The 57211-nt window shown below is 69.4% G+C and carries 52 protein-coding genes and 2 pseudogenes (2 of these 54 cut by a window edge); 11 read left to right on the top strand and 43 right to left on the bottom strand.

Annotation, left to right across the window (positions count from 1 at the left end):
• Positions 1-1089, top strand: a pseudogene (locus ACRWNM_RS26385) (ISAs1 family transposase); its annotated part reaches 93 nt to the left of the window's first position; the annotation flags it as partial.
• A gap of 116 nt (positions 1090-1205) precedes the next feature.
• Here the strand turns inward: ACRWNM_RS26385 and ACRWNM_RS26380 are convergent.
• The 9 genes and pseudogenes from ACRWNM_RS26380 to ACRWNM_RS26340 form a co-directional block, all read right to left on the bottom strand.
• Positions 1206-1592, bottom strand: coding sequence for a hypothetical protein (locus ACRWNM_RS26380; protein WP_431970777.1), 387 nt, complete (start codon positions 1590-1592; stop codon positions 1206-1208).
• Between the two features lies 1 nt (position 1593).
• Complete coding sequence (locus tag ACRWNM_RS26375; protein ID WP_397095952.1) at positions 1594-2424, bottom strand: hypothetical protein; 831 nt, start codon at positions 2422-2424, stop codon at positions 1594-1596.
• Positions 2425-2441: 17 nt separating this feature from the next.
• The gene (locus ACRWNM_RS26370; protein WP_431970776.1) at positions 2442-2687 is read right to left on the bottom strand and encodes a hypothetical protein; all 246 of its coding nucleotides are present in this window, start codon (positions 2685-2687) and stop codon (positions 2442-2444) included.
• 56 nt (positions 2688-2743) lie between these two features.
• Complete coding sequence (locus tag ACRWNM_RS26365; RefSeq protein ID WP_431970775.1) at positions 2744-3457, bottom strand: hypothetical protein; 714 nt, start codon at positions 3455-3457, stop codon at positions 2744-2746.
• Between the two features lie 611 nt (positions 3458-4068).
• Complete coding sequence (locus ACRWNM_RS26360; RefSeq protein ID WP_431970774.1) at positions 4069-4818, bottom strand: IS701 family transposase; 750 nt, start codon at positions 4816-4818, stop codon at positions 4069-4071.
• On the bottom strand, positions 4815-4970 hold the full coding sequence (locus ACRWNM_RS26355) for a transposase (RefSeq protein WP_431970773.1): 156 nt from the start codon (positions 4968-4970) through the stop codon (positions 4815-4817). Before ACRWNM_RS26355 ends, ACRWNM_RS26360 begins: the two co-directional genes overlap by 4 nt.
• Positions 4971-5014: 44 nt before the next feature.
• Positions 5015-6677, bottom strand: a pseudogene (locus tag ACRWNM_RS26350) (ISAzo13 family transposase).
• Positions 6678-7035: 358 nt separating this feature from the next.
• Positions 7036-7626 (bottom strand): Uma2 family endonuclease, encoded by a 591-nt coding sequence (locus tag ACRWNM_RS26345; protein ID WP_431970771.1) that lies wholly within the window; start codon positions 7624-7626, stop codon positions 7036-7038.
• A gap of 221 nt (positions 7627-7847) precedes the next feature.
• Positions 7848-8858, bottom strand: a complete 1011-nt coding sequence (locus ACRWNM_RS26340) for an acyl-CoA dehydrogenase family protein (RefSeq protein ID WP_431970770.1) — start codon at positions 8856-8858, stop codon at positions 7848-7850.
• 295 nt (positions 8859-9153) lie between these two features.
• Here ACRWNM_RS26340 and ACRWNM_RS26335 point away from each other — a divergent pair, with 295 nt between their 5' ends.
• Complete coding sequence (locus ACRWNM_RS26335; RefSeq protein WP_431970769.1) at positions 9154-10185, top strand: hypothetical protein; 1032 nt, start codon at positions 9154-9156, stop codon at positions 10183-10185.
• A gap of 170 nt (positions 10186-10355) precedes the next feature.
• Here ACRWNM_RS26335 and ACRWNM_RS26330 read toward each other — a convergent pair whose 3' ends face one another.
• From ACRWNM_RS26330 to fdxA, 9 genes are all read right to left on the bottom strand, one after another.
• Positions 10356-10868, bottom strand: a complete 513-nt coding sequence (locus ACRWNM_RS26330) for an arginine repressor (protein WP_431970768.1) — start codon at positions 10866-10868, stop codon at positions 10356-10358.
• Between the two features lie 188 nt (positions 10869-11056).
• Positions 11057-11998 (bottom strand): ornithine carbamoyltransferase, encoded by a 942-nt coding sequence (argF, locus tag ACRWNM_RS26325; protein WP_431970767.1) that lies wholly within the window; start codon positions 11996-11998, stop codon positions 11057-11059.
• Between the two features lie 76 nt (positions 11999-12074).
• Positions 12075-13274: an acetylornithine transaminase gene (locus ACRWNM_RS26320; RefSeq protein WP_431970766.1), complete on the bottom strand. Its 1200-nt coding sequence runs from the start codon at positions 13272-13274 to the stop codon at positions 12075-12077.
• Positions 13271-14197, bottom strand: a complete 927-nt coding sequence (argB, locus tag ACRWNM_RS26315; protein ID WP_431970765.1) for an acetylglutamate kinase — start codon at positions 14195-14197, stop codon at positions 13271-13273. The genes ACRWNM_RS26320 and argB overlap by 4 nt, the downstream gene beginning before the upstream one ends.
• A complete protein-coding gene (argJ, locus tag ACRWNM_RS26310; RefSeq protein WP_431970764.1) occupies positions 14194-15426 on the bottom strand; it encodes a bifunctional glutamate N-acetyltransferase/amino-acid acetyltransferase ArgJ in 1233 nt (410 codons plus the stop codon). Before argJ ends, argB begins: the two co-directional genes overlap by 4 nt.
• Positions 15423-16478 (bottom strand): N-acetyl-gamma-glutamyl-phosphate reductase, encoded by a 1056-nt coding sequence (gene argC, locus ACRWNM_RS26305; protein WP_431970763.1) that lies wholly within the window; start codon positions 16476-16478, stop codon positions 15423-15425. Before argC ends, argJ begins: the two co-directional genes overlap by 4 nt.
• A gap of 838 nt (positions 16479-17316) precedes the next feature.
• Positions 17317-17790, bottom strand: coding sequence for a peroxiredoxin family protein (locus ACRWNM_RS26300; protein ID WP_431970762.1), 474 nt, complete (start codon positions 17788-17790; stop codon positions 17317-17319).
• A gap of 85 nt (positions 17791-17875) precedes the next feature.
• Positions 17876-18421: an RNA polymerase sigma factor gene (locus tag ACRWNM_RS26295; protein WP_431970761.1), complete on the bottom strand. Its 546-nt coding sequence runs from the start codon at positions 18419-18421 to the stop codon at positions 17876-17878.
• 194 nt (positions 18422-18615) lie between these two features.
• Positions 18616-18951 (bottom strand): ferredoxin, encoded by a 336-nt coding sequence (gene fdxA / locus ACRWNM_RS26290; protein ID WP_431970828.1) that lies wholly within the window; start codon positions 18949-18951, stop codon positions 18616-18618.
• Positions 18952-19205: 254 nt separating this feature from the next.
• Between fdxA and ACRWNM_RS26285 the strand changes: the two genes are divergently transcribed.
• Together ACRWNM_RS26285 and ACRWNM_RS26280 are read left to right on the top strand one after the other, a co-directional pair.
• Entirely contained in the window at positions 19206-19982 is a 777-nt protein-coding gene (locus ACRWNM_RS26285; protein ID WP_431970760.1) for an isocitrate lyase/PEP mutase family protein, read from the top strand.
• A gap of 699 nt (positions 19983-20681) precedes the next feature.
• A complete protein-coding gene (locus tag ACRWNM_RS26280; protein ID WP_431970759.1) occupies positions 20682-21017 on the top strand; it encodes a transglycosylase family protein in 336 nt (111 codons plus the stop codon).
• Positions 21018-21072: 55 nt separating this feature from the next.
• Here ACRWNM_RS26280 and ACRWNM_RS26275 read toward each other — a convergent pair whose 3' ends face one another.
• On the bottom strand, positions 21073-21561 hold the full coding sequence (locus tag ACRWNM_RS26275; protein ID WP_431970758.1) for a pyridoxamine 5'-phosphate oxidase family protein: 489 nt from the start codon (positions 21559-21561) through the stop codon (positions 21073-21075).
• A 63-nt stretch (positions 21562-21624) separates the two neighbouring features.
• Between ACRWNM_RS26275 and ACRWNM_RS26270 the strand changes: the two genes are divergently transcribed.
• Positions 21625-22602, top strand: coding sequence for a helix-turn-helix transcriptional regulator (locus ACRWNM_RS26270; protein WP_431970757.1), 978 nt, complete (start codon positions 21625-21627; stop codon positions 22600-22602).
• Between the two features lie 203 nt (positions 22603-22805).
• Here ACRWNM_RS26270 and ACRWNM_RS26265 read toward each other — a convergent pair whose 3' ends face one another.
• Positions 22806-23126 (bottom strand): hypothetical protein, encoded by a 321-nt coding sequence (locus ACRWNM_RS26265; protein WP_431970756.1) that lies wholly within the window; start codon positions 23124-23126, stop codon positions 22806-22808.
• A gap of 42 nt (positions 23127-23168) precedes the next feature.
• Positions 23169-24704 (bottom strand): epoxide hydrolase family protein, encoded by a 1536-nt coding sequence (locus tag ACRWNM_RS26260; RefSeq protein WP_431970755.1) that lies wholly within the window; start codon positions 24702-24704, stop codon positions 23169-23171.
• A 62-nt stretch (positions 24705-24766) separates the two neighbouring features.
• On the opposite strand from ACRWNM_RS26260, the gene ACRWNM_RS26255 reads away from it, so the two are divergent.
• A complete protein-coding gene (locus ACRWNM_RS26255; protein ID WP_431970754.1) occupies positions 24767-25732 on the top strand; it encodes a helix-turn-helix transcriptional regulator in 966 nt (321 codons plus the stop codon).
• Between the two features lie 135 nt (positions 25733-25867).
• On the opposite strand, the gene ACRWNM_RS26250 is transcribed toward ACRWNM_RS26255, so the two are convergent.
• Positions 25868-27172 (bottom strand): amino acid deaminase, encoded by a 1305-nt coding sequence (locus tag ACRWNM_RS26250; protein WP_431970753.1) that lies wholly within the window; start codon positions 27170-27172, stop codon positions 25868-25870.
• A 180-nt stretch (positions 27173-27352) separates the two neighbouring features.
• Positions 27353-30127, bottom strand: a complete 2775-nt coding sequence (ppc, locus tag ACRWNM_RS26245; protein ID WP_431970752.1) for a phosphoenolpyruvate carboxylase — start codon at positions 30125-30127, stop codon at positions 27353-27355.
• 233 nt (positions 30128-30360) lie between these two features.
• On the opposite strand from ppc, the gene ACRWNM_RS26240 reads away from it, so the two are divergent.
• Complete coding sequence (locus tag ACRWNM_RS26240; protein WP_431970751.1) at positions 30361-30861, top strand: nitroreductase/quinone reductase family protein; 501 nt, start codon at positions 30361-30363, stop codon at positions 30859-30861.
• A gap of 14 nt (positions 30862-30875) precedes the next feature.
• Here ACRWNM_RS26240 and ACRWNM_RS26235 read toward each other — a convergent pair whose 3' ends face one another.
• From ACRWNM_RS26235 to infC, 16 genes are all read right to left on the bottom strand, one after another.
• On the bottom strand, positions 30876-31412 hold the full coding sequence (locus ACRWNM_RS26235; protein ID WP_431970827.1) for a sugar O-acetyltransferase: 537 nt from the start codon (positions 31410-31412) through the stop codon (positions 30876-30878).
• Between the two features lie 58 nt (positions 31413-31470).
• Entirely contained in the window at positions 31471-32046 is a 576-nt protein-coding gene (locus tag ACRWNM_RS26230; protein ID WP_431970750.1) for a GTP-binding protein, read from the bottom strand.
• 28 nt (positions 32047-32074) lie between these two features.
• Positions 32075-32515: a DUF742 domain-containing protein gene (locus ACRWNM_RS26225; protein WP_431970749.1), complete on the bottom strand. Its 441-nt coding sequence runs from the start codon at positions 32513-32515 to the stop codon at positions 32075-32077.
• Positions 32512-32943: a roadblock/LC7 domain-containing protein gene (locus ACRWNM_RS26220; protein ID WP_431970748.1), complete on the bottom strand. Its 432-nt coding sequence runs from the start codon at positions 32941-32943 to the stop codon at positions 32512-32514. Before ACRWNM_RS26220 ends, ACRWNM_RS26225 begins: the two co-directional genes overlap by 4 nt.
• Before the next feature lie 19 nt (positions 32944-32962).
• A complete protein-coding gene (locus tag ACRWNM_RS26215; RefSeq protein WP_431970747.1) occupies positions 32963-35560 on the bottom strand; it encodes a nitrate- and nitrite sensing domain-containing protein in 2598 nt (865 codons plus the stop codon).
• 797 nt (positions 35561-36357) lie between these two features.
• Positions 36358-37386, bottom strand: coding sequence for a hypothetical protein (locus tag ACRWNM_RS26210; protein ID WP_431970746.1), 1029 nt, complete (start codon positions 37384-37386; stop codon positions 36358-36360).
• 65 nt (positions 37387-37451) lie between these two features.
• Positions 37452-37958, bottom strand: coding sequence for a hypothetical protein (locus tag ACRWNM_RS26205; protein WP_431970745.1), 507 nt, complete (start codon positions 37956-37958; stop codon positions 37452-37454).
• Positions 37959-38087: 129 nt separating this feature from the next.
• Positions 38088-38855, bottom strand: coding sequence for an alpha/beta hydrolase (locus tag ACRWNM_RS26200; protein WP_431970744.1), 768 nt, complete (start codon positions 38853-38855; stop codon positions 38088-38090).
• A 117-nt stretch (positions 38856-38972) separates the two neighbouring features.
• Positions 38973-39263 (bottom strand): DUF427 domain-containing protein, encoded by a 291-nt coding sequence (locus tag ACRWNM_RS26195; RefSeq protein ID WP_431970743.1) that lies wholly within the window; start codon positions 39261-39263, stop codon positions 38973-38975.
• A 164-nt stretch (positions 39264-39427) separates the two neighbouring features.
• Positions 39428-41959 (bottom strand): phenylalanine--tRNA ligase subunit beta, encoded by a 2532-nt coding sequence (gene pheT / locus ACRWNM_RS26190; protein WP_431970742.1) that lies wholly within the window; start codon positions 41957-41959, stop codon positions 39428-39430.
• Between the two features lie 48 nt (positions 41960-42007).
• Entirely contained in the window at positions 42008-43084 is a 1077-nt protein-coding gene (pheS, locus tag ACRWNM_RS26185) for a phenylalanine--tRNA ligase subunit alpha (RefSeq protein WP_431970741.1), read from the bottom strand.
• A 211-nt stretch (positions 43085-43295) separates the two neighbouring features.
• Positions 43296-43823, bottom strand: a complete 528-nt coding sequence (locus ACRWNM_RS26180) for a hypothetical protein (RefSeq protein ID WP_431970740.1) — start codon at positions 43821-43823, stop codon at positions 43296-43298.
• A gap of 9 nt (positions 43824-43832) precedes the next feature.
• Entirely contained in the window at positions 43833-44666 is an 834-nt protein-coding gene (locus tag ACRWNM_RS26175; protein WP_431970739.1) for a TrmH family RNA methyltransferase, read from the bottom strand.
• A 14-nt stretch (positions 44667-44680) separates the two neighbouring features.
• Positions 44681-45061, bottom strand: a complete 381-nt coding sequence (gene rplT, locus ACRWNM_RS26170) for a 50S ribosomal protein L20 (protein WP_039797323.1) — start codon at positions 45059-45061, stop codon at positions 44681-44683.
• A 98-nt stretch (positions 45062-45159) separates the two neighbouring features.
• Complete coding sequence (rpmI, locus tag ACRWNM_RS26165) at positions 45160-45354, bottom strand: 50S ribosomal protein L35 (RefSeq protein WP_040706116.1); 195 nt, start codon at positions 45352-45354, stop codon at positions 45160-45162.
• 73 nt (positions 45355-45427) lie between these two features.
• Entirely contained in the window at positions 45428-46081 is a 654-nt protein-coding gene (infC, locus tag ACRWNM_RS26160; RefSeq protein WP_084483526.1) for a translation initiation factor IF-3, read from the bottom strand.
• Between the two features lie 373 nt (positions 46082-46454).
• Between infC and ACRWNM_RS26155 the strand changes: the two genes are divergently transcribed.
• Positions 46455-46796, top strand: a complete 342-nt coding sequence (locus ACRWNM_RS26155; protein ID WP_431970738.1) for a DUF1844 domain-containing protein — start codon at positions 46455-46457, stop codon at positions 46794-46796.
• Positions 46797-46922: 126 nt separating this feature from the next.
• Positions 46923-47630 carry an alpha/beta fold hydrolase gene (locus ACRWNM_RS26150; protein ID WP_431970737.1) on the top strand — a complete coding sequence of 236 codons (708 nt, stop codon included), beginning with the start codon at positions 46923-46925 and terminating at the stop codon, positions 47628-47630.
• 566 nt (positions 47631-48196) lie between these two features.
• Here the strand turns inward: ACRWNM_RS26150 and uvrA are convergent.
• A complete protein-coding gene (gene uvrA, locus ACRWNM_RS26145; RefSeq protein ID WP_431970736.1) occupies positions 48197-51250 on the bottom strand; it encodes an excinuclease ABC subunit UvrA in 3054 nt (1017 codons plus the stop codon).
• Positions 51251-51374: 124 nt separating this feature from the next.
• On the bottom strand, positions 51375-53459 hold the full coding sequence (locus ACRWNM_RS26140; RefSeq protein WP_431970735.1) for an amylo-alpha-1,6-glucosidase: 2085 nt from the start codon (positions 53457-53459) through the stop codon (positions 51375-51377).
• Positions 53460-53685: 226 nt separating this feature from the next.
• On the opposite strand from ACRWNM_RS26140, the gene ACRWNM_RS26135 reads away from it, so the two are divergent.
• Complete coding sequence (locus ACRWNM_RS26135) at positions 53686-54318, top strand: response regulator (RefSeq protein ID WP_431970734.1); 633 nt, start codon at positions 53686-53688, stop codon at positions 54316-54318.
• An 87-nt stretch (positions 54319-54405) separates the two neighbouring features.
• Here the strand turns inward: ACRWNM_RS26135 and ACRWNM_RS26130 are convergent, their stop codons facing one another.
• Positions 54406-55134 (bottom strand): sigma 54 modulation/S30EA ribosomal C-terminal domain-containing protein, encoded by a 729-nt coding sequence (locus ACRWNM_RS26130; protein WP_431970733.1) that lies wholly within the window; start codon positions 55132-55134, stop codon positions 54406-54408.
• A 204-nt stretch (positions 55135-55338) separates the two neighbouring features.
• Here ACRWNM_RS26130 and ACRWNM_RS26125 point away from each other — a divergent pair, with 204 nt between their 5' ends.
• On the top strand, positions 55339-57078 hold the full coding sequence (locus tag ACRWNM_RS26125; protein WP_431970732.1) for a GAF domain-containing protein: 1740 nt from the start codon (positions 55339-55341) through the stop codon (positions 57076-57078).
• Between the two features lie 14 nt (positions 57079-57092).
• Here the strand turns inward: ACRWNM_RS26125 and ACRWNM_RS26120 are convergent, their stop codons facing one another.
• Positions 57093-57211: the 3' portion of a beta-ketoacyl synthase N-terminal-like domain-containing protein gene (locus ACRWNM_RS26120; protein WP_431970731.1), read on the bottom strand. The gene runs 1057 nt beyond the window's last position; only the last 119 of its 1176 coding nucleotides appear in the window; its start codon lies off the right edge, out of view; its stop codon occupies positions 57093-57095.

Here is a 57211-nt window from a genome sequence, read left to right as displayed (position 1 = left end):
TTGATGGATGTGCTGGCGTCGGTGCCTGATCCACGCGATCGGCGTGGGCGCCGCTATCGGTTATCGGCGCTGTTGGCGATGGCGATTCTGGCGGTGGCGGCAGGGATGCGCAGCTATGCCGGTTTCGCCACCTGGGCGCGCACCGCACCGGTGGAGGTGATGATCGAGTTGGGCATCACCCGCGACACCCGCCCGAGCGAGAAGACGTTGCGGCGGGTGCTGTCGATGCTCGATGCCGCAGATCTGGACCGGCGGCTGGGCGTGTACTTCACCGAGCTGGCCGTGGCCGCTGCCGAGGGGAACGGATTGCTGGCGGTGTCGCTGGACGGCAAGACCCTCGAGGGTGCCCGCAAAGCCGGCGCACTCGCCTCGCATCTGGTATCGATGTTGGCCCACCACACCCGTCTGGTGCTGGGACAGCTGGCCATCGACGCCAAGAGCAACGAAATACCTTGTTTGCGAACGCTTCTCAAACGATTCCCGCGCGTCCCGCTGCTGGTGGTGACCGATGCGATCCATACCCAGACAGCGACCGCGAAGCTGATCTGCCGCACCCTGAAATCGCACTACGTGATGGTCGTGAAGGCCAACCAGGCCGGTTTGCTGGCACGGGTTTCGGCCCTGCCCTGGCACGATATTCCCGTCGCCGCGACCGACGACACTCACGGGCACGGCCGCGACGAGCACCGCAGATTCCAGATCGTCACCGCACCCCGAGGCATCCGGTGGCCGTATGCGAAACAGGTCATCCGCATAACCCGCGAGCGTCTCGAAATCGCCACCGGGAAGGCCAGTTCCGAGATCATTTACGCGGTCTGCAGCCTGCCGTTCGAACACGCCAAACCCGCCCAGATCGCCGTCTGGATCAGGTCGCACTGGGGGATTGAAAATTCCATCCATTGGGTGCGTGATGTCACCTACGACGAGGATCGCTCAAGGGCAGCTGTTCGCAGCGGGCCGCAAGTCATGGCGACCATGAGAAGCACCGCGCTCAATCTCCACCGGCTCGCCGGAGCCGCCAACATCGCCGAAGCAATCCGCGACACCGCATTCCACCCCCACCGCGGCATCCACCTACTCAACCCGGAAACCCGCAGGCCACGAGGCATTCAGCGAGAACGCCGTAGCCCTGGGGCAGAAGCGGTATTCCTTCTGCCGAAGCCGACAGAGCGATCTGGAAGATCGTGGATCTGTAGAGGATCGATTCATGCACGGCCTCGCCACACGCACTGGTAGCCCTGCAGGAACAGCAGGAACAGGGCCGCGAGGTACATACCCGGCATGAACAGGCTGATCGCTTTCAGTAAGGCGGCGACCACCAGCCCTAGAATCGCCAGCCCCACCGCGACGAAAGCACCGCATATCGCCACGCGCACCGCCCCGGTCGGAGCCGAACGCCACCCGACCACGATGCCGATCAACTGTACGACGAAGGTCACCGACATGACCGCCGCTACCACCGGAGCACCGGATTCGCCGAGAAGTAATGCGACGGAGGCCAATCCGCCGCTGAGGATCATCGAGGAGACACCCACTTGGAGCAGGGTGCCGCGCCGGGCCTTCTTACTGTCACGCACGATTTTCCCCGCCACGTCACTTGTCAGGATTCAACCGCCATTTGGATTCGTTGTCATCGTCCACGGAGGCATCGTCGAAGTACTTGGTGTTCGGGTCCGGCCAGTTGACCGCTCCACTGTCCGGGTCCTTCTGGAAGCCGGAGTTGTTGTTGGCCGCCGCGTCGATATCGTTCCATGCCTTCGTTTGATCTCCGACGAAGACAACTGCCACGCCCGCGGCGGCACTGAGTTCGGCCGCGGTGATACCGGTCGTCGCCCAGAATGCGGCGAAGCCTCCCGCTGCGGTGAAGCCTGCCGCGATCAGGCCGAGCTCGACAGCGACGGCCGTGAGGAACTGAGCAACTACAGACGCGACGCCCGCATAGAGTACGAATCCCGCGATCGCCGCGGCGATGAGATGGTTCCTGCAGGTCTCGCAGATCTCTTCCATCTTGCCGATCGCGGTCCGCTGACTTCCGACGGTCTTCACATACTCGTCCGCGGCATCGCCCTTCCATTCCTTCGGGGCGAGCAGCAGATCCGGGTTGATCGCGGACGAGATATCCGCGAAAGCACCCTTCGCATCGGACCACTCGAACGCTCGCTGCGCCATGAAGAGCGGGGCGGCCACCCCTTCCAGGAGATCCATGATCTTCTCCCAGAGCCACTTGAGTGCTTGGAGCATCTTGCGGCCCGCGGTCTTGATCAGATTGGCTAGACCGGGAATCCAGTCGGCGTAAGGGGTGTTCAGCCCGTCGTTTATCGCGTTCGGCGCGCTCTGCGCGAACAGCGTATCGACGTCCTGCGCATACCCGACCAGCTTGTCCCAGATCTGCTGGTAGGCAGCGCTATCGAATTCGTTCGACATTACGGAAACCTTTCACCTCACCAGAGGTTGTCGATCCTGTGCTTCCCCGCGGCATCTTCGGCATAGTAGGTATCCGCGCATTTCTGCAAGACTTCGCCGACCTGGTCGAAGCGCATGGCCCCCTGCCCGGAGAGCGTCATCATCTTCTCGATTATCTTGGCGTGCGCGTCGACGATCGCCTGGAATATCCCGGCTTCCACCCTGTTGAATCCGATGGATTCGATATCGCCCTTGACCTTTTCCAGCGAGTCGGACTCGTTCATCCAGACCTTCCCCTCTTTACGAAGGGTGTCCGTGGCTACCGATACTTCTTGGCCCATTACTGTCCTCGCGGCGTCTGCAATGAATTGATTACCTGAAGCGCTTCCGAGAACAAGCCACCTTGCGGGCCCGTTCCGCGCGCGGCCGAAGCCAGCACGTCCTCGTAGGCTTTGTCATACGCTTGCCGCACGGCCCAGGCTATGGTGCTTCCCCCGACGCTCTTTCCCCAGGCGATACCGACGGAGCAGTCGATGATCCCCGTGGAATCCAGCTCCACCCGCGCCGCGATGTCGTCGTCGACATCCTCGGTGCCGACGAATGTGGCCGGCCGCGCCTGCGTACCGCCACTCTCGATCGCCTGGAGGATCTCGTCGACCAGTTGGCCGGGAGCAACTGTCGGTCCGCGCAAGGGGCGCGGCGGCTCGATATCGGTGGGCGTCATATCTTCGATGTTCAGTGACTCGATCTTTGCCAGCAGCCCACTCTCGGCCACCGAATCCATCGAGCTCTCCAGCTGCCGCACCCGCGCATCCTGTACCGCGCGCAGCACCGCCGGGCCGATATCTTTGGGATCCAGCTTCTGCGCCCAGTTGTCCGAGACATCAATGGACAGCAATGCGCCCGATCGATCTATAGTCACCGTGACACAGTCGGTATTGTCGCGACCGGTCGCTTGTTCGGCACCCGCTTCCTGCGCCTCTTTCATGAGGCCCGAAAGGGTTTGCGCGAAGGCATGCAGCCGACCGAATGCGGTTGGCAGATCGTCTTTCATCGGTATCCTCTTGCCTTCCTATCGCAATACGCCGGACGATGATCGCCGCAAGCCCCCGGGTGATACATCGTTCGTAAATAACTACAGCACAATGCGATTCCGCTCCCATCCAGATCCCCTGTCGAGACAGGCTAACAGGGCGCGCTTCCCGACGCACACCCCCTCTACGCACAGCCCTCCCCGACATCCGACGTCCGCCGCGCAACGGTCGAGCGGCCGCCCGCGAGAAGGGTGCTGCCGGATCGCCACCGCGCGGGCGGACTCGCGCGCATCAGCGGGAGGGGTGCCGCGCCGGGGCACGGGGCCGAAAATGAATGATCATTCTTGCCAGATGAGCTCATTGTTCGAGGAATTGGTAGCGGTTGGCTATGAGGATCGCGCTTGTGCCAAAGTCGGAATTTATTGCCCAACTCAGTTTTTGCTGAGCAGAGTGACTCGGACCACTGCCAGCGGGACGCGGTGGCCGATCGGGTAGCCGGTGAAATGTGGATAAGTATTCCCAGGGGGAGGGCTCGATTATCGGTGTTCGTCATCAACTTCCTGCGCGGTGGTGCCGCGACGATGCGCAGAAGGTTATGACCGGGCTCTAATACTCCAGCCGGATTTCGTGATCATGGTGTGAGTTGGGATCGGCGCTGGTAGTGGCTGGTGGGGGCGCGGTGCTGGTGTCGGCGGCGCCAGGTGGACCAGTGCAGTCGGTGCCTGATCGTGTGGGCTGGCTGGATCAGTACCGCGTAGAGGTGACGAATCTCGTTGCGGATGAACGCGATCAACCCGTCGCTGGGTCTTTCCAGCTCGCGTTGACCGGCGGCGAGGATGGACAGGAAGGCGTAGGCAAGTATGGCCAGCAGCGTCCAGCGGTGCCAAGACCGCCAGTGCCTGACCTGATGCTGGTCGAGCCCGGTCAGGCCCTTGGCGGTCTGGAAATTCTCCTCGATCGACCACCTGCGACCAGCGACTTTCACCAGTTGGGCCAGGGTCACCGGGCCGGGTGCCCAGCACCGGTAGAACACCAACTCCCCGCTGTGCTGGTTGCGGCGCACCAGCAGCCACCGGCAGCCGGTCGTGTGCTTGTCGTCGTCGCCGGCGATCTCGATCCATGCCCAGTCATAGATCCGCGGCCCTTTGGCACCGTCGCTGGCCGAGCGCGGCTGCCAGGCCCGTTTCGGCAGCCCGGCTGTCAGGATGTCGGCGCGGATCTTCCCGGTAGCGGTGGTGACCCGATGACTACAACTGATCGCGAGAACATAACCAACGCTGCGGGTTTCGATTGCCTTCCGCAGCTTCGGGTCGTTGCCGTAAACCTCGTCCCCGGCCACCCACCGCGCCGGGTTCCCGGCATCGAGGGCATCGGTGATCAAGCGCTCGCAAGCACCGGTTTCGTGCGGAAATGCACATCCTCGGGTACGCCAGCCTCGTCGCGGCGGTCCGGGTCACCGGCCCACGACTGCGGCAGATACAACGCCCGATCCAGGAACGCGTGCCCAGTGCAGGTGGCATCCGTGAGGAACACCGCGACCTGGCAATTCTCGATCCGGCCCGGGGCTTGTCCGTAAATTACTGTTGGAGTTGATCTTGGGTTGGGTGGCGATTGTGAGGCGTGCCTGTAGCTGCTCGAGGGTGCGGGCGGGAGATCCGGGCATCGGTGAGACGTCGATCCGGTGCAGGTCCAGTATCCGGTGGCCGTCGCGGAACTGGTTGGACAGATTGGTGCGCGTGATGCCGAGTAGTTGGGCCAGCAGCGTGCTGGTGGCGGCTCTTCGCCGCCGCAGCAAGGCTGTCAGGAGCCGGTGGAAATGGTCGACGCTGCTGGTTTGCGGATGCAGATAGCCGCGGGGGCGGTGGAAGCGACGTTGGAAGGCCGCTTCTGCCAGCGCGTCCCAATACGGTTCCGAGACCGCTGCCAGGTGCGCGAAGTCCGCTCGAGACATACCGGTCAGAGCCGGATCGGTGAGCATGTCGGTCACGGCGGGATCGAGCCTGCGGTGGGTCGGGGCTTGCTCGGCCGGGCGCGGCGCGCAGGGGGCCACGCTGTAGTTCCAGTCGCCGCGGAAGGCGTCGGGTGTGATTGGCAGGGCGTGGAACTCGGCGGAGGTGCCGGTGCCGCCGAGTGGGTAACTGCTGGTGTCCAAGTCGGCGCCGATGGTCAATCCGGTGCTCGTTGTTGTCGCGGCGATGGTCTCGATGACGACCTGATAACTGGTCAGCGGTCGGCCGCGCCAATTGGCGGTGATGTGGCAGAACATCCGGTGCTCGATCTTGTTCCACTTCGAAGTTCCGGGAGGGTAGTGGCAGACCATGATCTCCAAGCCGCTGTCGATGGCGAAGGCGTGCAGGTGCTTCTTCCATGTCCAGCGGCGGGGGTCGTTGCAGCCACCGGCGTCCGCGGTGATCAGCAGCCGGGTCGCGTCCGGGTAGCTGCTGCCGCCCGCAGCGCCGCCACCAGCGGCGGATGGATTCCACCGCGAATTCGGCAGTTTCGTGGTCGGTTCCGACGTTGACCCAGCCGGTGTTGGTGGCGATGTCATAGATCCCGTAGGGGATGGCCACCGGCTGATCGTCGGTGACGAAGGTGTGGCAGTCCACCTTGATCGGGTTCTTGCCCGGGCGCCAGGTGCGTCCGGGACGGTCGCGGTTGCCGATCCACTCCTTGGCCTTGGTATCGACGCTGATGACCGGCTGTCCGGCGTCGAGGAGGGCGGTGGCGGTCGCGTTGATGTGTGCGAACTGCGCGTCGCGGTCTGGATGGCAGGCGCCTTCGTTGATTTTGGCAGTGCCTTGCAGACGGTATCCCTGTGCGTGCAGCAGGTGCCCGACTGTCGTGGCGCCGACCGGGTGTCCCTGGTCGGTCAGCGCCGCAGCCAAGGTGCGCAGCGACAGCGTGGTCCAGCGCAGCGCAGAAACCGGACGCCGCGCGTATGCGGCTCAATGAGTGCCTCCAACGCCGGCAGCAGGCCAATGTCGGTCACCACCAGCGGCTTGCGACCGGCGCCCGGAGCCCGGACGCGTTGGGGCGGTGCGGGATTCGCAGTCAGTTTGCAGATGCCGCGCGTGACGGTAGCGGTGCTGGCGCCGGAGGCGGCGGCCACCACGGTAATCCGCCGTGGCCCATCGCAATCGCCTCGCTGGCCAGGTAGAGCCGACGACGGCGTTCATCCAGATGCGGCAGGAGCCGTTCGAACTTGACCCGCAACTCGGCAGCGGATAGACAATCTCGCAGACGACACATACCCAAGTTTCCCGCTGCCACCCGGCACGTCGACCCAAAGATCAACTCCGACAGTAATTTACGGACAAGCCCCGAGTGTGCCCGAATACTGCCGGGCCACGCACGGCCCGCGCCGACGGGGATCGAACAGTGCGATCCCGGCCCTGCCGGTCACGCCGACCGAGCATCACCTGCGACGAAGTACCAGAGGCGATCGTCCGTGCACGCTACGACACCACGGAGCAGCGACCGCCCCCGATGTCGAAGGTGAAAAGCCGAATTACGAGCAGCAACCGGACTCGCGAGCGGCGAGGCCGCGGCCAGCGGGCGGATTTTGCGATTCCGCGCCCAGGGGTTGAGCGGCTGGTCGCTACGGTTGTTCCAGTACGTCGAATGGAACGGTCGCCTCGACCGGGTCGTCGAGGAGCAGTACACGTCGGTGGACCGTGTGGGCAGCGTAGCGGCGACCGGACCAGTCGAGACGGTATTCCTCGATCTCTTCGATGCGTTCTTCCTTCTGGTCCAGCCGGACGATCAGGTACCGAGGAATTCCTGCCGTTGCGTATTGAATTCGCTTGTCGTTGATATCGGCATCGATGGTCGACTCGGAGGTGAACTCGACCACCAGCAGGATGTGCTCACGCACGGTGTCGACGTCGTAGGGTTCGGTGTCCCGGATCCAGATATCGGGGTAGCGGATGTTCAACCGCCGATCCACTGTTGCGGATTCCGCGTCGGCGAATCGTGCGGCAACGTCGGAGTCCACCACCATGCACGGCCCGCCGTCGCGCCGGGCTGCCTCCAGCATCCCTGCCAGTCGCCGGACCACGCGGCTGTGCGCCGGGCTCTGAGCCACCAGCCGGACCACGCGCCCATCGACGATCTCGATGTCACCGAGCTCGGCAGTCGCCCCTTCGGCGAACTCCTCGGCCGTCACACGCAGCTCGTCGGGAGCGCTCATACCGGACATCATTGCAGTTCGAACCGGACTCGACCACGGACCCGGCTTTCGTGGTTGTCCCGCCTGTGCTGATTGGCGTCGGGCCTCCCCAGGGCTCCGCTATCCGAGCTGTCTCGGTCGACATGCTCGACACCGGGCTCGATGTGCCCGCGGTCGCGAACTCGGTGTTCGCGGAAGCGGTGCCCACCAGCACGAAGTACTGACAGATGATCGGTCGCGGCTCAACCGAGGTCGGCCGGACGCAAGCGGTCCAGCAGCGCGTCCTTGATCGGTTCGCGGGTGGTGCAGACGAGTGCGAAGCTCGCCTGCCGCATCAGTCGCTCGGCGGTGGTGTGGGCGAGGGTGGCGCGGCTGCCTGTCGCGACGACGCCCGCGGCCGCGGCGAGCACCGCCGCTTGCGCGATGTCGGCGCGCAAGGCGTAGGTCGCTTCGGCATCGCCCATCACGGTGGCGAATCGCTCGCGCAGCGCGGCGTATCGGTCGTCGTGGGCATCAATTCCGAGTCCCTTCAGCTCGCGCACACAGCGCGACAGCACGCCGAGGGCGAGTGCGCCGTTGATCCAGTCGGTGAGGCTGCCACGGCCGGAATGGAACTCGTCGAGCGATTTCACCCCGAGGACGTTCTCGTCGGGCACGAACGCCCGCTCGAAGGTGATCCGCACGGTGGCGCTGGCATCCGCGGCGATCAGCGGGATTCGCTCGACCGCGACGCCCTCCAGGTCCCGCGTCGGAACCAGCACCGTCGCAACGGATTCCGAGCCGTTTCCGGTGGTGCGCACCGACACGACCACCGCGTCGACGTACTCCCATCCGGTGACGAACGGCGCGGTGCCGCTGATCGCCATGCCGCCGTCGACGGCTTCGGCGAACAGCGTCGGCGCCGACCGAGCGCCCGCGTACGACACACCGCACCGGTACGTCCCTGCCGTCATTCGCGCCAGATAGCGCTCGCGCAGGGCGGCATTGTCGGCGACCGCGACCGCGCGCAACGCGCCCAGATGCTGCGCCCACACGAAACCCGTTGCCAGACAACCGCCGATGAGGGTCGCGGCAGTGTCGATCAGCGTGCCGGGCGTCATCCCCGCCGAGAGCGGGAACCCATAGAACCCGCCTTCCGCGAGCGCGTCGAAATGGCTCGCCGGAATCACCCCGCTGCGATCCACCTCCCCGGCGGCGCGATCGAGGACCTCCTCGACCAACAACTCCGCTGCACGCACCCAGTTCTCGACCATTCGCCCACTTTCCGGTCACGCCATTGATCAAGGCGCCCAACGATCTTCGCGACGCCCCGATGCTACGTGCCCGCGGCGAATGCGGCCGGGCGGCGACAACCGCCGACCGTCAGGCGAGTTGCCCCATTCTCGATTCCGCACAACCGCCGCGGTGATCGGACGGCAGAATGGCCCCGATCGAGCCTGGCAGACCGCGGTGCACGGAGAGCGCGGCGGGCGATCACTTCGGCTCGGCGGTGCTAGATTTTTGTGAATGCGTTTCAGGACAAGGCTAATCGGGGGTGTGGGCCTTGCGGTGGCTGTCGGGATTTTCGTCAGCGGCTGCGCCTCTCCCCGGCACGCGACGACGTTCCCGACCACCTCGACCACGACTCCGACCACGACCGACCCCGCCACGAACCCGTATGCCGACGTCGGCCCCGGTTCGTATCGAATTCTGGCGAGCCTGGAGACCATCGACGATCCGCAGAGTGTCGCGATCGATTCCGGGCTTGGGCATGCCTACATCACCAGCAGCGCGGACGAGTCGGTGTACATCGTCGATACGGCCACCCAGAGGGTTACCGGCACTGTAGAGATCGGGGTGCCCACGACAAGCCTCCAGCCGATGGCGATCGACCCGGCCACTCATCTGGTCTACCTGATCCTGAACGGCTCGGATCGTGAGTTGGTGATCATCGATCCGAATACCCGGTCCGTCATCGACAAGATCGAGGCGGGCGGCGACCACAGCGCCGTCACCATCGACCCCGAGCGCCACATCGTGTACGTCGCCAACCGCTACCACCGGACCGTGACCGCGATCGATACCGGTACCCGGGCCATCGTCGCGACCATCCCGGTCGGCGGCGAGCCGACCGCAGTGGCGGTCGACCCGAACTCCCACCAGCTCTGGGTCGTCACCAAGAACGGCGTCACCGTCGTCGACCCCGGCACCTACACCGTGAGTGCGACGATCCCGGTGGATGGTTCACCGCAGGGCATCGCCATCGCCGCGGCCTCGCGCACCGCCTACGTCACCCGCATGGAAGGGCACTCGGTGACGCTCATCGATACCGAAAAACGCACTGCCGCAGGCAAGATAGAGCTGGGAATGGACGTTTCCCTCGGCGTGGCGATCGATCCCACCGAGCACACCGTGTACGTCACCTCCGGTGCGTTCGAAAGTGTCACGATGATCGACACCATTGTCCGCAAAGTCACCGCCTCGCGCCGCTTGGCAAAGTCCCCCTCCTGCACGGAGGGCATCGCTGTGGACACGACAACTCATCACGTCTATGTCACTTGCGAATCGGACCGAACCGTGCGGGTCCTCGCACCCGAGTGAGTAGTCCTGGTCGGTCACGCCACCGGTCACCGTCGGTCACGAGCTGCGACGCCGGACGCAATCGTTCGACAACAGGAGAAGTACGTGGCGGCGGACCGGTACGGCTCGCCGACCCCGGGAGGTCCGGGTGCTGACCATCGAGACCTGCCCGGTGAGTCGAGCGACCCCGCTTACGCGAGTTGTTCTATGCGGGTGGCCAGTTCGGCCCCGGTGAGGGGCTCGCGGGCGATGACGGCGATGGTGTCGTCGCCCGCGATGGTGCCCACGACGTAAGGCAGGGCAGCACGGTCGAGGGCGCTGGCCAGGTAGTGCGCGGCGCCCGGCGGGGTGCGCAGGACGGCGATGTTGCCGCTGGCGTCGGTCGAGACGAGCAGATCGCCGAGCAGCTTCGAGAGGCGGTCGGTGCCGCCGGTCACGCCGCGGACGGGGCTGCCGTCCTCGGGCACCACGTAGACGCCCGCGCCGCCGTCGGCCGCGCGCAGCTTCACCGCGCCCAGCTCGTCGAGGTCACGCGACAGGGTCGCCTGAGTGGTCTCGATGCCTTCGGCGGACAGCAGCGCGGCCAGTTCGGTCTGGCTGCGCACCGAGTGCGCGGACAGCAGTTCGACGATGCGCGACTGCCGTCCGGCGCGGGTTCGGGCGATCGCGGGACCTTTGCCAGGCACCGTCGCGTCGACACTCATGCCTGCACCTCGCTGACGCCCGGTTCCAGCATGCGTGTCGCACGCTGGCACATGATTCGCTCACTGCGTTCGCTCATGCCCGCACCTCGCCGATGCTCGGCTCCGGTATGCGCGAGGCGCGGGCACGTGATTCGCTACCGCGTTCGCTCATCGTCGCCCCTCCCGCACCGGCACGGTACGTCGCCCGATCACGCCGCACCGCCGCGTCTGGCCAGCAGCCACACCAGCAGCGCCTTCTGCGCGTGCAGGCGGTTCTCCGCCTCGTCCCAGACCACGCTGTGCGGTCCGTCGAGCACCTCGTCGGTGATCTCCTCGCCGCGATGCGCCGGAAGGCAGTGCAGCACGACGACGTCCGGCTTGGCATTGGCCAGCAGCGCGTCGTCGAGCCGGAACGGGCGGAACGGGCCCACCCGGTCCAGTCCGTCGTTCTCCTGGCCCATGGAGGTCCAGGTGTCGGTGACCAGCGCGTCCGCGCCCGCCGCGGCGGCCACCGGGTCGCCGGTGACGGTGATCGTCGCCCCGGTCTCGGCGGCCCGCTTGCGCGCGTCCTCCAGAATCCACGGCAGCGGCTCGAAACCCGCAGGCGCGGCGATGGTCACGTTCAACCCGGCGGTGACGCCGCCGAGCAGCAGCGAGTGCGCCATGTTGTTCGCGCCGTCGCCGAAGTAGGCGAGGTTGCGCCCGGTCAGATCGCCCTTGCGTTCCCGCAGGGTGAGCAGGTCGGCGAGCACCTGGCAGGGGTGGAACTCGTTGGACAGCGCGTTCACCACCGGAACCGTTGCCGCCGAGGCCATTTCGTCCAAGCGGACCTGCTCGAAGGTGCGCCAGACGATGGCGTCGACATAGCGGGAGAGCACCCGGCCGGTGTCGGCGAGGGTCTCCTCGCGCCCGAGCTGGGTGTCGCGGCCGTCCACCACCACGGCGTGTCCGCCGAGCTGGGCGATGCCCATCTCGAAGGAGAAGCGGGTGCGGGTGGAGTTCTTCTCGAAGATCACCCCGACACCCCGCGGGCCCTCCAGGGGGCGGTGCGCGAACGGGTTCTTCTTGAGCTCCGCCGCCAGCGTGAGGATTTCGGCCTGCTCGGCGGGCGAGACGTCGTCGTCGCGCAGGAAGTGCCGCAGCTCGCTCATGCCTGCGCCTCGCTGCCGCTCGGCTCCGGCATGCGCGGGGCGCGCTGGCACATGATTCGCTCACTTCGTTCGCTCATTACCGGGCCTCCTTCGCGTCCGCCGCGGCGCCGTCCAGTATCTCCGGCAGGTCGGCGACGAAATTGTCCGACTGGGTCTCGGTGAGCACCAGCGGGGGCGCCAGCCGGATGACATTCGGCTTGGGCGCGTTCACCAAGTACCCCGCTTCCCGCGCCCGCGCCTCGACCTGTGCCGAAACGTCCTGGGTGAGCACGACTCCCAGCAGCAGGCCGGCGCCGCGCACGTGATCGATCAGCGGGTGCTCGAGCAGTTCGATGCCGTCGCTGAGCCGCTTGCCGACCGACTCGACGTGGGCGAGCAGATCGGTCTCGTCGATGGTGCGCAGCACCGCGAGCGCCGCCGCGGCGCACACCGGGTTGCCGCCGAACGTGGTGCCGTGCAGGCCGGGCGTGAGCAGCTCGGCCGCCCGGCCGTTGGCCAGCACCGCGCCGATCGGCAGACCACCGCCGAGCCCCTTGGCCAGCGTGATCACGTCGGGCACGATGCCGACGGCCTGGTGCGCGTAGAACTTTCCGGTGCGGCCGATGCCGGTCTGCACCTCGTCGAGCACCAGCAGCGCGCCGTGCCGCGCGGTGATCTCGCGCGCCTTGACCAGGTAGTCGATCGGCGGGACCACCACGCCGCTCTCCCCCATCATGGGTTCGAGGAACACCGCGGCGGTCTCGTCGTCGACCGCCGCCTCCAGCGCGGCCGCGTCGCCGTAGGGCACGTGCACCACGCCGGGCGGCATGGGCTCGAACGGCGCCCGCTTGGACGGCTGGCCGGTGAGCGCCAGCGCGCCCATGGTGCGGCCGTGGAACGCCTCCTCGCAGGCGACGATCTTGTGCCGCCCGGTCAGCCGGGCGATCTTGAACGCCGCCTCGTTGGCCTCGGTGCCCGAGTTGCAGAAGAACGCCTTGCCCTCGCCGTCGCCGAAGTGCGCGAGCAGCCGCTCGGCCAGTTCGACGACCGGTTCGCTGACATACAGATTCGAGACGTGACCGAGGGTGCCCAGCTGCTGGGTGACCGCGGCGAGGATCGCCGGGTGGGCGTGGCCGAGGCTGTTGACCGCGATACCGCCGAGGAAATCGACGTAGCGCTTGCCGTCCGCGTCGTAGACCACGGCGCCCGCGCCGCGCACCAGCGCGACCCTCGGCGTGCCGTAGTTGTTCATCATCGCGGCGGACCACCGCTGCTGCAATTCGTCGACAGTACTCATGATTTCGTTCCGTTCGGTGCGCCGGTCCCAGCCGGGACGGGCGTCACCATCGTTCCGATTCCTTCTCCGGTGAACAGCTCGAGCAGGACCGAGTGCGGGACCCGTCCGTCGATCACGTGCGCGGTCGGCACACCGCCGAGCACGGCGCGCAAGCAGGCTTCCATCTTGGGCACCATGCCCGCATCCAGGCTCGGCAGCAAGGCGGCCAGCTCGTGGGCGTCGATGTGGCTGGTCAGCGAGGACCGGTCGGGCCAGTCGGTGTACAGGCCCTCCACGTCGGTGAGCACCACGAGTTTCTCCGCGCCGATGCCCTCGGCGAGCGCGGCCGCCGCGGTGTCGGCGTTGATGTTGTGCACCACGCCGTCGGCGTCGGGGGCGATGGTGGAGACCACCGGGATGCGTCCGGCTCCGATCAGATCGAGCACCGCCTCCGGGTTGACCTCGGTGACGTCGCCGACCAGGCCGATGTCGGTCGCCTCGCCGTCCACGTCGACGGTGCGCCGCGTCGCGGTGAACAGTCCGGCGTCCTCGCCGGAGATGCCGACCGCGTAGGGCCCGTGCGCGTTGATCAGCCCGACCAGCTCGCGGCCGACCTGACCGAACAGCACCATCCGCACCACGTCCATCACCTCGGGCGTGGTGACGCGGAAGCCGCCGCGGAATTCCCCTTGCAGGCCAAGCCTTTTCAGCATCGCGCTGATCTGCGGGCCGCCGCCGTGCACCACCACGGGATGCACGCCGACGGTGCGCAGGAACGCCATGTCCGCGGCGAAGGCGCGCTTGAGCTCGTCGTCGATCATGGCGTTGCCGCCGTACTTCACCACGACGATCTTGTCGCGGAACTTCTGCAACCAGGGCAGTGCGTCGGCCAGGACGTGCGCCTTGTCCAGCGCCGAGAGTTCGTGAATCGCCGGACTCGTCATGAGCTGTAGGCCGAATTCTCTTCGACGTAACCGTGCGACAGGTCGGTGGTGCGGACCACGGCCGTGCCGTCACCGACGTTCAGCTCGACGAGCACGGCGATGTCCGCGCCGGACAGGTCCACCTGGCGCGCGCCCGGCGCGCCGACGCTGTCGACGCAGACCGGATTCCCGTTGAACGACACCGAGATCCGGTTCGGGTCCAGCGTGATCGGCGCGATGCCGACCGCGGCGAGCACCCGGCCCCAGTTCGGGTCCGAGCCGAACAGCGCGGTCTTGACCAGGCTGTCGCGGGCCACCGCGCGCGCCGCGATCAGCGCCTGCTCCTCGTCGACCGCGCCGGTGACGGTGATCGTCACCCGCTTGGTGACGCCCTCGGCGTCGGCCATCAGCTGGGCGGCCAGGTCGTCGCAGACCGCGAGCACCGCGGCGTCGAGCTCCTCCTGCGACGGGGTGACCTCACTGGCGCCGTTGGCCAGCAACAGCACGGTGTCGTTGGTGGAACAGGAGCCGTCCACGTCGAGCCGGTCGAAGGTGAGCCGGGTGGCGTTGCGCAGCGCCTTGTCGAGCTGTTCGGCGCTCACCGCGGCGTCGGTGGTCAGCACGACCAGCATGGTGGCCAGCGAGGGCGCGAGCATGCCCGCGCCCTTGGCCATGCCGCCCACGTTCCACTTGTCGCGGTGGTGGAAGGCGGCCTCCTTGGGCACGGTGTCGGTGGTCATGATGGCGTAAGCCGCGTCGGCGCCACCGGACATGCCGCCGCCCATCTCGTGCACGATCTCGGTGATACCGGGCAGCAGCTTGTCCATCGGCAGCCGATCGCCGATCAAACCCGTCGAGCAGACGGCGATTTCGCCCGCGCCGGTCTCGGTGCCCCAGTTGCTCAGCGCCTCGGCGAGCTTCTCGGCGGTCTGGTGGGTGTCCTGGAAGCCGCCGGGACCGGTGCAGGCGTTGGCCCCGCCGGAATTGAGGACCACGGCGCGCAACCTGCCGGACTTCAGCACCTGCTGGGACCACAGCACCGGCGCGGCCTTGACCTGGTTGCGGGTGAAAACCCCGGCAGCGGCGTATTCCGGGCCCTCGTTGAAGACCAGCGCCAGATCGGGTTTGCCGCTCGCCTTGATACCCGCCGCGATGCCCGCGGCGCGGAAGCCGAGCGGCGCGGTCACGCCCTGGCTGCGGACGAGTTTGCCGTTCGCGCTCTCGGTCGAGGTCCCAGCGGTTGTCGTCACGGTGCCACTCCTACGGTGGTGAGGCCCTCGGTCTCGTCGAATCCGACGGCCAGGTTCATGGATTGGACCGCGGCGCCCGCGGTGCCCTTGGTCAGGTTGTCGATCGCGCCGATCACCACGAGCTGTCCCGCGTCGGCGTCCACCGCGACCTGCAGGGTGACGGCGTTGGAGCCGAGCACCGAACCGGTCTGCGGGAGCACGCCTTCGGGCAGCAGATGCACGAAAGGCTCGTCGGCGTAGGCCTTCTCGTAGACGGCGCGGGCCTGCGCGGCGTCCACCGCGGTCGGCGCGGTGCAGGTGGCGAGGATGCCGCGCGGCATCGGGGCGAGGACCGGGGTGAACGACACCGCGACGTCCACGCCGCCCGCGGCCTTCAGGTTCTGCGCGATCTCCGGGGTGTGCCGGTGCGCGCCCGCGATGTTGTAGGCGCGGGCCGAACCCATCACCTCCGAGCCGAGCAGGCCGACGTCCAGTTTGCGGCCCGCGCCCGAGGTGCCGCTCACCGCGACCACCGTCACCTGAGGCTCGATGATCCCGGCGGCCACGGCGGGCGCCATGGCCAGGCTCGCGACGGTCGGGTAGCAGCCGGGCACCGCGATCCTGGTCGCGCCGCGCAGCGCGTCCCGCCCGCCGGGCAGTTCCGGCAGGCCGTAGGGCCAGCTGCCGGCGTGCGCGCTGCCGTAGTACTTCTCCCAGGCGGCGGCGTCGCGGAGGCGGTAGTCCGCGCCGCAGTCGATGATCACGGTGGATTCGGGCAACGCCTGCGCGATGGCGGCGGACTGGCCGTGCGGCAGGCCGAGGAAGACCACGTCGTGGCCTGCCAGTTCGTCGGCGGTGGTCGGGGCGAGCACCCGGTCGGCCAGCGGCAGCAGATGTGGCTGGTGCTCGCCCAGGGTGGTTCCGGCGTTCGAACCCGCGGTCAGCGCCCCGATCTCGAGGCGCCCGGCTCGGTAGCGTGGATGCCCGAGCAGCAGGCGCAGCACCTCGCCGCCCGCGTACCCGCTCGCACCGGCAACAGCAACCCGCAACGGGGGCGCATCCGAATCAGCCATGAAATGATTATGCACGACTATGCAATCCCATTCATGGACGGGGTGCGACAAGCGTTCGAACTCGCGGTGCCGAGCGCCCCACCGACGGGGCGGGCAGCGGGCCGACCGGCACCCTCGCCACCGCGATGAACAGCCCGAACGACACCCACAGCACTGTGTTACCCAGCACGGCCGAAAAATCGACCCGATTCTGGAAACCCGACGAAGATCGGATCGAGAACGCCGGAGCCGATGGTCTCCAGCCTGGAGTGGGCCTCGGGGTAGCCGCTGGTGCGGCTGCGAGCGCCGGCTGCGCTAGTGAGCGGGCGGAGTCCGGGACCACGATACCGGCGTCTCCCAGATGGTGCACCCGGCCTGAGCAGCAGCGCGAGACGAAACGAAGCAGCGCGAGACGACGTGGGCCGGGGCAGCGCAAGACAACGCAGGACCGGGCAGCGCGAGACGACGCGGGCAGCGCGAGACGACGCGGGCAGCGCAGGACGGGGCGGGCAGCGCAGGACGGGGCGGGCAGCGCAGGACGGGCAGCGCAGGACGGGGCGGGCAGCGCAGGACGGGGCGGGCAGCGCAGGACGGGGCGGGCAGCGCAGGACGGGGCGGGCAGCGCAGGACGGGGCGGGCAGCGCAGGACGGGGCGGGCAGCGCAGGACGGGCAGCGCAGGACGGGGCGGGCAGCGCAGGACGGGGCGGGCAGCGCAGGACGGGGCGGGGGGGGGGGGGGGGGGCGGGACCCCCCCCCCCCCCCCCCCCGGCACGACGCCCCCCTCGTATGCGGTGCGCGCTCGACAACCGAGCGCAGGCATCGGCGGGGGCGGGCCCGCCAGCCGATACCGGCCGAGTGTCAGGGGTTTGCGCGGCTGCGCAGGGAGTGGACGGCCGCGAGGATGCCCTTCTTGTCGTAGCTGCTGGTGGGCAGAGTGGCGCCATGCGCGTGGCGGATGATGCCGTCCGGGTCGACGAGGAGGGTGCCGGACTGCTGCATCGAACCGAAGACTTTGCGGGTCAGGCCGACCGCCTCGTGCGGAGTTCCCGCCGGGCCGACGAGGACGGGGAACGGGATGCCGTTGTCGGTCTGCCACGCCAGGCCCGCGTCGCGACCCTCGGGCACCATGACGAGGACACGGACGTCGGCGGCGTCGAACTCGTTCCGGTGCGCGATGAGATCGCGAACATGCCGGTTGCACATCGGGCACGACGTCGACCGCATGAAGTACAGCAGTGCGCTGTGCGCTCCGCGGTAGTCGGACAGACGCCAAGCCTGACCGGCGGTGTCTTCGAGTTCCAATTCCGGCGCGGGGGATCCGGAGGTGAGCATGGCGGGACTTCCCTTCGATTCGGGAGGGCGGTGGTCGTTCGATCGATGGCCGCGGAGTCGCTGTCGCGTCCGGCGGCAGCCGAGGTCACGGATGGTGGCGGAGGCTGTGCCGGATCGCGGCGCGGGCGCGGTGGAGCTGGGATTTCATCGCCGCGACGCTCAGGCCGAGCGCGTCGGCGGTCGTGCGCCCGGGGTAGCCGAGCACATCGCGCATGATCAGGACTCTGCGCTGGAGATCGGGTAGCACGGCGATCGCCTGAGCGAGCTCGTCGGCGTCGAGCCTGCGCAAGACTTCGTCCTCGGCGGAGGCGACGACGTCGGCGTCGGCAGCGGTCTGCGGTCCGGGGTCGAGCAGGTATCGGGCGCGCCGCAGGCATTCGTTGCGAACGATGCGGAACATCCACGACGCGAGGGCTGTCGTGGCGCGCAGCGTCCCGATCTTGCGATACAGGGTGATCAACGCTTCTTGGGCGGCCTCTTCGGCGTCGTCGGAGGACGCGCACAGGTGGTGCGCGAAGCGCCGCACGTGCGGATGGGCCCCGTACACGATCGCGGAGATCGCTTCCTGGTCACCGCGCTGGGCCGCTGCCACCAGCTGCTCACCGGCCCACCCGCGTTCCACTCCGCTCACCTCCTCGACCGTCCGACGCGGTGTCCGACGATTGCGGTGCGGAGAGGACCACGCGGACATCCACCCTGGTCCTTCGTCTCGGTTCGATTGTCACGACCATAAGAGCGTCCCCGCCCGAGAAAGGATTCGAACCGGTGCCAGCGCGCCGGACTATCGAGAGTTGCCGACCGCGCCGCCGCACGTCGAGCACGCGTTCACGACCGATACTCCTGCACGTAGGTCGTATCGACTCCCAACGCTCCGATCCCCGTCGCGCCGCCCGGCTGCCCGAGCGGCGTTGGCCGTCCGGGCAGCGGCTCGCTGAAGAACCGCGCGTTCTCGAGGACGAACTGCTCCTGCCCGGGCGGAATGTCATCCTCGAAGTAGATCGCCTCGACCGGGCAGACCGGTTCGCAGGCCCCGCAGTCGATGCACTCGTCGGGCTGGATGTACGCCATCCGATCGCCGACGAAGATGCAGTCGATCGGGCACTCCTCGACGCAGGCCCGATCCAGCACATCGACGCAGGCGGCACCGACAACGAACGTCACGATCTTCTCCTCTGCTGTTCCTGTGGCCCGCGACCTGGGGCGTTCATGATCTTTGCGCTCGCTCGCGTCGGCGGGTAGTGGTCCAATGCCGATCACCCCATAAGGCGGCCTTATGCGGTGGCGATCGCGCTCGGGACCGCCGCCGCGCAGCCATGCCACGGCGCGCCTCACAGCGGACAACAGCGCGTCGGGGCCGTGGCGGCGGCGACCGGGAAATCCGGCCGGGCCCGCGCTCGAGGGATACCGTCGGCGGTATGGACAAGGTGACGGCATTCCACGATCTGCACCATCGCGCGATCCCGCTGGTGCTGCCGAACGCGTGGGACTTCGCGTCGGCTGCCGTGCTGGCCGCCGAGGGGTTCCCGGCGATCGGCACCACCAGCCTGGGTGTCGCGGCCGCCGCGGGCGTGCCCGACGGCACCGGCGTCACCGGTGCGGAGACCCTGGCGCTGGCGCGGCGGCTCTCGCGGCTCGCCGTGCCGGTGACCGTCGACATCGAGGGCGGCTTCAGCGACGAACCGGGCGAGGTCGCGGAGTTCGTGGCGGCGCTCGACGCGCTCGGCATCGCGGGCGTCAACATCGAGGACGGGCGCGCGGACACCGAACTGGCCGACCCCGAACATCAGGCCGCGCTGATCGCCGCGATCAAGGAGCGCACGCCCACGGTGTTCGTCAACGCGCGGGTCGACACGCACTGGCTCGGCATCGACCCCGAGTCCACGCTGGAGCGGGCGGGCCGGTACGCGCGGGCGGGCGCCGACGGGCTCTTCGTTCCCGGACTCACCGAGCCGGACGCGATCCGGCGGATGGTCGCGTCCGTGCCGCTCCCGGTCAACATCCTGTACTCCGTCGGTGGCCCCACGGTCGCCGAGCTGGCAGAGCTCGGTGTGCGGCGGATCAGCACCGGCTCCCTGCTCTACCGGGCGGCGCTGGCGGCGGCCGTCGACGTGGCGGACGCGGTGCGCGCGGGACGACCGGTCGCCGCGGGCATCCCGAGCTATCGCGACATTCAGGCGAACTCGTTGCCGTGAGGTGGCGCGCCCACCGAAATCCACACTCCCCCAACGGCGCCCACCAACGCGAAGATCATTTCTGCCGAAATACCGCGCACGCCATGCAATTTCCCCGAATCAACCCCGCCACACACCGATCCGACGGAGGGGAACGCACACACCCACGAATCGGCGAGCGCGACAATCTGAAACAATCCCGAACACCATTTCTGATGCGCCTACATGTAAAACTGTGATGCCGGTCTCTTTCGGAAGCATCCGAGCCCTCCAAGGCGGGTCACAGCGGCGCAAATATGGATCTACCTGGTATTTCATCGCAATCACGCCACGCCTATCACGGCCCGATAGCGACCCGCGACAACCGCGAAACCTCGCAAATCGTTCCGGTGAACGAGACCGTTACCACAATTATTCAGTGATCCGGGACACATTTTCGTTTAGGAATCACATCGGCGCGATTACCCATTTCACGGGCCTCAACTGCGCGAATGCCGACATGTACGACCGAGCGTTCTGACAACTCGGACGTTATTGCCACGTGATCTGACGAGATTGATTCGTTATCGTCGGTGACGGCCCGATCGAACACGACGGGCTCGAGCTCGAACCGCCGAACACCGGCAACCCTGTCCCGCGGTTCGAGACCCCCGACATTCACTGGGGACAGGGACTCGACCGATCGCTGGTCGAGCCGGCGGGCGCAGTCAGGAATACCACATGTCTCAGACCCGTAAGTTCAGCACCCGTGCCGCCGGCTTCACCGTTGCCCTGGGCGCCCTCGTTGCCGTCCCGTTCGGTCTGGCAACGTCCACCGCTTCCGCCTCCAGCCACAACTGGGACGCCGTCGCCCAGTGCGAGAGCAGCGGCAACTGGTCGACCGACACCGGTAACGGCTTCTCCGGTGGCCTGCAGTTCACCGACAGCACCTGGGCCGCCAACGGTGGCTCCGGCGATGCGTCCAACGCGAGCCGCGAGGAGCAGATCCGCGTCGCCGAGAACGTGCTCGCCACGCAGGGCGCAGGCGCTTGGCCGGTCTGCGGCGCCTACCTCTGAGCGTAACGCCGACTTCGACGGCCCTGTCACCCGCCCGGGTGACAGGGCCGTCGCGTTATTTACGCACCACGCGCTCGCCCTGGCCCGGTTTCCAGATCGTGATGGCGAGCTGATCGTCGGCGATCTCCACGCACGACGCCCCGGTCAGGTCGGCGACATAGAAATGGTCGAACTCCTGGCCGCGGATATCGAAACCGCTCTCCTCGAACAGGTTCTGCGCGAACCGCGCGTGCAGGTCGCGGTCCGGCAGATCGGTGACGGCGCCGAACAGCTTCGCGTCGCCGTCGCCGACCATCGTGTCCACCGTCGCGGTGTGCAGGCAGAACCGCGGGTCGCGGGCGAGGTCCTTGAACTTGGTGGTGCCCGGCATGCCGACGACGACCAGCATGCCCTCGAAGATCCTCGGCTCTACGGGACTGATCCGCGGCGAGCCGTCGGCCCGGAGCGTGGCCAGCATGCACAGGTTGCCGGTCGCTTTGTGGCGGCGGCGGAAGACGGTCGAGATCTTCGGCGCTTCTTCGGTGAACTGGGTCCAAAAGGTCATGCCGGGCACGCTACGCCCGAAACCTGACAGGTCGCGTCAAGGTTTCCGGCTAGTCTTCTGGGTATGCGAGCGAGTCGACTGGTGCAGCTGTTGTTGCTGCTCCAGACCAGGGGGCGGGTCTCCGCGCCCGAGCTGGCGGCCGAGCTCGAGGTGTCGGTCCGGACGGTGTACCGCGACGTCGAGGCGCTCTCCGCGGCGGGCGTCCCCGTGTACAGCGAGCCGGGCCGCGGCGGCGGTGTCCGGCTCGTCGACGGCTACCGGACCCGGCTGACCGGCCTGACCTCGGAGGAAGCCGACGCGGTGCTACTGGCCGGGCTGCCCGACGCAGCCGCCGACCTCGGTCTCGGCACCGTGCTGGCCACGGCGCAGCTCAAAGTGCTCGCGGCGCTGCCGCCCGAACTGCGCGGCCGGGCGACCAGGATCGCGGAACGGGTGCACATCGACGCGCCGGGCTGGTTCCACCGCCCCGAGGACACGCCGACCCTGGCCACCATCGCCGACGCGTTGTGGCACGACCGCAGGCTGGCCATCCGTTACGGACGCAAGGACGGCGAGGTGCGCAGGCTGCTCGACCCGCTCGGGCTGGTGTCCAAGGCAGGCACCTGGTACCTCGTGGCCCGTCAGGGCGCCGACATTCGCTCCTACCGGGTGAGCCGGATTCTCGAGGCCGCACCGACCGGCGAATTCTTCGGCAGGCCGGACGATTTCGAGCTGGCCGCGCACTGGGCGGCGGCGCAGCACGAGTTCGCGCGGTCGATGCTGCGGGTGCGGGCGCGCTGCCGGATCGACGCGAAGCACGTGCGGCTGCTGCGACTCGGCTTCGAACCCGCTGCGGTCGCCGAGGCGCTGGCCTCGATGAGCGAGCCGGACGCCGAGGGCTGGGTGGCCGTGACGCTGGCCGCCGAGTCGTATCCGGTCCTGATGCACGGGATCCTGCCGCTCGGCGAGCACGCCGAGATCCTCGATCCGCCCGAGCTGCGCGCCCAGCTCGCACGCACCGCGGCGGCGATGGCGGACCGGTACGGCGCGGCGTCGATCTGATTCGGCACCGATTCGGCGCGGCGTCGATCTGATTCGGCACCGATTCGACGCGGCGACGAACCGATACAGCACCGCGGCGGCGGCCGACCGCTACCGCGCGGCGCCGATCTGACGCGCCACCGAATCGACCCGGCAACAAACCGACACAGCACCGAATCGACGCAGTGCGGATCTGACGCCGCGCCACACCCGCCGACGTCCACCTACCGGAGGAGCTGCTCGCGCGGATCGTCACGGTGCGCGATTCCGCCGTTCACATGGGCTTCGTGGACCGCGCCGAGAGCGAGCGCGCCCTCGCCGATCTGGTCGTTCTCGTCGATCGGGTGCTGTCGATTCGCCGCGGGCTCGGCCAGGACGCCGACTGGGCCGCCTTCTGGTCGCCGAAGCATCTCGAGCGAGCCGACACGATCCGGTGCGAGCGCGCCGCACCGGTCGCCGAGCTGATCGAACTCAGTGAGGACAACCTCCCGCTCCTGCTCGATGCGGCCGACGCCGACGCCGACCCGCTCGAGGTCAACCGACACGCGCGTTCCCGCCGACCGAGGCCCGCGGGAACGCGCGTCGGATCAGCGCACGTCGCGGAAGAAGGCGCGCACGTCGGCGGTCAGCAGGTCCGGCGCCTCCATGGCGGCGAAGTGGCCGCCGCGGTCGAACTCGGTCCAGCGCACGATGGTGTGCTGTTCCTCGGCGATCGGGCGGATCGACAGGTCGCCGGGGAAGATCGCCGCGGCGGTCGGGACACCGGAGTTCTTCGCCGCGCCGCCCCACGCCTCGCCCTCGCCGTACAGCCGGATCGAGGAGGCGAAGGTCTTGGTGAACCAGTAGAGGCTGACGTTGGTGAGCAGCGCGTCGCGATCCACCGCGTCCTCGGGCAGCTCGATGGCCGGGTTGGTCCAGCGCTGGAACATGTCCACGATCCAGGACAGCAGGCCCGCTGGCGAATCGTGCATGCCGATGGCCAGGGTCTGCGGGCGGCCCGCCTGCACCATGGCGTAGCCGTAGCGCGTGAAGCTCTCCTCGCCGGTCAGCTTCGCCAGCTTCGCCTGGTCCTCGGGGCTGTATGCGGAGTGCCCGCCGCCCCAAGCCGCCCCATCGCCCCCGCCCCAGGATTGACCGCCGCCCTCGCTCTTCGCATCGTCCCAAGATTGGTTACCGCCCTCGGCCGCACCCCGGGACTGCGCGCCCCCGTCACCGTAGGCACCGCCGTGGCCGGCCTCGCTCTTCGCACCGCCCGACGACTGGTCGCCGCCCGCGCCCCGGAGGTGCACGCCCTCGTCACCGTCCGCACCACCGTCGCTGGTCTCGCGCTCCGCACCACGCGACGACTGATCGCCGCCCGCGCCCCAAGACTGCGCGCCGCCGCCCTTCGCACCCGAGGACTCCCCGGACCCGCTCCCGTCGGCCGCTTCGCCGCCCCAAGACGCACCGCCGTCGGCCGCTTCGCCGTCCCAGGATTCGGCGTCCCAGGACGGCAGCGTGATCGGTCCGTTGACGTGGATGCCGACGACGTGATCGGTCGCGATGCGCCCCAGCTCGGTGGCGACGAAGAAGCCGGCGTCGCCACCTTGCGCGCCGTACCGGTCGTAGCCGAGTCGCGCCATCAGCTGCGCGACCACCTGCGCGTAGTGCTCCGTGGATCCCTGCCCCACCTTCGGTCCGACGCCGGAGAAGGCGAAGCCGGGCAGCGACGGGACGACCAGGTGGAACGCGTCGGCGGGGTCGCCGCCGTGCGCGCGCGGATCGCTGAGCGGGCCGAGGACGTCGAGGAATTCGATGAACGTGCCGGGCCATCCGTGGTTGAGCACCAGCGGCAGCGCGTCCGGCTCGGGCGAGCGCACGTGCAGGAAGTGCACCCGTTCGCCGTCGATCTCGGTGACGAACTGCGGCAGCTCGTTGAGCCTCGCCTCCACGGCGCGCCAGTCGTAGCCGGTGCGCCAGTACTCGGCCAGCGGCTTCAGGTAGGAGACCGGCATGCCCTTGTCCCAGCCGACGCCGGGCAGCTCCTCGGGCCACAGGGTGTCGGCCAAGCGGGTGTGCAGCTGGTCGAGCTGTGCCTGCGGAATCTCGATGCGGAAGGGGCGGATGTCCTGTTCGGTCGTCATGTGAGCCACGCTAGGAGCCGCTTAGGACAGTTCCATTCCTAAGTGGATGGCATTCTCTTCTCATGTTGGAGACCTCGGCGCGGCTGCTGAGACTGCTCGCGCTGTTGCAGACCCACCGGGACTGGACGGGGGCCGAACTCGCCGAGCGGCTCGGCGTCACAGGTCGCACGGTCCGCCGCGATGTGGACCGGCTGCGCGAACTCGGCTACCCCGTGCACGCCACGCGCGGGACGGCGGGCTACCGGCTTGGCGCGGGCGCGTCGCTGCCGCCGCTGCTGCTCGACGACGAGGAGGCCATCGCCGTGGCGGTCGGATTGCGCGGCGCCTCCGACGGGACGGTCGCGGGCATCGAGGAGGCGGCGCTGCGCGCGCTGTCCAAGCTGGAGCAGGTGCTGCCGCCGCGGCTGCGCCACCGCGTGCGCACCTGGCGCGCCGCCACCGTCCGGGTCGGCGCGCCCACGGTGACGGTCGAACCGGACACACTCATGGCCATCGCCGACGCCTGTCAGCGCAGGGAGCGGTTGCGCTTCGACTATCGCGCACACGACGGGTCGACGGGACCGCGGGAAGTGGAACCGTACAGTCTGGTGCATTTCAGCCGCCACTGGTATCTGGTCGCCTGGGACGTGGTTCGCGCCGACTGGCGCACGTTCCGGGTGGATCGGCTCACCCCGCGCACCCCCACCGGCCCGCGCTTCACACCGCGCGAACTGCCGGAAGGCGATGCGGCGACCTATCTTTCGATGCGGCTGTCCGACCGCGCCTGGCCCTGGCGTGCGATCGTGCTGCTGCACGCCTCGGCCGAGGACGCCGGTCCCCGAATCTGGCCGGGCACGGGCGTCGTCGAGGCCGTGGACGAACACCGCTGCCGCTTGCACGTCGGTGCGGACACACCGGAGGCGCTGACCTGGATGATCACTTCCGTCGATCTCGACTTCACCCTGGTGAGCGGACCACCGGAGCTCGTCGCGGCGCTACGCGCCCAAGCCACCCGCTGCACCGGCGCGGTGCGGGACTTTTCCGCCTGAGCGCGGTGCGGTCCGTCGGACCAGGCGCGGTGCCGTCCGCCAGGCCGAGCCCGGTGCCGTCCACCAGACCAAGCCCCGTGCCGTCCACCAGAGCGAGCGCAGCGGGGTCCATGAGACCGAGCGCCGTGCGGTCCGTCAGAAGAAGGTGTGCACCAGGTCGACCACGCGCGGGCGTGCGGCGTCCGCGTCGTCGACGACCGGGATGAGGCGCCACTTGTCGAAGGCCGTGCACGGATGAGAGAGACCGAGCCGCACCACCGAGCCGACCGGCAGATCGTCCACCGTGCCGCCGGGCAGGCGCACGAAAGCGTGCTGATCGTTGAGCGCGCTGATCGTCGCGCCGGATGGCAGCGACGAATAATCCCGTCCCGCGACATAGTGCGGGACGGGAAGACCCAGATCGAACGGCATGTCGCGCTTGCCCGCATCGAGCAACGCGAGCTCCGCCTCCGGACGGGAGACGGTGCGGGCCCACACGTGCATGGCCGAGCGCAGCGGCCGGTCGGCGCGGTCGGCGGCGAGCGGGGAGATTCCCGCGTAGAAGCCGTCGTCGTGGATCAGGTAGGCGCCCGAACGCAGCACCACCGTGGTCGGAATGCCTTGTGCCCCTTGCTCGTCCGCGAGCTCCGCCAGATATTCGACCACCAGGTCCTGATAGGCGCTGCCGCCCGCGGTGACGATCGCGCGCCCTGCGTAGCGTCCGGCGTCCGCGAACGCACGGTGCAGCCGGACGAGCTCGTCGAGGTAGCGGCGGACCGCGGCGAGGCCCTCCGCACCGCGATCGTGGGCCAGTGCGGCCTCGTAGCCTCCGACACCGGCGAGCGTCAACCGGCGCGACCGCTGGACCGCGTCGGCGACCGCGTGCGCGTCCGCACCGGTACGCGCTCCGGTGCGTCCGTGCGGGCCGCCGAGCTCGACCACGACCGGAACGCGGGCGGCGTCCGGCTCGCCCGCCAGGATCTCGTCCATCAATGCCACGGCGGCCACGCCGTCCACCCAGCAGCAGAACTCGAAATCCGGATCGCGCGCCAACTCCGCTGCCACCCAGCGCAATCCGACCGGATCCACCAAGGAGTTCGCGAGCACGATGCGCGACACCCCGAACGCGCGCGCCAGCTGCACCTGCCAGACGGTGGCCAGCGTGATGCCCCAGCACCCGCTGTCCAGCTGCTCGGACCACAGCTGCGGCGCCATGGTGGTCTTGCCGTGCGGGGCCAGTCGCACACCCGCCGCACGAGCCCAGTCGCCCATCACCGAGAGGTTGGTCGACAGCGCGTCCCGATCCAAGGTCAGCAGCGGGGTCTCGAACTCGTCGAGGAACGGCTCGGTCGCCAGGAACTCGCGGGCGGTCCGCCCCCACGCGCCGGGCGGCAGCCCTTTGTGCTCCGGACCGAGGACCCGATCGGACAGTGCGGCAACGGCTTTCTCGTCGATCGCCACGGTGTTCCTTCCTTCGGGCCCGCGCCGTCGCGAGTCCGCGTCGTCCGGACCTGTGCCGAGAGGGCGTCGCGGCGGCCACACGAAAAGACGGCCGGTCGTGGTCCGTGCCTCGACTCGTCGCGAAACAAACTTCGCGTCGCGACGTTTCGGCAACCCCGAGTTGTGCCTTTCCCGAGTTACCTACCCCGAGTTACGCAGCGCCGTGGCCAGGCCGTTCATCGTCAGCAGGATGCCACGTTTGACCAGCTCCGAGTCGTCACCGGCGCGCAGCCTGCGCAGCAACTCGACCTGCATCTGGTTCAACGGCTCCAGGTACGGGAAGCGGTTGTGGATGGATTCCGCGAGCGACGGGTTGTCCGCGAGCAGCTCGTCGTACCCGGTGATGGCGGCGTGCATGCGCAGGGTCCTGGCGTGCTCGTCGCGGATCATGCCGAAGATCTGTTCGCGCAGCGCGACGTCGTCGACCAATTCGGCGTAGCGCGCGGCGATGTCGAGATCGCTCTTGGCCATCACCTGCGCCAGGTTCGACAGCACCGTCCGGAAGAACGGCCAGCGCCGGTACAGGTCCGACAGCGTTGCCAGCCGGTCCGGGTCGCCGGCGACCCATTCCTCCAGTGCGCTCCCGGTGCCGTACCAGCCGGGCAGCATCACCCTGGCCTGGCTCCAGGACATCACCCAGGGGATGGCGCGCAGGTCGGCCACCGAATTGGTGGGTTTGCGGGAGGCGGGCCTGCTGCCGATGTTGAGGTCGCCGACCTCCGCGACGGGCGTCGACTGCCGGAAGTACTCGACGAAGCCGGGAGTCTCGTGCACCAGCCGCGCATACGCGGCGCGCGCCCGCGCGGCGAGATCGTCCATGAGTTCGTAGGACGGTTCGGCGTCGGCACCGAGCCCCTCGACATCCAGCAGCGTCGACTCCAGGGTGCCCGCGATGAGCGATTCCAGATTGCGGTGCGCCGCACCGGATTCGGCGTACTTGGCGGCGATCACCTCGCCCTGCTCGGTGAGCCGCAGCGAACCGTGCACCGCGCCCGCGGGCTGGGCGAGGATGGCGTCGTAGCTGCGGCCGCCGCCGCGACCGACAGTGCCGCCGCGACCGTGGAAGAGCCGCAGGCGAATTCCCGCCTTGCGGGCCACGTCGACCAGATCCAGCTCCGCGCGATACAGCGCCCAGTTCGCGGCCAGATAGCCGCCGTCCTTGTTGGAATCCGAGTAGCCGAGCATGACCTCCTGCCGCATGCCCTTGGCGGACACCAGCTCTCGATACACCGGCACCTCGAGCGCCGCCGCGAGCGTGTCCGCGCCCGCGCGCAGATCCTCGATGGTCTCGAACAGCGGGACGATGTTCGCCGAGCAGTGCGGTGGGCCGTCCGGCTCGCCGGGATCGAGCAGTCCGCCCTCCTTCAGCAGCAGCGCCGCCTCCAGCATGTCGCTGACTGAGGTACACATGCTGATGATGTAGTTCGGCACGGCCTCCGCGCCGAAGGTGCCGACCACCTCGGCGGCCGCCCGCACGATCGCCACTTCTCCGGCGGCCAGATCGCTGAGCCGGGCGTGCGGGCCGAGCAGCGGCCGCCGGGTGCGCAGTTCGGCGGCCAGCAGTTCCACCCGTTCGCTCTCCGGCAGGCTCGGGTAGTCGGCGTGTACGCCCGCCCAGGCCAGCAGCTCCGCGACGACCTGCTCGTGCACCTCCGAGTTCTGCCGCATGTCCAAGCCTTGGAGGTGGAAGCCGAAGGTCTCGACGGCGTGGCGCAGCGCCGCGAGCCGGTCGTCGGCCAGCAGGCCGTCGCCGCTGGCCCGCAGCGAGGCGTCGACGGCGTCGAGATCGTCGAGCAGCGCCCGGGGCGTGGGATACGGCGACGCGTCGGCGTCCGGAATGCCGTCGGCGGGCAGCGCGCCGAGCGCGGCGGTCGCGGTGACCGACAGCCGGGCCCGAATGGCATGCAGCGCACGCCGATACGGCTCGTCGGCGTGGGCGGCCGGATCGGCGTAGCCCGCCGCGGCCAGCGCGGCCACCTCCGGCGTCACCTGGACGAGGCGCGCGGACTGCGACAGCGTCTTCTCCAGCTCGACCAGGTCCCGCAGGTAGCGACCGAACGCCACCCCCGCGGCCTGCGCGGCCGCGTGCCGCACCACGTCGGCGGTGACATTGGGATTGCCGTCCCGGTCGCCGCCGATCCAGGAGCCGGGTCGCAGGATCGGGCGGTCGAGCAGCTCCACGCCCGGCCAGCGGGAGCGCAGCGCGGCGCGCACCTCGGCGTTGATCGCCGGGATCACGTCGAGCAGGGTCAGCTCGTAGTAGCGCAGGCCGACGGCGATCTCGTCCTGAATCCGCAAGCGCGCCAAACGGATCAGGGCCGTGCGCCACAGCGAGAGCACCTGGCGGCGGATGCCGAGCTCCAGGTCGGCGCGCTCGGGCTCGGTGTCCGCGTAGCGCTGGCGCCTTCGCATCAGCTCGGTGATCTTGGTCTGCCCGTCGAACACGGTGCGGCGGCGCGTCTCGGTGGGGTGCGCGGTGATCACGGGCGAGACCAGCGCGTCGGTGAGCAGATCGGCGACCTCGGCACCGGCCAGCGCGGCGGCGTCCAGTTTGCGGTAGGTGGCGGCCAGCGAGGACTCCTGCGGCGGCTCCCCCGCCGTCGTGTGCGCGGCGCGGCGGCGATCGCGCTGGATGTCCTCGGCCAGGTTGGCAAGCAGCACGAAATAGGTGAAGGCCCGGATCAGCGGCAGCGCCACCGCGATGTCCACCCCGCCCAGCATCTCCGCGACGGCGCTGCGCCCGACCTCCTCGCGCCGCACCCGGAACGCCTCGATGCGGACCCGCTCGATCAGGTCGAAAACCTCGGGACCCTCGTGGTCGCGGATGGTGTCGCCCAGCACGCCACCCAGGAAACGGATGTCATCGCGCAGCGGCCGGGTCGCGTCCTGTTCGGTCTCGATCCGCGGATCACTCATGCCTACACCTCGCTGACGCTCGGCTCCGGCATGCGCGAAGCACGCTGACACACGGTTCGCTCACTTCGTTCGCTCACGGCATCGACCCTACTGCCGCAACCGGACGAACAGCGGTACGAAGTGCCCGAATCACACTTGCCGCACAGCTCCTCTCGCGGCCGTCGAGGGGCGAGACACGACGAGTTCGCGCAGGTAGCGTGGGCGGCACGACGGTACCGAACCGGAGGATTCTCATGGCCGACCAGCCCCCGAGCACGCCCGCCCGGCTCAGCTTCACCGGCCGGTTCACCCACTTCGGCGCCACCAGGTTGAACGCGGTCACCAGGCTGCAGGGCCGCCTGCACAGTCGGCTCTACGCCCGATTCGGCGGCACCTGGTTCGGCAAGTGGCTGGGACGGCCGGTGTTCCAGCTGACCGTGCGGGGGCGCAAGACCGGCGCACCGCGGTCCGTCGTGCTGATGTACGTCCCGGACGGCGACGATCTGCTGGTCAGCGGCTCGTTCGGCGGACACCCCGAGCCGCCGAGCTGGTGGCGCAATCTGGTCGCGGCGGGCGGCGGCGAGGCGCGGGTCGGTCACGAGTCCTGGCCGGTGACCGCGCGGGTGGTAACCGATGCGGACGAGTACGCGGCGCGCTGGCGGGTGCTGGTGGACCGCGTTCCGGATTTCGCCACCTACCAGGCGCTCAGTTCGCGGCGGCTGCCGATCGCGGTGCTCACCCGCACCGCGGACTGACCTCTCCCGCGTCGCTAGAGCGAGCGGATCACCCGCGCCGGATTGCCCGCCGCGAACACGCCGTCGGGCAGGTCGCGGGTCACCACGCTGCCCGCTCCCACCACCGTGTTCGTGCCGACCGTGACGCCGGGGCAGACGATGACGCCGCCGCCGAACCACACGTTGTCGCCGATCGCGATCGGCGCCGCGGACTCCCAGCGCTGCCGCCGCGCCTCGTGATCGGTCATCGGATGCAGGGCGGTGAGCAGCTGGCAGCGCGGTCCGATGGAGACGTCGTCGCCGATGACGATAGGCGCGCAGTCGAGCAGGACGGCGTCGTAGTTGAGGAAGCTGTTGGCGCCGATCTCGATGAGATAGCCGTAATCGCACTGGAATCGGGGCATGATCCAGGACCCCTCCCCGAGCTTGCCGAGCAACTGCCGCAGCACCTGCTCGCGCCGCTCGGTCTCCTCCGGGCCGGTCCGGTTGAACTCGTCGCAGAGCGACTGCGCGCGCCGGCGCTCGGCGACGAGTTCCGGATCGCTGTCCTTGTACAACTCCCCGCTCAGCATCCGCTGCTTGTGCTCGCCCACCTCGACCACGCTAGCCGAGCGGGCGCGCCCGGCCGCCTCAGCCGACTTCGCGCGCCGCCAGATGCGGCGCCGCCAAGCGGTGCATCAGCACCTGCTCCAGCAGGCCGACGAGCACCTCCTTGACCGAATCACGCTGGCGCGCATCGCATTCCAGGATCGGAATCCAGTCGTCGAGACCGAGCGCCTCGCGCACCTCGTCGAGCTCGAAGCGTGGGCCGAGCTCGAAACGGTTCACCACCACGACGAACGGGGTGTTGTGCTCCTCGAAGTAGTCCAGCACCGGATAGCAGTCCTCGACGCGGTCGGTGTCCACCACGATCACCGCGCCGAGCGCGCCGTCCACCAGGTCGTCCCAGAGGAAGACGAAACGGTCCTGGCCCGGTGTGCCGAACAGGTACAGGATGAGCGAGCTGTCCAGTGTGATGCGGCCGAAGTCGAGCGCCACGGTGGTCTGCGATTTGTCCGCGCGGTGGCCGGGATCGTCGACGCCGACCGCCACCTCGGTCATGGCGGCCTCGGTGACCAAGGGCTCGATCTCGGAGATGGCCCCGATGAAGGTGGTCTTCCCGACGCCGAAACCGCCGCTGACGACGATCTTCACCGACGAAGGCATGGCCGGGTCTGCGGGAGGTACCCGCAAGTCAGAGTGCCCGTACAAGATCCCTGATCCTCTCGATGGCTGCGGTGGAGAGCTCCGGTGCGTCACGGACGGTGACGTGGCCCGCGGTCGCGAGATCGCTGACGATCACTGTCGCGACGCCCACCGGCACCCGCAGCGCGGTGCCGATCTCGGCGATGGAATGGGGCCGCTGGCACAGCACCACCACGGTGCGCTGTTCGAAGCGCAGCGGGGCCGAGAGCGCGGCGGGCGGCGACTGCACCAGGGTTTCGATGCGCAGGCCGTCCAGCAGCGGGGTGGTGCGCCCCGCTGTGACGACGAACGGACGCACGAAGTCGTCCGCGCCTGCGACAGGTTCGGCCGGACGGGTCGGTGCGAGACGGCTCGGGTCGAACCATCCGAACGACTCGGTCACCGGGATCATCCGCGGGTCCGGCAGCCGCGGCCGGTCCGGATCTCTCATCTGCGCAACGTCTCTCGCAGCTCGGAGATCAGGGCCGGATCGAGCAGGGCGCCCGCCCGTTCGGCGAGCACCGCCATCTCGTAGCCCACCAGTCCGACGTCGCAGCCGCCCTCGGCGATCACGCCGAGGCAGCTGCCGTCACCGAGCGCGGAGACGAGCAGGAAGCCGCGCTTCATCTCGATCATGATCAGTTTCAGGCCGTCGAACTCGTAGCTGCGCGAGGCGCTTCTCGCCAGGCTGGCCAGTCCCGACACCATGGCGGCCAGCCGATCGGCTCCGGTGCGGTCCAGGCCCTCCGACATAGCGATGAGCAGGCCGTCGGAGGAGACCGCGACGGTGTCGCGGACGCCGTCGGTGTTGCGGACGAAATTGGCCAGCAGCCAGTTGAAGGTGTGCGGGTCGGCGGTCTGTTGCAGGTGTGTGGTCACGGGCTCCCCTTCGCGGTGGTCATTGCTCTGCGGTGGTCTGGGCCAGATCGGCGTCGTACGTGACGTTCTCGGCCGGGTCGGCGGGGCGGCGGGCGGGCGCGCCGCCGCGTTGGTGCCCGGTGCGGAACGACGACAGCATGCCGCGCACCTCCTCCGGCGATCGCTCGACGGCCGGGGCGACGGGCGGGCGCGGGGCCGACGGGCGCTGCGTCGCGAGGGCTTCGGCGGAGCGAGTTCTTTTGGTGCGCTTGACGAGTCCGTTGCGGGTGCGCTGCTGCACCGGCGGCTGCGCGTCGCCCGGTGCGGTGCGGAACCACGGGGATTCGCCGGCGGCGGCGTGGGCCGGGCCCGGTCCTCGGCCGTTCCCATTGGATGCGTGGCGGGCACGATGGTCGCGCTCGTTCGATCCGGACTCGCGTCCTGCGGTCGCCTCGCGGCGCGCGTGCGACCCGAGGGCGGGATCCGAGCGGAATTCCCCTGTCGTGTCGATCGTTTCGATCGGCGAACGCGAGACGTGCGTGGCGGCTCGTCGCCCGTGGTCGGGCGCGCCGACGCCGTTCGTGCGGAACTCCAGTGACGCACCGGGCAATTCGCGGGGTGAGCCGGACGGGGCCGACCACTGGGCGGACAGCGGTGGTCCATCGGTCGCCGCACCGTCGCGGGCCGGCCCGAATCCACTCGATGCTCCGACGAGTTCGAGAGACGAGCCCGCCACATCCGGTTCCGGGCGAAGAACACCGTTTCGCGCCGCCGCGCCGCCTGGCGTCGCGGGCGGATTCTGCTGCCCGCCGAGGAGTTCCGTCGGCAGCAGCAGCCGGGCCACGACGCCGCTCACCGGCGCGATCGTCAATTCGACGTCGATGCCGAGCCGGCCTGCGAGCCTGCCGACCACATAGTGCCCGAGGTAGCGGGTCGGAGCGACCAGGAAGTCGCGGTCGCCGCGCAGGCGGGCGTTGGCCTCGGCCAGTTGGTCGGGGGGCAGGCCGACGCCGTGGTCGACGACCGCGAGCAGGTAGCCTGCGGCCACTTTGCGGCCGTAGATCTCGACTTCCAGATCCGGTGGGGAGAAGGCGAGTCCGTTCTCGATCAGCTCGGCGAGCATGTGCGCCAGTTCGCTGACCACCGCGCCCGCGATCGAGACGTCGTCGATCCGGCGCAGCACGACCCTGCGGTAGTCGTCCACCTCGGACAGGCCGGCGCGGATCACGTCGGTGAGCGCGATCGGTTCGGCCCAGCGCCGCGGGCTGGCCTCGCCGACCAGCACCAGCAGGCTCTCCGCGTTGCGGCGCATGCGGGTGGCGAGGTGGTCGAGCTCGAACAGATTCGACAGCGCCTTGGGATCGAGCTCCTCGCGCTCGAATTCGCTGATCAGCCCCAGCTGACGGCGCACCAGGTTCTGGTTGCGCCTGGCCAGGTTCGCCATCGACTCGGTGCTGTTGCGGCGCAGCAGCGCCTGTTCCGAGGACAGGTCGTAGGCGGTGGCCTGCACCCGGTCCAAAGCGGTGGCGACGGCGGCGATCTCGACGGCGGCGCCGGGCGGCGTCCGCACCGGCTGCGGACGGGGCGGCTGCGTGTCGCCACCGGCGTGCCAGGCGGCGATCACCTCGGGCAGCCGCCGCCCCGCCACATCGTCGGCCTCGGCGGCGAGCGCGGCCAGCGGGCGCACGATGGCGCGCACGCCCGCCACCACCAGCACGATCTCGATCGCCATCGCGATCAGCGCGGCGATCAGGAACCCGGCGAGAGTCACCGCCGCCACCTGCCGCAGTTCGGCCGCGCGCTGGCGCACCGCGTCGCCGACCGTCTGCTGCACGGCGCGCTGCTCGTCGATGACGGCCGTCATCTGCGCCCACCAGAGGCTCGGATCCACCGACCGCACCAGCGGGCCCGCGCTGGAATCGATGGCGACGCGCTCGGATTCGGCCGCCCGCATCCCGTCGGCGCCGCGCATCGCGGCGTCGAGCAGGTCGCGCTGCGCGGTGGTGGCGTCGCGCGCGAACGCGGCCAGCCCGGCCTGTTTGGCGGCGCGGATGTCGAGGAACTGGACGTATTCGCCGGGATCGAAGCCGTCGGCGGCGAAGACGCCGTTGAGGAAACCGCGCTCGCGCGCCGTCTGTTCCTTCGCCTCGCCGAGCGCGTACAGCGCGAGCAGACCGTGCCGCACCTCGGCGTCGCGCGCCTGGTCCAGGCCGAGCCGCGGACGGTTCAGGGCGTCGATCGCGTCGGTGTAGAACTGGAACGCGGCCGCCCGCCCGATCCGGCCCGCGTCCACCTGGGCGCGGACCGCGGGCAGGCCGGCGAGCTGACCGACCGCGGCGCGGATCTCACCGGAACCGTCCGCACCGCCGGACAATTCGGCATCGAGCGCGCGCAGCGCCCGGTCGGTCGCCCCGCGCTGGTCCGCGACGGCCTGGTACAGCCGGACGTCGCCGCCGAGCAGGCCGTTGCTCAGACCGCGCTCGCGCTGCGTCTCGTGCAGCAGGTCCTGCACCACCAAGGCGAGCGAGACTGCGTCCACCGTGTCGCCACTGCGCTGGAACGCCTGGATCTCCCTGGCGAGGGTGATGCCGAGCAGCGTGAGCACCAGGGTCAGCGAAACGAACAGGATTCTGGCCAAACGGCCACGAATAGTGCGCGGCCGAACTATTCTGCCGACACCGGACGCATCCGGTGTGGCGGCCGAAACCGTTGCCGCGCCGCCTGCCTGCGGCCTCCAACGCACACGCACCACCCCGTTCCTCGCGAACAGCGACCGCGACGATTCGGGGACGAATGCGCGGAATCAGGAGCAAGCTGTCACAGCGCGCGGGCGGTGTCAACGCGAAAATCCGACAAATCGGACGCGAGCAGGCATTCTAAACATGCTGGTAATCCAGTATTTTCGCGGTTTCCATCCGCTCACACCGCGCCGCACCATACGGTGACCGCCGCCCCTGTGAATCACGCCATGCCGACGGCCCAGCAAACCGCGCGGAATGCTTGGAACCGCACCGCGACAATGCCTTCGCATACCGCACTGGATCCCGCTGATACCGCACCAGCACCGTCGAGCGTCGCGACGGCGCCTGCCGAGCCGTGCGGGTGCCGTGAAACACCGCACCCGCGCCTGCCGACATCCTCGATTACCCGCGTCGGCGCCGTCGTAAACGCGTCAGCGCCTTCGAAAATCACGTCGGCGCTCCCGAACACCGCGCCAGCTTACGAACGACTGCAGCAGCACCTACGAACACCGCGCCAGTGCTCACGAACAACCGCGCCAGCGCTCTCGAACACCACACCAGCGCTTACCAACAACCGCACCAGCACTTACGAACACCGCACCAGCGCTCACCAACCACGGCGCCAGCGCCTACGAACACCACACCAGCGCACGCGAACAACCACGCCAGCGCTCTCGACCACCGCGCCGAGGACTCAGCCGACCGTGTCGGCGAGGATGCCGAGCACGGCGTCCGAGGCGTAGAACGGTTCGAGGCGCTCCCGGATCAGCTTGGCCAGCACGCCGTTCCGCTTCGCGCCCTCGATCACGGCGGGACCGTAGCGCAGGATCTCGGTGGCGATGTCGTCACCGGAAAGCCCGAGCTCCGGAAGCATGGCCGCGAGCGTGTAGTCGCCGTACTTGGCGTAGAACACCTCGACGCACTCGTCGACGAGCAGGCCGAAGTACTCCTTCTCGCGGGTGGTCACCGCGATCTCGTAGCACAGCAGCACCAGCTCGTTGAGATCCTTCTGGGTCAGATATTCGCGCAGGCCGCTGACCGGCTCGTCGGCGTGCAGATCCCAGAACTCCATGGCGGCCGAGTGCACGGGGGCGTCGCGCAGCATCTCGCGGATCGCGTTGTTGGTGCGCTTGAGCGCGAACATGGCGCCCTTGCCCGCGAGATCGCCGACGAACGTGCCGTCGGCGGCCTTCCTGGCACGGTTGGCGGCCGACTGGCCCAGCGACATCAGCGAGGAGACGCCGGGGATCTTCTCGGCGCGCTCCCGGTTGGCCTGCACGAAATCGTTGATCAGCTTGTCCACGAACTTCGAGGCCACGGTGGCCACCAGCGGGCTCTCGGTGAGCCGGTCCAGGATGCGCTCCTGGGCCTGGTGCATGCCGAAGAGCTTCTCCAGCACCGCCTCCACCGGTTCGCGCTCCACCACCTCGCCCAGGGTGTAGTCGTGGTTGGCGGCGATGTGGTCGTAGATCGAATCGGCGAACACGCCGACCATGTCGGCCAGCACGGGGCTGCCGCCGACCAGGTCGACGACCGCCGCCACGGTCTGCTTCGCCTGGTCGAGCTCCACCACCTCGCGGAACAGCAGTGTGTCGGCCACGCCGAGCACCGCCTCGACATCGCGCGCGACGACCTCGGCGAGACGGTCACCGGTCACCTCGGCCAGCAGGAATTCCACCTGAGCATCCAGGAGCCGTTCGGCGATCTCACGCGGCTCGGTCATCGTTTCACCCATTCATCTCGGTCCGGCTCAGTGCTCGACGGCGGCACCCGGCGGACCAGCGCACGTCAGTCGGCGCCCTTGTCGCGCAACGATTTCCGAATCTGGTCCAGGCGTTCCCGCGCGGCCTTCTCGCGCGCGGCGAATCGCTCGTCGGCGCTGCGGCCCGCCGGGGTCTGCCGGTCGAGCTCACCCATCCCCTGCGCAGTGCCGAAGCGCTGCTCGACCTTATCGCGAACCGACTCGAAAGTAGGTACCCCGGACGGCGAATATCCGCCGGTCTCGGGCGTCGCCGGAATACCGGTCGCTTGAACCGGTACCGCCGGTACCGGGAAACCGCCTCCGACCTGCCCGGATGCCGCCGCGCCCTCGCCGATGTCATACGCCGAGGCATCGGACGTGGCGGGACTCACATCAAGATCGGTCGTCGCATGAGAGGCCCCGGCCAGCTCGTCCAGCGCGGCGCGCACGGCCCACAGTGCCGAGCGCCCCTCGACCGCGGCGCGCAACACGGTCACCAGCTCCGCGTCCGGCAAGGCGGCGAGCCGCGCCACGATTTCCCTCGTATCGCTCATGCCTGCGCCTCGCTGACGCTCGGCTCCGGCACGCGCGATGCGCGCTGGCACACGATTCGCTCACTACGTTCGCTCATAACGCCAGGCTACGCACCCGAACAGACCGCTCGCCCTGTTCGCGCTTCCCCGCTAGCCCGCGAGCACCTCGGTCGCCCAGGCCCGTAGCGTGGCGGGCCAGTCGGCGCCGAGCAGCGCGATGACGTCGTTGTGCCCGGCGCCCGGCACCACCACCAGCCGCTTGGGTCCGGACGCGGCCGCGTACAGCCGCTCGGCGTTGCGCACCGGCAGCAGTTCGTCGCAGTCGCCGTGCATGATCAGCACGGGCGCGGCGAGCCTGCCGATTCGCCGCAGGTTCGGGTAGGCGTCGGGGATCAGCGAACGCGGCAGGAACGGATAGATCGACCCGGCCGCGTCGCGGATGCCGGTGAAGGTCGACATCAGCACGAGTCCGGCGGGCGGATGCGCCTCGGCGAGTTCGAGCAGCACGCCGCCGCCCAGCGACTTGCCCAGGTACAGCACCCGATTCGGGTCCACTCCGGGCCGGGCGAGCAGCGCGTCACGCGCCGCCCGCGCGTCCAGGTAGGTGCCGTGCTCGCTGGGCCGCCCGGTGCTGCGGCCGTAGCCGCGGTAGTCGAAGGCGAGCACGTCGAAACCCGCGTCGACGAGCAGCGCGTAGATCGCCACCCGGTCGCCGAGGTTGCCCGCGTTGCCGTGCGCGAAGAGCACGTGCCCGATCGACCGCCGCGCGGGCAGCCACCAGGCGTGCAAGGTCTCGCCGTCCTCGGTGCGCAGGGACAGGTCGGTGTAGTCGAGGCCGACCGCGGCGGGCGTCTGCAGGATCTGCCGCTCCGGCAGGTAGGTCAGCGCGTTGAGAATCAGGGCCGCGGGGTGTCGCATGCAGACGTTCTTACTCCGCCGGGGCACGGCGGCTCGACGCCGCCCCGGCGATGACGCGGCCGTCCCCGGCTTCCGATCTTCGGCGACGGTGACGCGGTACCGGCTGGTCGGCCAGGGTCAGTCGACGACCACGTCGACGCCGCGCCAGAACGCGACGCGGTCGCGCACCATCTCGGCTTCCGGCTTGGGCGTCGGGTAGTACCAGGCGGCGTCGGGATTGCTCGCACCGTCGACGGTCACCGTGTAGTAGGAGGCGGTGCCTTTCCACGGACAGACCGTGTGCTGATCGCTGGGCTCGAGGTATCGACGGCGCACGGCGTCCGCCGGGAAGTAGTGATTGCCCTCCACCACCACGGTGTCGTCGCTCTCGGCGAGCACCGTCTCGTTCCATACCGCTCGTACGGTCATCGGACCTCCCAAGTCGTCGGACGAAAGCTGCCAACCGCCACGCTACTCCCGATTGCCGGGCGGCCCGGAACGCTGCGCCGCAACCCGGGACGCGCACGGCCGGGAAGCGACGAGACCCGTACGGCGCTGCGGCCGTACGGGTCTCGATGTCGTCGCGGGCTCTGTCAGCCGCGCAGGACCGCCCCCACCGCGTCGGCGGCCGACGCCACCGCGGCATCGCGGGCGGCGCTCGCCTCGTCCTCGGTCAGCGTGCGGTCCGGCGCGCGGAAGCGCAGCGCGTAGGTGAGGGACTTGCGGCCCTCGCCCGCCTGGGCGCCCTCGTACACGTCGAACAGGGCGATGTCCTCGAGCAGCTCACCGCCGCCGGTGCGCAGCGCGGCCTCGACCGAACCCGCGGACACCGACTTCTCGACGCTGACGGACACGTCCTGCAGCACCGCGGGGAACGGCGACACCACCGGCACCGGACGGGACTCGCGCAGCGGCAGCGCGTCGAGGTTCAGCTCGAGCGCGCAAGTCCGTGGCGGCAGGCCGGAGCGTTCCAGCACGGCCGGGTGCAGCTCGCCGGCGTAGCCGACGACCTCGCCGTCCACCACCAGCTCGGCGCAGCGGCCCGGATGCCACGGCAGGTGCGCGGCGGCGCGACGCTCGATGGACACGCCCGCGGCATCCGCGATGGCATCGGCCAGGGCGAACGCGTCGGCGGCCTCGGCCGGACGGCCGGGGCCCCACGGTCCGCGCGGCTCGCGGCGGCCGGTGAGCACGACGCCGACGTGCACCGGCTGCGCGGGCAGCGAGTCGACCAGCTCGGCGATCTCCTCGTCGGTCGGGCGGCGATCCACCGGAAGCGCCTCGACCGCCCTGGTGTTCGGGCCGGGCAGCACCACCTGGGCGATGCCGTAGACGGTCAGATCGCGCGCGCCGCGGGAGATGTTGCGCGCGGCCACCTCGAACAGGCCGGGCAGCAGCGTGGTGGCCAGTTCGGCGCGCTCCACGTCGAGCGGGTTCAGCACCCGGGTGGTGACGCGGCGCGGGTCGTCGGCGTCCAGGCCCCAGGTGTCGAAGACGCCCGAGGGCAGGAACATCGGCGGCGGCACCTCGATGCCGCCCGCGAAGGCCAGCGCCCTGCTGACCGCGCGGCGGCGGCGCTGCGCGGTGGTGAGCCCGCGCCCGGCGGGCGCGGTCGGCAGCACCGACGGGATCTGCTCCAGACCCTCGAGCCGGAGCACCTCCTCCACCAGGTCAGCGGGCTGGGTCAGGTCGGGCCGCCAGCTCGGCGGGGTGACCACCAGCTGGCCGTGCCCGGTCTCCTCGTTCACCGACACCTCGACGGTGCAGCCGATCTGGGCGAGGCGGCGGGCCGACGTGCCGGTCGGATAGGTGACGCCCGCGACTCGATCGGCCAGGTCGATGTCGATGCGGATCGGTTCCGCCTGCGGCGTCGGCACCCGCACGTCGGTGAGCGCGGGCTCGATGATGCCGCCCGCGATCTCGGCGAGCAGGGTGGCCGCCCGGTCCAGCGCGGCGACGTTGATCTCGGGATCGACGACGCGCTCGTAGCGCTTGCCCGCCTCGGACACCAGCTTGTGCCTGCGCGCGGTGCGGTAGACCAGCAGCGGATTCCAGGTGGCCGCTTCGAGCACCACATCGGTGGTCTCGGGGCCGACCTCGGTGCTCCCGCCGCCCATCACGCCCGCCAGCGAGACCACGCCGGACTCGTCGGCGATCACCACGTCCTCGGCGTCGAGCACGCGCTCCACCTCGTCGAGGGTGCGCAGCGTCTCGCCCTTGTTCGCGGAGCGGACCACCAGACCGCCGTTGAGCTTGTCGGCGTCGAACGCGTGCAGCGGCTGGCCCAGCTCGAGCATGACGTAGTTGGTGACGTCGACGGCGGGCGAGATCGGGCGCACGCCCGACAGCAGCAGCCGTCGCTGCAGCCACCACGGGCTGACCGCGTTCGGGTCGATGCCGGTGACCCGCCGCACCGCGAACCGGGTGCACTTCGACGACGGCTCGAGCTGCACCGGCCAGGCGTCGGTCTCGTCGTCGGGCAGGGTGCGCACCGCCGGGTCGGCGTACTCCAGATCGAAGCCGCAGGCCAGCTCGCGGGCCAGGCCGCGCACCGAGAAGCAGTAGCCGCGGTCGGGCGTGATGTTCAGCTCGATGACCGTGTCGTTCAGGCCGAGCAGCTCGTTGGCGTCCGCGCCGGGCTCGGCGGTGCCCGGCTCCAGCACCAGGATGCCGGAGTGGTCCTTGCCGATGCCCAGTTCGGCGACCGAGCAGATCATGCCGTGCGAGACGTGGCCGTAGGTCTTGCGCGAGGCGATCTTGAAACCGCCGGGCAGCTCACCGCCGGGCAGCACCACCACGACCAGGTCGCCGACGGCGAAATTCCGTGCGCCGCAGACGATCTCCTGCAACTCTGGGTTGCCGACGTCGACCTTGCAGAAGCGAATCGGCTTCTTGAACTCGGTCAGCTCGGTGATCTCGGCGACGCGCCCGACGACCAGCGGCGAGGCGGCGTCTGATCCCGCCCCGCTCGCACCCGCGTCGCCGTTCACCCGGTGGAGCTTGTCGACCTCCTCGACTTCCAGCCCCACACGGACGAATCCGGCGTCCAGTTCCTCCGGCGTCACCGACCACTCGGGTGTGGTGCGCTGGATGATCTCGGTCAGCCAGGACTGCGCTACTCGCACTTGAGGTTTCGCTCTCTCGATCGAAGGGAGTTCGGGAATCGGGCCGGTTCAGGACCGGATGCCGAAGGGCAGGGTGAACCGCACGTCGCCCTCGACGATGTCGCGCATGTCGGGGATGCCGTTGCGGAACTGCAGGGTGCGCTCCAGGCCCATGCCGAACGCGAACCCGCTGTACACGTCGGGGTCGATGCCGCTGGCGATCAGCACCTTGGGGTTCACCATGCCGCAGCCGCCCCACTCGACCCAGCCCGCGCCGCCCTTCTTGTCCGGGAACCAGACGTCCACCTCGGCGGAGGGTTCGGTGAACGGGAAGTAGTTCGGCCGCATCCTGGTGCGCGTCTCCGGCCCGAACAGGGCGCGCGCGAACGCGTCCAGGGTGCCGCGCAGGTGCGCCATGGTCAGGCCCTTGTCCACCGCGAGGCCCTCCACCTGGGAGAACACCGGCGTGTGGGTGGCGTCCAGCTCGTCGGTGCGGAAGGTGCGGCCCGGGCACACCACGTAGATCGGCAGGTCGCGCTCGAGCATGGAGCGCACCTGCACCGGCGAGGTGTGCGTGCGCAGCACCTGGCGCGAACCCTCCGGCGCGATGTGGAAGGTGTCCTGCATCGTGCGGGCCGGATGGTCGGGCAGGAAGTTGAGCGCGTCGAAGTTGAAGTGCTCGGTCTCCACCTCGGGGCCCTCGGCAACCTCCCAGCCCATCGCGACGAACACGTCGGCGATCTGCTCGGAGATGACGGTGATCGGGTGCCGGGCGCCGACCGGTTCCCGGCGGGCGGACAGCGTGACATCGATCGCCTCGGCCACCAGCACGGCCGCGTCGCGCTCGGCGAGCAGCACCGCGCGGCGGGACTCGAACGCGTCGGAGACCCGCGCCCGCGCCACGTTCACCCGCTTGCCCGCGTCGGCCTTCTCCGACTTGGGCAGCCCGCCCAGCGCGCGCTGCGCGAGGGCGAGCGGCGCCTTGCCGCCGAGATGCTCGGTCTTGGCCACCGCGAGAGCGTCCAGATCGGCTGCCGCGGCGAACGCCTTCTCGGCCTCGGCCGCCGCCGCGGCCAGCGCCTCCTCGGTCAGCGCGACGGCGTGCGTCTCGGCGTTCTGCTCGACTCCGGTGTTGTCGTCGGCCACGATCGTTCGTCTCTCCCCTGGGGATCGGTTCGCGGGTCCGGCTTATTGCCTACCCACATTGCTGCTGGTGGAATCCTATTGGATCGGCCATGACCGATTCACGCGGATTACCCGCTGGCGAGCCGCGCGCCCGTGCCCGGGCAGCGCGCGCACCGCCGCCCTACACCCGGAAAACGGGCATCCGCGCAGGTATCGCGCCTCGCGCGGCCGGTCACCAGAGCGGTACGTACACCGCGTCGCCCTCCACATCGGGCGCGACCGGCAGGAAATCCGGGACGGTCCGCGCGGCGCTGGCCCGCATCTTGCGCACCGCCTCCGCCACGCCGGGCGCGCCGATGCCGAGCCGGTCGAGCAGTTCGGCGCGCACCTCGAGGAACTCCGGCCGGTCGACGGCGAACTGCTCCTCAAGCTCGGCCACCGGACGGCCCGTGCCCAGATCGCGCCAGTACGGATAGGTCGCGATCAAGGCGACCGCCTCGACCAGATCGGCGGCCAGCAGCACCGCGCCGCCTTCGGAGTCGGCGTACAGCACCGGGCGCTCCGTCCCCTCCGCGCCGCACAGGAAGAACGTGCCGCCCGCGCTGTCGCCCGCGATCGGCGTGAGCGGCGTACCGCTCGGCAGCCGCAGGTCCTCGACGGGCTCCCGGCGCGTGATATCGAAATCGCCCGGCCAGGCGAGCAGCCCGGCCAGCTCGGGATCGCCCTCGATCCGGCGCAGCAGTTCGTCCCCGGCGCTCATGATCGAACCCTAGAACGCCCCCGCGTGTCGCACACGAGAACTGGCATAGAGACAGATGGCCGCCGCGGCGGCGAGGTTGAGGCTCTCGGCCCGGCCCTGGATGGGGATGCGGACGCGGTGGTGGGCGCGGGCGGCGACGGCGGGGTCGAGGCCGTGCGCCTCGTTGCCGAACAGCCAGGCGATCGGGCGCTGGAAGAGCTCGTCGGCCTGGTCGAGGTCGACCTCGCCCGCGGCGGTGGTGGCCAGCAGTGTGATGCCCGCGGCGGCAAGGGAATCCAGGGTCTCCGCGACATCGTGGTGGCGGGCGACGGGCACGTGGAACAGGCTGCCCGCGGTGGCGCGCACGCACTTGCCGTTGTGCGGGTCGACGGTGTCGCCTGCCAGCACCACGCCGTCGGCGCCCACCGCGTCGGCGACCCGGATGAGGGTGCCCGCATTGCCGGGCTCGGCGATCTCGACCGGGACGGCTAGCATCCGCGGCCGCTTGTCGAGAATGTCGGTCAGCGGCACGTCGATCAGCTCGCACACCGCGACCAGGCCCGGCGCGGTGACCGTCTCGCCGAGATGCTCGGCGGCCCGGTCGCTCACCAGCGTGGTGCGCACGCCCGCGGCGGAGGCGCCGGCGATCAGCTCGTGCTCACGCGTCGCCGCGGCGGCGGAGTAGAACAGTTCCCGCACCCGCCCGGTCTCCAGTGCGGCGGTGACCGAATTCGCCCCCTCGGCGAGGAAGAGTCCGGCCTTGCGGCGCTGCGGCGCGCGGTGCAGCTTGACAGCCGAAACGACCCGCGGATTGCGCTCGGAGAGCGCGTCCGCGGGTCGTTCCGAAAGGTGTCCCTTGGTCAACAGGGTCGGCCGGATCAGGCGGCCGGGGCGTTGACGTCCTGCGGGAGGGCGGCCTTGGCGACAGCGACCAGACCGGCGAAGGCCTCGGCGTCGGAGACGGCGAGCTCGGCCAGGATCTTGCGGTCCACCTCGACACCCGCGGCCTTCAGGCCCTGGATGAAGCGGTTGTAGGTGATGTCGTTGATGCGCGCCGCGGCGTTGATGCGGGCGATCCACAGCTTGCGGAAGTCACCCTTGCGCGCCCGGCGGTCCCGGTAGGCGTAGGTGAGCGAGTGCAGCTGCTGTTCCTTGGCCTTGCGGTACAGCCGCGAGCGCTGGCCCCGGTAGCCCTTGGAGGCCTCGAGGATGGAACGGCGCTTCTTCTGAGCGTTGACGGCCCTCTTGACGCGTGCCACTTGGTCAGTCCTTGATCGAATAGGGGGCGCGTGCGGCGCCCGGGAGGTTGGTCGGGGGTGGCGTCCGGAAACTCCGGTCGCGGTGCTGCCCTAGGGGATCAGATACCCAGCAGCTTCTTCACGCGACGGACGTCGGCAGCCGCGACGACCTCCGTGCCGTCCAGACGACGAGTCCGGCGGGTGGGCTTGTGCTCGAACAGGTGGCGACGGTTCGCCTGCTGGCGCAGCAGCTTGCCTTTACCGGACACCTTGAATCGCTTCGAGGCGCCGCTGTGGCTCTTCATCTTCGGCATGGATTCCTCTATCTGGTCGTCCCGGCGGCCGTTTCCGACCGCCGGTGTCTGTTCGTATAACTGCGGGCGTGGCCTACTCGGCCTGCTCCGCGGCCGGGGTCTCACCGGCGGGCGCGGCGCTCGCGGCAGGCCGTCCGGCCGATTCCTGCTGCGCCTTCACGCGGGTCTTCGCTCCCTTGTGGGGTGCGAGGACCATGGTCATGTTCCGGCCGTCCTGCTTGGCCGAGGTCTCCACGAAACCCAGGTCCGCGACGTCGGAGGCCAACCGCTGCAGCAGCCGGAACCCGAGCTCGGGCCGGGACTGCTCGCGACCCCGGAACATGATCGTCACCTTGACCTTCGACCCGGCTTCGAGGAAGCGAACGACGTTCCGCTTCTTGGTCTCGTAGTCGTGGTCGTCGATCTTGGGCCGGAGCTTCTGCTCCTTGATCACGGTCTGCTGCTGGTTCTTCCGAGACTCGCGCGCCTTCTGCGCCGTCTCGTACTTGAACTTGCCGTAGTCCATGATCTTGCAAACCGGCGGACGGGCATCCGGAGCCACCTCGACCAGGTCGAGATCGGCCTCGAGGGCGACGCGTAGCGCATCTTCAACACGCACGATCCCAACCTGCTCGCCGCCAGGTCCGATGAGTCGGACCTCGGGAACTCGGATGCGATCGTTGATGCGGGTCTCAGTGCTGATGGGGCCTCCTAGGTCAAGCGGTGTCGTCTGACGACCGCAGGCAATAACTGCAACCCCTTGTTCAACACAAAAGCCCCGGTGCGGTATTTCACCACAACGGGGCCCGAGTCGACCGATCGCCGATGCCAGGCATCGACTCTTGCGCGCGAGACGGCACTCACGCAAGAAACCCGCCACAAGGGCGGGCGACCGGACCGTTTGACCAGTACGATTGCTCGTCGGTAACGGTGGGAGTCGGGCTCCACTTATTCAGCCCCGGGTCGTGTCGCACCAGGCGACGCGGTTCGGGGCGGTCGTCAGCGGAAAGTCTAGCATTGCCGTCCGCTATCGCCGAATCGGTCCGAAAACGCGCTGCGCGGCCCGCCGCGGGGATCGGCCAGCTCCGACTGCTCCTGGCGGCCTCGCTAGCCTGTTGGGCATGACTGACGAGCTCGACTCCTCCGTGCGCGACCTGGCCGACATCCCCGCCGTCGAGGTGATCAGCCGCGCCGCCGTGATGCTGATGAGTTCGGCCGCGGAAAAGCTCGGCCTCGCCGACCCGGACCCGGACAGCAGCCCGCACCGCGACCTGGACGAGGCACGCCGCGTCATCACGGCGCTCGCGGGTCTGGTCACGGCCTCGGTCGAATACCTCGGGCCGCACGCAGGGCCCATCCGCGAGGGCTTGCAGTCCCTGCAGCGGGCGTTCCGCGAGGCTTCCGCCCACCCGGACGAGCCGGGCAAGGGTCCGGGCGAGAAGTACACCGGCCCCGTCTACTGAGCCGGTTCCCCGACCCGGTCCGGTACGGCTCGACGCTCGCCGGCCGGTCACCCGCCTGACCCGCCGATCACGCTGCGGCAGGCGCGAATCGGCCGCGGCCGCGGCTCGATGCGGCATGCTGGCAGTATGGCGACACCGATCTTGCTCGTTCCCGGATTCTGGCTCGGCGCGTGGGCGTGGGACGAGGTGGCCGAGGAACTGCGCGGCAGCGGCTTCGAGGTGCGCGCGCTGACCCTGCCCGGGTTGGATCCCGACGACGAGGATCGGTTCGCGGCCACCATCGAGGAACAGGCAGGCGCCATCCTCGCGGCCATCGACCCCGCGGAATCGGCTGTGCTGGTGGCCCATTCGGGCGGGGCGGCGCCGGGCTACCTGGCCACCGATGTCGCGCCGGGGCGCTTCCGGCACGCGGTGTACGTCGACTGCGCGCCGGTGCCGGACGGGTTCGTGCTCAACGATTCGCTCGGATCGGCGCGCGAGTTTCCGCTACCGAGCTGGGAGCAATTGGCGGAGGAGGGCGACAGCCTGGTCGGGCTGGACGCGGCGCAGCTGGCCCGATTCCGGGAGCGCGCGGTGTCGGAGCCTGCGAGCATCGCGGGTGCGCCACTGCGCCTGAGCGATTCGCCCGCCCGGCTCGCGGTGCCGACGACAGTGGTGTGCACCAGCATCACCGCGGAGCTGGTGCGGCAGTTGAGCCTGAGCGGTGAGGCGCCGGTGTTCAGCGAGATCGCCCGCTTCGACGCGACGCTGATCGACCTGCCGACCGGCCACTGGCCGATGTGGTCGAAACCCGCGGAGCTGGCCGAGATCATCGCGGGCGCCGCGGCGAACTGAGCGCCGCGCGGCCGAGACGGGGCGGGCCGACACTCGACCGGCCCCGCCCGGCGCGATCACTGCCCGGGGGTGACCGAGATCGACGAGCCGGTGGCGATCATGGTGGCGATGGCCTGCAAGAGGCTGGTCAGCCCGGCGCTTCCGCTGTCCATGGCGTTCCTTTCACTGTCTGGCGCGCTCAGGCGCCCGGGGTGTAGTTGATGGACGATCCACTGCCGAGAAACGTGAGGATCTGCGCGACCAGCGCGGCGATGTCCACGCCTTCCATGGGTGTGTTCCTTTCTCTCCCACCGGGTTTCGGGCGTGCTAGCGCCGCGGTCCGGTGCACTCACCGTTACTGTCCCGGCCACGCCCGGACACGGTGAGGCAGATCTTACACACGCCCATTTCACTTTTTCCCGCGTTTTCGGGACCCGAAAAACCCGCGCAGGCCGAAACGGCGAGTGGCCGCGCCTTGTGACGCGGCCACTCGCCGTTTCAGGTTCAATTGTCGAAGATCGACCCGCTGCTCCACATCGACCTTTTGCCCGGATCAACCGCTGCGTTCGACCAGCCTCTGCCCTCGATCAACGCAGCGCGGCGGCCTTCCTGGCCAGACGCTTGGCCGCGGCCGTCTCCGCAGGGGCCTTCTTCGCCGCCTTGTCGGCAGGGGCCTTCTTCGCCGCCGCGGGCTCCGCCGGAGTCTGCTTGGCCGCCGCCTTGGACGCCGTCTTCTTGGCCGCCGCCTTCTTCGCCGGGGCCCGCTTCAGCGGAGCCGACGCGGCGGGCTGGGCGAGTACCTCGGCGAGGAACTGGCCCGTGTAGCTGTGCGGCACGGCAGCGACGTCTTCCGGCGCGCCCTCGGCCACCACGGTGCCGCCGCCGGAACCGCCCTCGGGGCCCATGTCGACGACCCAGTCGGAGGTCTTGATGACGTCCAGGTTGTGCTCGATGACGATGACGGTGTTGCCCTTGTCGACCAGACCGTTGATGACGCCGAGCAGCTTGCGGATGTCCTCGAAGTGCAGACCGGTGGTCGGCTCGTCGAGGATGTAGACGGTGCGGCCGGTGGAGCGCTTCTGCAGTTCGGCCGCCAGCTTCACGCGCTGGGCCTCGCCGCCGGACAGCGTCGGCGCGCTCTGGCCGAGTCGCACGTAGCCGAGGCCGACGTCGACCAAGGTCTTGAGGTAGCGGTGGATCGAGGTGACCGGTTCGAAGAACTCCGCGGCCTCCTCGATGGACATGTCCAGCACCTCGGCGATGGTCTTGCCCTTGTAGTGCACCTCGAGGGTTTCCCGGTTGTAGCGCGCGCCGTGGCAGACCTCGCACGGCACGTACACGTCGGGCAGGAAGTTCATCTCGATCTTCAGCGTGCCGTCGCCGGAGCACGCCTCGCAGCGGCCGCCCTTGACGTTGAACGAGAACCGGCCGGGCTGGTAGCCACGCACCTTCGCCTCGGTGGTCGCCGCGAACAGCGTCCTGATCTTGTCGAATACGCCGGTGTAGGTGGCCGGGTTGGAGCGCGGCGTCCGCCCGATCGGGGACTGGTCGACCTGTACCAGCTTGTCCAGGTGATCCAGGCCGTTGACCCTGGTGTGCCTGCCCGGCACCTGACGGGCGCCGTTGAGCTTGTTCGCCAGCACGGTGGCCAGGATGTCGTTGACCAGCGTCGACTTGCCCGAGCCCGAGACGCCGGTCACCGCGGTGAGCACGCCGAGCGGGAACGAGACGTCGATGCCCTGCAGGTTGTGCTCGGTCGCGCCGACGACGGTGAGCTTGCGCTTCTTGTCCATCGGGCGGCGCACCATCGGCACCTCGATCCGCTCGCGGCCCGAAAGGTACGCGCCGGTCAGCGAATCGGGGTCGGTGAGCAACTCCTGATACGGGCCGCTGTGCACCACCCGGCCGCCGTGCTCGCCCGCGAGCGGGCCGATGTCGACGACCCAGTCCGAGGCGCGGATGGTGTCCTCGTCGTGCTCGACGACGATCAGCGTGTTGCCGAGATTCTTCAGCCGCGTGAGGGTTTCGATGAGCCGCCGGTTGTCCCGCTGGTGCAGGCCGATGGACGGCTCGTCCAGCACGTACAGCACGCCGACCAGCCCGGAGCCGATCTGGGTGGCCAGCCGGATGCGCTGCGCCTCACCGCCGGACAGGGTCGCGGCGGCCCTGGACAGCGTCAGATACTCCAAGCCGACGTCGAGCAGGAACCCGAGCCGCGCCTGGACCTCCTTGAGCACCTGCCCGGCGATCGCGGCCTCGCGCTCCCCCAGCGTCAGCGAGTTCAGGAACTTCGAGCAGTCGCCGATGGACAGATCGCTGACGTCGGCGATGGACTTCTTGTCCTCGCCCGCCGAGATGGTGACGGCCAGGATCTCCGGGCGCAGCCGCGCGCCCGAGCAGACCGGGCACGGGATGTCGCGCATGTACCCGTCGTAGTGCTCCTTCATCTGCTCGGACTCGGTGTTCTCCATGCGCCGCTGCAGGAAGGGCATCACGCCCTCGAAGTCGGCGTAGTAGGAGCGCTTGCGTCCGTAGCGGTTGGTGTAGGAGACGTGCACCTGGTCGGGGCTGCCCTCCAGCACGGCCTTGCGCGCCTTGAGCGGCAGGTCCTGCCACGGGGTGTCCATGGAGAAGCCGATGGTCTCGGCCAGACCCGACAGCAGCCGGGTGAAGTACTCCGCGGTCTGCCCGCGCGACCAGGGCGCGATGGCACCCGCTGCGAGGCTGAGCTCGGGATCGGGGACCACCAGATCGGGGTCGACCTCCTTGCGGATGCCGAGGCCGGTGCAGTCGGGGCAGGCGCCGTAGGGCGAGTTGAACGAGAACGACCTCGGCTCGAGGTCCTCGATGTCGAGCGGGTGCCCGTTGGGGCAGGCCAGGCGCTCGGAGAAGCGGCGTTCCCGGTCGTGGGCGTGCTCGTCGCGATCGACGAAGTCGAGCACAACGATGCCGTCGGCCAGCCGCAGCGCGGTCTCGATCGAATCGGTGAGGCGCTGCTTGGAGCTCGGCTTGACGGCGAGCCGGTCGACCACGACCTCGACGTCGTGCTTCTCCTGCTTCTTCAGTTTCGGCGGGTCGGTGAGCGGATACACCACACCGTCGACCCGCACCCGGGAGTAGCCCTGGGAGTTGAGCTGGTCGAAGAGGTCGACGAACTCGCCCTTGCGGGTACGCACCACCGGCGCGAGCACCTGGAACTTGGTGCCCTCCGCCATGGCGAGCACCTGGTCGACGATCTGCTGCGGTGTCTGCTTGGCGATCAGCTCGCCGCAGACCGGGCAGTGCGGCGTGCCCGCGCGCGCGTAGAGCAGACGCAGGTAGTCGTAGACCTCGGTGATGGTGCCCACGGTGGAGCGCGGGTTGCGGTTGGTGGACTTCTGGTCGATGGACACCGCGGGCGAGAGGCCCTCGATGAAATCGACGTCGGGCTTGTCCATCTGGCCGAGGAACTGCCTGGCGTAGGCCGACAGCGATTCCACGTACCTGCGCTGGCCCTCGGCGAAGATGGTGTCGAAGGCGAGGCTGGATTTGCCCGAGCCGGACAGTCCGGTGAACACGATCAAGCTGTCGCGGGGCAGATCGAGATCGATCCCCTTCAGGTTGTGCTCCCGAGCTCCGCGCACGGTGAGGCGTTCCGCCACCGATGTGTCCCTTCTCGATCGTGTTGACGTGCAGACAGACCCCCGCTCGCCATGCTAAGCGCGAGCACCGACAAGTTTCGTCCGAGCGGCTGTCCACCCGCGCGGACGAGGCCGCGCCGGAGCGTCAGCCGGCCCGGCGCGTGCCCTCCGACCGCCCGGTGACCTGCCATCCGTGCGCGTCCACCGTGACGGTCAACACCTCCGACCCGACCCGCAGTCCGCTGATCCGCAGCGGCAGGTAGCGCTCGGGCACGGCGGGCGCCACCTCCGCGACGGCCGCCCCCGGCTCCAGCCGGACCAGGCTGCGCAGGAACAGCAGCGGCGCGGCGGCGGCCCAGGCCTGCGGCGAGCACGAGGTCGGATACGGCACCGGCGCGTCGAACTCGGCGCGGTCGAAACCGCAGAACAGTTCGGGCAGCCGATGGCCGAACCGCACCGAGGCGTCGAGCACCGCGTCGATGACCCGGGTGGCGTGCTCGGTCAACCCGTAGCGCATCAGTCCGGCCGCGCAGATCGCGTTGTCGTGCGGCCACACCGAACCGTTGTGGTAGCTGACGGGGTTGTAGGCGCCCATGCCGCTGGCCAGGGTTCGAATGCCCCAGCCGGTGAACATGTCGGGAGCGAGCAACCGGTCCGCGACCAGCGCCGCCTTGTCCTCGTCCACGATACCGGTCCACAGACAGTGGCCGATGTTCGAGGTGAGCGCGTCGATCGGCCGCTTGTCCCGGTCCAGGCCGACCGCGTACCAGCCGCGCTCGGGCAGCCAGAACTTCGCGTTGAACTCGGCCTTCAGCCGGGCGGCCGCGGCGCGCAGCCGGTCCGCGGTGGCGCGGTCGCCGAGGTCGTCGGCCAGCTCGGCCCTGGCCAGGTAGGCCGCGTAGACGTAGCCCTGCACCTCGGCGAGCGCGATGGGCGGTGCGGGGAGGGTGCCGTCGGCGAAGTTCACCCCGTCCCAGGAGTCCTTCCAGCCCTGGTTGTCCAGCCCGTGCTCGGCGCGGCGGCAATACTCGACGAACCCGTCGCCGTCGGCGTCGCCGTAGCGCTGGATCCACTCGATGGCGCGGTCGGCGTGCGGCAGCAGTTCGTCGCGGGTGGCGTCGTCGAGTCCCCAGCGGTGCAGCTCGCCGAGCACCATGACGAACAGCGGGGTGGCGTCGGCGGTGCCGTAGTACACGGTGTCGCCGCCGAGCAGCCGCGTCGCGGCCCTGCCGAACCTGATCTCGTGCGGTATCCGGCCCGGTTGTTCCTCGGTGGCGATGTGCTCGCGGACGCCTTGCAGGTCGGCCAGGCTCTGCAGAGTGCCGATGGCCAGCCTGCGATCCACCGGCAGCACCATCCACGAGGTGAGCAGCGAGTCCCTGCCGAACAGCGCCATGAACCACGGCGCGCCCGCGGCGACCACCGCGCGGCCGGGACTGGCCGGGTCGAAGATGCGCAGCGCGCCGAGGTCGGCGACGGCGCGGCGCAGCGCCGCGGCCAGCGTCGGGTCGCCGGTGCGCACCCTCGGCGAGTTCTCGTACCAGGCGCGCAACCTGCTGGCGGGCGCGCTGTGCGCGACCGAGCTGCCGCACGTGTGCCGCGGCGTGACCTCGGCCGAGCCGAGCAGCGGGAGGTACTGCACGCACGTCGACCAGGAACCGCGGGCGGGCAGCCGGACGTGCCAGCGCAGGCGGCGGCCGTCCGCGGTCGCTTCCGCGGCGCGCACCGCGACCGCGACACCGAGTGCGGGAGCGGCGATTTCGAGGCCGCCGTCGACCGCGCGGTGCTCGATGGCCTGCCCTTCACCGACCCGGCCGTCCTTGACCTCGAACAGGTCGGCGAAATCCGCGTCGACCTCGAGCGCGATCGCGAAGTCGACGGACTCCCCGGAGAGGTTGCGCACGGTCAGGTCCTCGCGCATGCCGTCGCCGACGTGTCGTCCGACGATCACCAGCGCGGTGCTGTCGGCGCGGTCGGGCGGCGGTGCGGTGCGCGCGAGCAGCGTGACACTGTAGGGGTCGGCGTACTGCACGCTGAGCGGTTGCGGCGCGTGGTCGTCGACGGTCAGCCGCCAGCGGGAGAGCACTCGGGTGTCGCGGACGAACAGTCCCTGCGCCCGGCCCGGCTCGATCGCGCCGCCGGAGTCGCTGAGGCAGAAGGTGGATCCCTCGACGAGCGTCACGGCGCTCGCCGTTCCGTGGTGCGCAGGTCCGCTGCCCCAGGGGTCCATTACGTCACGCGCCCTTGGTCGGCGGCTCGTCGTGCGGCGGGTCGTCCCGGTGTCGCTGAATCGGTCATCGTTCGACAACTTTCACGCGTTCGGTCCAGAAATCCAGCATACTCGGAACATCAATACGCCCAGCGTTTTTCGGTCAGTCCCGTTCGCTACGCATTCGCTGCGGCGAGATTCGGTGGCCGGATCCGCGGTGGGACCCGGTGCGCGAGGAGGGGCCGCGATGATCAAGGTGTTCCTGGTCGACGACCACGAGATCGTCCGGCGTGGCCTGACGGATCTGCTGGAGAGCGATCCCGAGCTCGCGGTGATCGGCGAGGCGGGCGATGTCGCAGAGGCGATGTCGGGCATTCGCGCGGCGCGGCCCGATGTCGCGGTGCTCGACGTGCGACTGCCCGACGGCAACGGCATCGAACTGTGCCGTGATCTGCTCGCCGAATTCGACAGGCTGCGTTGCCTGATCCTGACCTCCTACACCGACGAGCACGCGATGCTGGACGCGATCCTCGCGGGCGCTTCGGGATACGTGGTGAAGAACATCAAGGGCATGGAGCTGGCCGAGGCCATCAAGGCGGTCGGGGCTGGCCGCTCGCTGCTGGACAACCGGGCGGCGACCGCGTTGAAAGCGCGACTACGCAACAGCGTCGAGGCCGACGGTCCGCTGGCCGGTCTGACCGAACAGGAGCGCAAGCTGCTCGCACTGCTCGGCGAAGGCCTGACGAACCGCCAGATCGCGGCGCGGATGTTCCTCGCGGAGAAGACGGTCAAGAACTACGTATCGCGGCTGCTGGCCAAGCTGGGTATGGAGCGGCGCACTCAGGCCGCGGTGCTGGCCTCCCGCCTGCGCGAGCCGTGAAGCGGCTCGACGACCTCGGCTGCGCGGCGCCGAGCCGGGCGGCGTGCCAGGGGAGCCACGCTGCTCCCATCGGAACCGTACTGGGAATCAGGCGGTTTCGGTCGGCGCGACGATGGTCAGGTCCCCGTCGTAGCGACGGTAGAGCAGCTGGCCGCGGCCCGACTCGCGATCGGTAAAGAACAGGTAGGGCAGGCCGCCGCGGCACAGCGCGGTCGCCGCCTCGGACTCGCCGAGCAGCGGGCTGGGCTCCGAATGCACGGTCAGAGGTAGGGAATTCACGCTGAGCGGCTGTTGTGTCCGCTCCGCAGGCGTCGTGGTGGTCCACTGGCGGACGAGTCGCACGCCGAGCGTGTCCGCCCAGTGCACGATGGCGTCCTCACCGGTCTCGGCATCGGTGAACAGGTACGCGTCGTAGTCCATCGCGTCCATCACGGCGGTCGCCTCGGCGGGCGTTCCGGTCAGCAGCTCACAGTGCTTGCGGCGGATGATCGGCCGCTGCTCGGTGACCTTCGCCAGCGGTGGCCGCGCCGGATCCGGCCACGCCCGTGACTGATTGGCGACCAACCTGCTGAGCTGGCGATCCAGCCGCTCGACGGCGAAGGTCACCGCGAACCCGCGCGGCCCGGTGACCTGCACCCGGGTCGGTGTGTCGTGCAGCCGTACATTGGCCTGCACCACCGTGGGTTCCTCCCTATCCCGCGGGGCCGTAACCCGCACCCGCGCAGGAACATCCAAGTGGTGGCGGCGCAGCACCCGGCCGATGGCGCGGACGGCCCGCGTCACGTCGGCCGGCGGGACGGCCCCGCGAGTGGTCACAGCGAGCTCCGGATCCGCGGCGCTGGACCAGTGTTCCGAGGAGTACAACGATTGCGACGAATTCATAGGACACCTCTACTCTCAATTCACCCAGTGTCGATATCCCACCGCCGCAACGGCACCGCGAACAGGGCCAAAAGTCCCCGATCCGCGAATTAGACTGGCTGAAGCGCTGTTCACGCGCCCACCTGAACAGGAACCGACATGACCGAAGACAGCGGTAACGGCCTGTACTCGGTGCGCGACACGCTCTCGCAACTGCGCCTGCGCGAACTGCTCAGCGAGGTCAAGGAGCGCGTCGAGCTGATCATCGACTCGCGCGACCGGATGGACGGCCTGGTCGAGGCGATGCTCACCGTCACCTCCGGCCTCGATCTGGACGACACGCTACGCGCCATAGTCCGCACCGCGACCAGCCTGGTCGACGCCCGATACGGCGCGCTCGCGGTGCGCGGGCACGACCGGCAGGTGGTCCAGTTCATCGACGAGGGCATGGACGAGGTGGTCCGGCAGCGCATCGGACAGCTGCCCTCCGGACACGGCGTGCTCGGCGTGGTGTTCAATCGCCCGAAGCCGCTGCGACTGGACGACCTCACCGAACATGCGGAGTCCGTGGGTTTTCCGCCGGGGCATCCGCCCATGCACACCTTCCTCGGCGTGCCGGTGCGCATTCGCGACGAGGTGTTCGGCAGCCTCTATCTCACCGAAAAGGCGGGCGGGCAACCGTTCACCGAGGACGACGACGTGCTGGTGCAGGCGCTGGCCGCGGCGGCGGGCATCGCGGTCGACAACGCGCGCCTCTACGAGTCGGCCCGCACCAGGCAGGCCTGGATCGAGGCCACCCGCGACATCGCCACCGAATTCCTCGCGGGCACCGAATCCGAGCACGTGCTCGCGCACGTGGTCGACCACGCGCGCACCCTGACCGGCTCGCACCGCTGCTTCCTCGCCCGGCTCGACGAGTGCGTATCGCCCGGCGAGATCGGCGAACTCGTGCTCACCCAGTGGTCGGGTCCCGGCGCCGGACACGAGGGCTGGCTGGCCTCGACCGAGGGCACCGCGCTCGGCGAGGCGTTCACCCGGCGCACCCCGCTGCGCTTCGACGACGCGGCGCGCATCGATCTCGGTGTGCCGCTGGCCGATGTCGGCCCCGCCCTGATCCTGCCGTTGTGCACCCCTGACGCCACGCTCGGCGTGCTCGTCGCGGTGCGGCCGATCGGATCGGCGCCCTATCCCGACGAACTCGTCGAACTCACCGCCGCGTTCACCGATCAGGCCGCGCTGGCCATGCAGCTGGCCGACGCCCAGCGGCGGATGCGCGAACTCGACATCCTCGCCGACCGCGACCGCATCGCCCGCGATCTGCACGATCATGTCATCCAGCGGCTGTTCGCCATCGGCCTCACGCTGCAAGGGTCGCTGCCGAAGGCGGTGGTTCCCGAAGTGCGCCAACGGTTGTCGACCTCGATCAACGAGCTGCAGGAAGTGGTCCAGGAGATCCGCACCTCCATCTTCGACCTGCACGGCGGCGACGGGCACAGTGCGGGCTTGCAGCAGCGCATCGAGCGCGCGGTGCGCCAGCAGACCGCCGAGACCCCGCTGAAGGCCACCGTCCAGGTGAGCGGGCCGCTCTCCGTGCTGGAGGCCGAACTCGCCGATCACGCCGAGGCCGTGGTGCGCGAGGCGGTGAGCAACGCGGTACGACATTCGGGCGCCGACACGATCGCGGTGGACATCAGCGTGGCCGACGACCTGACGATCGTGGTCACCGACAACGGCTGGGGCGTACCGCACCACGTCATCCGCAGCGGGCTGCGGAATCTGGAGCAGCGGGCCGAGAAAGCCGACGGCAGCTTCGTGGTCGGCCCCGCGGGCACGCCGGCCGACAGCGCTGGACTGCCGGGGACGCGGCTGCGCTGGTCGGTGCCGCTACCCGCGGACTGACGCGGACCGGACCGTCATCCGGCCCGTCCCCCGCGGCCTGACCTGCCGGCCGCGGGCCCCAGCACCAGCATCGAGTTGTGCCCGCCCATACCCAGCGAGGACTTCAGGGTCAGGCCGCCCTCGAACGGCGTCG

This window comes from Nocardia sp. bgisy134, from assembly GCF_965341865.1.
Taxonomy (GTDB): domain Bacteria; phylum Actinomycetota; class Actinomycetes; order Mycobacteriales; family Mycobacteriaceae; genus Nocardia.
This window is presented reverse-complemented; position numbering and strand designations above follow the sequence as displayed.

Bases quoted from the DNA above. Each gene is read 5' to 3' on its own strand.
- ACRWNM_RS26240 (WP_431970751.1), top strand. From the start codon at position 30,361: ATGGCCGACCAGCCCCCGAGCACGCCCGCCCGGCTCAGCTTCACCGGC.
- argC (WP_431970763.1), bottom strand. From the start codon at position 16,478: ATGGCTGATTCGGATGCGCCCCCGTTGCGGGTTGCTGTTGCCGGTGCG.
- ACRWNM_RS26180 (WP_431970740.1), bottom strand. From the start codon at position 43,823: ATGAGCGCCGGGGACGAACTGCTGCGCCGGATCGAGGGCGATCCCGAG.
- ACRWNM_RS26340 (WP_431970770.1), bottom strand. From the start codon at position 8,858: ATGGTCGAGAACTGGGTGCGTGCAGCGGAGTTGTTGGTCGAGGAGGTC.
- ACRWNM_RS26370 (WP_431970776.1), bottom strand. From the start codon at position 2,687: ATGAACGAGTCCGACTCGCTGGAAAAGGTCAAGGGCGATATCGAATCC.
- ACRWNM_RS26200 (WP_431970744.1), bottom strand. From the start codon at position 38,855: ATGCGACACCCCGCGGCCCTGATTCTCAACGCGCTGACCTACCTGCCG.
- ACRWNM_RS26210 (WP_431970746.1), bottom strand. From the start codon at position 37,386: ATGACCGAGCCGCGTGAGATCGCCGAACGGCTCCTGGATGCTCAGGTG.
- ACRWNM_RS26330 (WP_431970768.1), bottom strand. From the start codon at position 10,868: ATGAGTGTCGACGCGACGGTGCCTGGCAAAGGTCCCGCGATCGCCCGA.
- ACRWNM_RS26260 (WP_431970755.1), bottom strand. From the start codon at position 24,704: ATGACGACCGAACAGGACATCCGCCCCTTCCGCATCGAGATTCCGCAG.
- ACRWNM_RS26365 (WP_431970775.1), bottom strand. From the start codon at position 3,457: ATGAAAGACGATCTGCCAACCGCATTCGGTCGGCTGCATGCCTTCGCG.
- ACRWNM_RS26285 (WP_431970760.1), top strand. From the start codon at position 19,206: ATGGACAAGGTGACGGCATTCCACGATCTGCACCATCGCGCGATCCCG.
- ACRWNM_RS26225 (WP_431970749.1), bottom strand. From the start codon at position 32,515: ATGAGAGATCCGGACCGGCCGCGGCTGCCGGACCCGCGGATGATCCCG.
- ACRWNM_RS26155 (WP_431970738.1), top strand. From the start codon at position 46,455: ATGACTGACGAGCTCGACTCCTCCGTGCGCGACCTGGCCGACATCCCC.
- ppc (WP_431970752.1), bottom strand. From the start codon at position 30,127: ATGAGTGATCCGCGGATCGAGACCGAACAGGACGCGACCCGGCCGCTG.
- ACRWNM_RS26345 (WP_431970771.1), bottom strand. From the start codon at position 7,626: ATGAGCGCTCCCGACGAGCTGCGTGTGACGGCCGAGGAGTTCGCCGAA.
- ACRWNM_RS26270 (WP_431970757.1), top strand. From the start codon at position 21,625: ATGCGAGCGAGTCGACTGGTGCAGCTGTTGTTGCTGCTCCAGACCAGG.
- ACRWNM_RS26300 (WP_431970762.1), bottom strand. From the start codon at position 17,790: ATGCTCACCTCCGGATCCCCCGCGCCGGAATTGGAACTCGAAGACACC.
- rpmI (WP_040706116.1), bottom strand. From the start codon at position 45,354: ATGCCGAAGATGAAGAGCCACAGCGGCGCCTCGAAGCGATTCAAGGTG.
- argB (WP_431970765.1), bottom strand. From the start codon at position 14,197: ATGACGAGTCCGGCGATTCACGAACTCTCGGCGCTGGACAAGGCGCAC.
- ACRWNM_RS26125 (WP_431970732.1), top strand. From the start codon at position 55,339: ATGACCGAAGACAGCGGTAACGGCCTGTACTCGGTGCGCGACACGCTC.
- ACRWNM_RS26230 (WP_431970750.1), bottom strand. From the start codon at position 32,046: ATGCCTTCGTCGGTGAAGATCGTCGTCAGCGGCGGTTTCGGCGTCGGG.
- argF (WP_431970767.1), bottom strand. From the start codon at position 11,998: ATGAGCGAGCTGCGGCACTTCCTGCGCGACGACGACGTCTCGCCCGCC.
- ACRWNM_RS26140 (WP_431970735.1), bottom strand. From the start codon at position 53,459: ATGGACCCCTGGGGCAGCGGACCTGCGCACCACGGAACGGCGAGCGCC.
- ACRWNM_RS26280 (WP_431970759.1), top strand. From the start codon at position 20,682: ATGTCTCAGACCCGTAAGTTCAGCACCCGTGCCGCCGGCTTCACCGTT.
- ACRWNM_RS26320 (WP_431970766.1), bottom strand. From the start codon at position 13,274: ATGAGTACTGTCGACGAATTGCAGCAGCGGTGGTCCGCCGCGATGATG.
- ACRWNM_RS26275 (WP_431970758.1), bottom strand. From the start codon at position 21,561: ATGACCTTTTGGACCCAGTTCACCGAAGAAGCGCCGAAGATCTCGACC.
- ACRWNM_RS26205 (WP_431970745.1), bottom strand. From the start codon at position 37,958: ATGAGCGATACGAGGGAAATCGTGGCGCGGCTCGCCGCCTTGCCGGAC.
- ACRWNM_RS26375 (WP_397095952.1), bottom strand. From the start codon at position 2,424: ATGTCGAACGAATTCGATAGCGCTGCCTACCAGCAGATCTGGGACAAG.
- ACRWNM_RS26135 (WP_431970734.1), top strand. From the start codon at position 53,686: ATGATCAAGGTGTTCCTGGTCGACGACCACGAGATCGTCCGGCGTGGC.
- ACRWNM_RS26235 (WP_431970827.1), bottom strand. From the start codon at position 31,412: ATGCTGAGCGGGGAGTTGTACAAGGACAGCGATCCGGAACTCGTCGCC.
- ACRWNM_RS26195 (WP_431970743.1), bottom strand. From the start codon at position 39,263: ATGACCGTACGAGCGGTATGGAACGAGACGGTGCTCGCCGAGAGCGAC.
- ACRWNM_RS26150 (WP_431970737.1), top strand. From the start codon at position 46,923: ATGGCGACACCGATCTTGCTCGTTCCCGGATTCTGGCTCGGCGCGTGG.
- ACRWNM_RS26255 (WP_431970754.1), top strand. From the start codon at position 24,767: ATGTTGGAGACCTCGGCGCGGCTGCTGAGACTGCTCGCGCTGTTGCAG.